The sequence below is a fragment of the Luteolibacter sp. genome (genome assembly GCF_058122085.1).
The window spans coordinates 1-56,102 of the sequence record NZ_JBIKBQ010000002.1 but is presented as its reverse complement, the minus strand read 5'-3'; the positions used below and the strand labels follow the sequence as shown (position 1 = coordinate 56,102).

At 62.5% G+C, this 56,102-nt stretch carries 54 protein-coding genes (1 of these 54 running past the window's edge); 29 read left to right on the top strand and 25 right to left on the bottom strand.

Features of this window, described 5'->3' with window-relative positions:
- From AC4DF4_RS00690 to AC4DF4_RS00675, 4 genes are all read right to left on the bottom strand, one after another.
- Nucleotides 1-1,519, bottom strand: partial view of a glutamine amidotransferase gene (locus AC4DF4_RS00690; protein WP_490046179.1) — the 5' portion only. Its footprint begins 431 nt before the window's first position; the window shows 1,519 of its 1,950 coding nt (coding positions 1-1,519); the start codon lies at nt 1,517-1,519; its stop codon lies off the left edge, out of view.
- Nucleotides 1,520-1,551: 32 nt separating this feature from the next.
- Nucleotides 1,552-1,965, bottom strand: coding sequence for a hypothetical protein (locus AC4DF4_RS00685; protein ID WP_490046178.1), 414 nt, complete (start codon nt 1,963-1,965; stop codon nt 1,552-1,554).
- Nucleotides 1,966-2,269: 304 nt separating this feature from the next.
- Nucleotides 2,270-2,749 carry a 50S ribosomal protein L17 gene (gene rplQ, locus AC4DF4_RS00680; RefSeq protein ID WP_490046177.1) on the bottom strand — a complete coding sequence of 160 codons (480 nt, stop codon included), beginning with the start codon at nt 2,747-2,749 and terminating at the stop codon, nt 2,270-2,272.
- A 28-nt stretch (nt 2,750-2,777) separates the two neighbouring features.
- Complete coding sequence (locus AC4DF4_RS00675; protein WP_490046176.1) at nt 2,778-3,860, bottom strand: DNA-directed RNA polymerase subunit alpha; 1,083 nt, start codon at nt 3,858-3,860, stop codon at nt 2,778-2,780.
- 258 nt (nt 3,861-4,118) lie between these two features.
- Here AC4DF4_RS00675 and AC4DF4_RS00670 point away from each other — a divergent pair, with 258 nt between their 5' ends.
- Both AC4DF4_RS00670 and AC4DF4_RS00665 read left to right on the top strand, forming a co-directional pair.
- Nucleotides 4,119-4,382 (top strand): hypothetical protein, encoded by a 264-nt coding sequence (locus AC4DF4_RS00670; protein ID WP_490046175.1) that lies wholly within the window; start codon nt 4,119-4,121, stop codon nt 4,380-4,382.
- Between the two features lie 68 nt (nt 4,383-4,450).
- The gene (locus tag AC4DF4_RS00665; protein ID WP_490046174.1) at nt 4,451-5,869 is read left to right on the top strand and encodes a cryptochrome/photolyase family protein; all 1,419 of its coding nucleotides are present in this window, start codon (nt 4,451-4,453) and stop codon (nt 5,867-5,869) included.
- On the opposite strand, the gene AC4DF4_RS00660 is transcribed toward AC4DF4_RS00665, so the two are convergent.
- The 4 genes from AC4DF4_RS00660 to AC4DF4_RS00645 all read right to left on the bottom strand — a co-directional run bounded on the left by AC4DF4_RS00660 (nt 5,870) and on the right by AC4DF4_RS00645 (nt 9,861).
- Nucleotides 5,870-6,871 (bottom strand): S1C family serine protease, encoded by a 1,002-nt coding sequence (locus tag AC4DF4_RS00660; protein WP_490046173.1) that lies wholly within the window; start codon nt 6,869-6,871, stop codon nt 5,870-5,872. It abuts the gene before it with no gap.
- On the bottom strand, nt 6,861-7,841 hold the full coding sequence (locus AC4DF4_RS00655; protein WP_490046197.1) for a S1C family serine protease: 981 nt from the start codon (nt 7,839-7,841) through the stop codon (nt 6,861-6,863). Before AC4DF4_RS00655 ends, AC4DF4_RS00660 begins: the two co-directional genes overlap by 11 nt.
- Before the next feature lie 47 nt (nt 7,842-7,888).
- Nucleotides 7,889-8,488 (bottom strand): methyltransferase domain-containing protein, encoded by a 600-nt coding sequence (locus tag AC4DF4_RS00650; RefSeq protein ID WP_490046172.1) that lies wholly within the window; start codon nt 8,486-8,488, stop codon nt 7,889-7,891.
- Between the two features lie 329 nt (nt 8,489-8,817).
- Nucleotides 8,818-9,861 carry an acyltransferase family protein gene (locus AC4DF4_RS00645; RefSeq protein WP_490046171.1) on the bottom strand — a complete coding sequence of 348 codons (1,044 nt, stop codon included), beginning with the start codon at nt 9,859-9,861 and terminating at the stop codon, nt 8,818-8,820.
- A 923-nt stretch (nt 9,862-10,784) separates the two neighbouring features.
- On the opposite strand from AC4DF4_RS00645, the gene infC reads away from it, so the two are divergent.
- The 4 genes from infC (at nt 10,785) to AC4DF4_RS00625 (ending at nt 13,996) form a co-directional block, all read left to right on the top strand.
- Nucleotides 10,785-11,468, top strand: coding sequence for a translation initiation factor IF-3 (gene infC, locus AC4DF4_RS00640; protein WP_490046170.1), 684 nt, complete (start codon nt 10,785-10,787; stop codon nt 11,466-11,468).
- 55 nt (nt 11,469-11,523) lie between these two features.
- Nucleotides 11,524-12,183 (top strand): HAD family hydrolase, encoded by a 660-nt coding sequence (locus AC4DF4_RS00635; RefSeq protein ID WP_490046169.1) that lies wholly within the window; start codon nt 11,524-11,526, stop codon nt 12,181-12,183.
- 143 nt (nt 12,184-12,326) lie between these two features.
- Nucleotides 12,327-12,617: a high-potential iron-sulfur protein gene (locus AC4DF4_RS00630; RefSeq protein ID WP_490046168.1), complete on the top strand. Its 291-nt coding sequence runs from the start codon at nt 12,327-12,329 to the stop codon at nt 12,615-12,617.
- A gap of 104 nt (nt 12,618-12,721) precedes the next feature.
- Entirely contained in the window at nt 12,722-13,996 is a 1,275-nt protein-coding gene (locus AC4DF4_RS00625) for a hypothetical protein (RefSeq protein ID WP_490046167.1), read from the top strand.
- Between the two features lie 33 nt (nt 13,997-14,029).
- On the opposite strand, the gene AC4DF4_RS00620 is transcribed toward AC4DF4_RS00625, so the two are convergent.
- Nucleotides 14,030-14,428 carry a thiol-disulfide oxidoreductase DCC family protein gene (locus tag AC4DF4_RS00620; protein WP_490046166.1) on the bottom strand — a complete coding sequence of 133 codons (399 nt, stop codon included), beginning with the start codon at nt 14,426-14,428 and terminating at the stop codon, nt 14,030-14,032.
- A 417-nt stretch (nt 14,429-14,845) separates the two neighbouring features.
- Here AC4DF4_RS00620 and bglX point away from each other — a divergent pair, with 417 nt between their 5' ends.
- Nucleotides 14,846-17,005 (top strand): beta-glucosidase BglX, encoded by a 2,160-nt coding sequence (gene bglX, locus AC4DF4_RS00615; protein WP_490046165.1) that lies wholly within the window; start codon nt 14,846-14,848, stop codon nt 17,003-17,005.
- 17 nt (nt 17,006-17,022) lie between these two features.
- On the opposite strand, the gene AC4DF4_RS00610 is transcribed toward bglX, so the two are convergent.
- Complete coding sequence (locus tag AC4DF4_RS00610) at nt 17,023-17,460, bottom strand: TA system VapC family ribonuclease toxin (protein ID WP_490046164.1); 438 nt, start codon at nt 17,458-17,460, stop codon at nt 17,023-17,025.
- 420 nt (nt 17,461-17,880) lie between these two features.
- On the opposite strand from AC4DF4_RS00610, the gene AC4DF4_RS00605 reads away from it, so the two are divergent.
- Genes AC4DF4_RS00605 through AC4DF4_RS00595 form a run of 3 tightly spaced genes read left to right on the top strand, consistent with a single transcriptional unit; the run spans nt 17,881 to nt 22,087 of the window.
- Nucleotides 17,881-18,633, top strand: coding sequence for an ABC transporter permease (locus AC4DF4_RS00605; protein ID WP_490046163.1), 753 nt, complete (start codon nt 17,881-17,883; stop codon nt 18,631-18,633).
- Between the two features lie 19 nt (nt 18,634-18,652).
- Entirely contained in the window at nt 18,653-20,194 is a 1,542-nt protein-coding gene (locus AC4DF4_RS00600) for a DUF7088 domain-containing protein (RefSeq protein WP_490046162.1), read from the top strand.
- Nucleotides 20,195-20,200: 6 nt separating this feature from the next.
- A complete protein-coding gene (locus AC4DF4_RS00595) occupies nt 20,201-22,087 on the top strand; it encodes a DUF4340 domain-containing protein (protein WP_490046161.1) in 1,887 nt (628 codons plus the stop codon).
- A 9-nt stretch (nt 22,088-22,096) separates the two neighbouring features.
- On the opposite strand, the gene AC4DF4_RS00590 is transcribed toward AC4DF4_RS00595, so the two are convergent.
- A complete protein-coding gene (locus AC4DF4_RS00590; protein WP_490046160.1) occupies nt 22,097-23,776 on the bottom strand; it encodes a DUF4407 domain-containing protein in 1,680 nt (559 codons plus the stop codon).
- A 68-nt stretch (nt 23,777-23,844) separates the two neighbouring features.
- Here AC4DF4_RS00590 and AC4DF4_RS00585 point away from each other — a divergent pair, with 68 nt between their 5' ends.
- The 5 genes from AC4DF4_RS00585 to gloA2 all read left to right on the top strand — a co-directional run bounded on the left by AC4DF4_RS00585 (nt 23,845) and on the right by gloA2 (nt 29,004).
- Nucleotides 23,845-24,147 carry a PIN domain-containing protein gene (locus AC4DF4_RS00585; protein WP_490046159.1) on the top strand — a complete coding sequence of 101 codons (303 nt, stop codon included), beginning with the start codon at nt 23,845-23,847 and terminating at the stop codon, nt 24,145-24,147.
- Nucleotides 24,148-24,184: 37 nt separating this feature from the next.
- Nucleotides 24,185-25,465: a dGTP triphosphohydrolase gene (gene dgt, locus AC4DF4_RS00580; RefSeq protein ID WP_490046158.1), complete on the top strand. Its 1,281-nt coding sequence runs from the start codon at nt 24,185-24,187 to the stop codon at nt 25,463-25,465.
- Between the two features lie 467 nt (nt 25,466-25,932).
- Entirely contained in the window at nt 25,933-26,139 is a 207-nt protein-coding gene (locus tag AC4DF4_RS00575; protein ID WP_490046157.1) for a hypothetical protein, read from the top strand.
- A 183-nt stretch (nt 26,140-26,322) separates the two neighbouring features.
- Nucleotides 26,323-28,614 (top strand): tetratricopeptide repeat protein, encoded by a 2,292-nt coding sequence (locus AC4DF4_RS00570; protein ID WP_490046156.1) that lies wholly within the window; start codon nt 26,323-26,325, stop codon nt 28,612-28,614.
- Between the two features lie 3 nt (nt 28,615-28,617).
- Nucleotides 28,618-29,004: an SMU1112c/YaeR family gloxylase I-like metalloprotein gene (gloA2, locus tag AC4DF4_RS00565; RefSeq protein ID WP_490046155.1), complete on the top strand. Its 387-nt coding sequence runs from the start codon at nt 28,618-28,620 to the stop codon at nt 29,002-29,004.
- A gap of 9 nt (nt 29,005-29,013) precedes the next feature.
- Here the strand turns inward: gloA2 and AC4DF4_RS00560 are convergent, their stop codons facing one another.
- The 4 genes from AC4DF4_RS00560 to AC4DF4_RS00545 all read right to left on the bottom strand — a co-directional run bounded on the left by AC4DF4_RS00560 (nt 29,014) and on the right by AC4DF4_RS00545 (nt 30,966).
- Entirely contained in the window at nt 29,014-29,280 is a 267-nt protein-coding gene (locus tag AC4DF4_RS00560) for an HPr family phosphocarrier protein (RefSeq protein WP_490046154.1), read from the bottom strand.
- Between the two features lie 157 nt (nt 29,281-29,437).
- A complete protein-coding gene (rpsR, locus tag AC4DF4_RS00555) occupies nt 29,438-29,623 on the bottom strand; it encodes a 30S ribosomal protein S18 (RefSeq protein WP_488257020.1) in 186 nt (61 codons plus the stop codon).
- 80 nt (nt 29,624-29,703) lie between these two features.
- Nucleotides 29,704-29,877: a 50S ribosomal protein L33 gene (gene rpmG / locus AC4DF4_RS00550; protein ID WP_200350839.1), complete on the bottom strand. Its 174-nt coding sequence runs from the start codon at nt 29,875-29,877 to the stop codon at nt 29,704-29,706.
- 24 nt (nt 29,878-29,901) lie between these two features.
- Nucleotides 29,902-30,966, bottom strand: a complete 1,065-nt coding sequence (locus AC4DF4_RS00545) for a TraR/DksA family transcriptional regulator (protein ID WP_490046153.1) — start codon at nt 30,964-30,966, stop codon at nt 29,902-29,904.
- A 206-nt stretch (nt 30,967-31,172) separates the two neighbouring features.
- On the opposite strand from AC4DF4_RS00545, the gene scpB reads away from it, so the two are divergent.
- The 11 genes from scpB (at nt 31,173) to AC4DF4_RS00490 (ending at nt 41,436) form a co-directional block, all read left to right on the top strand.
- Entirely contained in the window at nt 31,173-31,898 is a 726-nt protein-coding gene (gene scpB / locus AC4DF4_RS00540; protein WP_490046152.1) for an SMC-Scp complex subunit ScpB, read from the top strand.
- A gap of 16 nt (nt 31,899-31,914) precedes the next feature.
- Complete coding sequence (gene pheA, locus AC4DF4_RS00535; protein WP_490046151.1) at nt 31,915-32,985, top strand: prephenate dehydratase; 1,071 nt, start codon at nt 31,915-31,917, stop codon at nt 32,983-32,985.
- 67 nt (nt 32,986-33,052) lie between these two features.
- On the top strand, nt 33,053-34,339 hold the full coding sequence (locus AC4DF4_RS00530) for a citrate synthase (RefSeq protein WP_490046150.1): 1,287 nt from the start codon (nt 33,053-33,055) through the stop codon (nt 34,337-34,339).
- Between the two features lie 38 nt (nt 34,340-34,377).
- A complete protein-coding gene (locus tag AC4DF4_RS00525) occupies nt 34,378-34,884 on the top strand; it encodes a hypothetical protein (RefSeq protein WP_490046149.1) in 507 nt (168 codons plus the stop codon).
- A gap of 131 nt (nt 34,885-35,015) precedes the next feature.
- On the top strand, nt 35,016-35,816 hold the full coding sequence (locus AC4DF4_RS00520; RefSeq protein ID WP_490046148.1) for a hypothetical protein: 801 nt from the start codon (nt 35,016-35,018) through the stop codon (nt 35,814-35,816).
- A gap of 264 nt (nt 35,817-36,080) precedes the next feature.
- Nucleotides 36,081-36,650, top strand: a complete 570-nt coding sequence (locus AC4DF4_RS00515) for a Uma2 family endonuclease (RefSeq protein WP_490046147.1) — start codon at nt 36,081-36,083, stop codon at nt 36,648-36,650.
- Nucleotides 36,651-36,858: 208 nt separating this feature from the next.
- The gene (locus AC4DF4_RS00510; RefSeq protein ID WP_490046146.1) at nt 36,859-37,914 is read left to right on the top strand and encodes a Fic family protein; all 1,056 of its coding nucleotides are present in this window, start codon (nt 36,859-36,861) and stop codon (nt 37,912-37,914) included.
- A 73-nt stretch (nt 37,915-37,987) separates the two neighbouring features.
- Nucleotides 37,988-39,130 (top strand): DUF2779 domain-containing protein, encoded by a 1,143-nt coding sequence (locus AC4DF4_RS00505; protein ID WP_490046145.1) that lies wholly within the window; start codon nt 37,988-37,990, stop codon nt 39,128-39,130.
- On the top strand, nt 39,123-40,052 hold the full coding sequence (locus AC4DF4_RS00500; RefSeq protein ID WP_490046144.1) for a WCX domain-containing protein: 930 nt from the start codon (nt 39,123-39,125) through the stop codon (nt 40,050-40,052). The genes AC4DF4_RS00505 and AC4DF4_RS00500 overlap by 8 nt, the downstream gene beginning before the upstream one ends.
- Nucleotides 40,053-40,297: 245 nt before the next feature.
- Nucleotides 40,298-40,477 carry a hypothetical protein gene (locus AC4DF4_RS00495; protein ID WP_490046198.1) on the top strand — a complete coding sequence of 60 codons (180 nt, stop codon included), beginning with the start codon at nt 40,298-40,300 and terminating at the stop codon, nt 40,475-40,477.
- A gap of 194 nt (nt 40,478-40,671) precedes the next feature.
- The gene (locus tag AC4DF4_RS00490) at nt 40,672-41,436 is read left to right on the top strand and encodes an Hsp33 family molecular chaperone HslO (RefSeq protein ID WP_490046143.1); all 765 of its coding nucleotides are present in this window, start codon (nt 40,672-40,674) and stop codon (nt 41,434-41,436) included.
- A 16-nt stretch (nt 41,437-41,452) separates the two neighbouring features.
- Here AC4DF4_RS00490 and AC4DF4_RS00485 read toward each other — a convergent pair whose 3' ends face one another.
- A complete protein-coding gene (locus tag AC4DF4_RS00485; protein ID WP_490046142.1) occupies nt 41,453-42,475 on the bottom strand; it encodes a GNAT family N-acetyltransferase in 1,023 nt (340 codons plus the stop codon).
- 152 nt (nt 42,476-42,627) lie between these two features.
- Nucleotides 42,628-43,731, bottom strand: coding sequence for a tRNA 2-thiouridine(34) synthase MnmA (gene mnmA / locus AC4DF4_RS00480; protein ID WP_490046141.1), 1,104 nt, complete (start codon nt 43,729-43,731; stop codon nt 42,628-42,630).
- 86 nt (nt 43,732-43,817) lie between these two features.
- On the opposite strand from mnmA, the gene AC4DF4_RS00475 reads away from it, so the two are divergent.
- A complete protein-coding gene (locus tag AC4DF4_RS00475; RefSeq protein WP_490046140.1) occupies nt 43,818-44,693 on the top strand; it encodes a YicC/YloC family endoribonuclease in 876 nt (291 codons plus the stop codon).
- A 390-nt stretch (nt 44,694-45,083) separates the two neighbouring features.
- Here AC4DF4_RS00475 and AC4DF4_RS00470 read toward each other — a convergent pair whose 3' ends face one another.
- The 8 genes from AC4DF4_RS00470 to AC4DF4_RS00435 all read right to left on the bottom strand — a co-directional run bounded on the left by AC4DF4_RS00470 (nt 45,084) and on the right by AC4DF4_RS00435 (nt 54,688).
- A complete protein-coding gene (locus AC4DF4_RS00470; protein ID WP_490046139.1) occupies nt 45,084-45,374 on the bottom strand; it encodes a hypothetical protein in 291 nt (96 codons plus the stop codon).
- Nucleotides 45,375-45,653: 279 nt separating this feature from the next.
- A complete protein-coding gene (locus AC4DF4_RS00465) occupies nt 45,654-46,790 on the bottom strand; it encodes a hypothetical protein (protein ID WP_490046138.1) in 1,137 nt (378 codons plus the stop codon).
- Nucleotides 46,791-46,879: 89 nt separating this feature from the next.
- Nucleotides 46,880-48,343, bottom strand: a complete 1,464-nt coding sequence (locus AC4DF4_RS00460) for a DUF1501 domain-containing protein (RefSeq protein WP_490046137.1) — start codon at nt 48,341-48,343, stop codon at nt 46,880-46,882.
- A 6-nt stretch (nt 48,344-48,349) separates the two neighbouring features.
- Complete coding sequence (locus tag AC4DF4_RS00455) at nt 48,350-51,607, bottom strand: DUF1553 domain-containing protein (RefSeq protein WP_490046136.1); 3,258 nt, start codon at nt 51,605-51,607, stop codon at nt 48,350-48,352.
- A 102-nt stretch (nt 51,608-51,709) separates the two neighbouring features.
- Nucleotides 51,710-52,219, bottom strand: a complete 510-nt coding sequence (locus AC4DF4_RS00450) for a peroxiredoxin (protein WP_490046135.1) — start codon at nt 52,217-52,219, stop codon at nt 51,710-51,712.
- Nucleotides 52,220-52,275: 56 nt separating this feature from the next.
- Nucleotides 52,276-53,652: a hypothetical protein gene (locus AC4DF4_RS00445; protein WP_490046134.1), complete on the bottom strand. Its 1,377-nt coding sequence runs from the start codon at nt 53,650-53,652 to the stop codon at nt 52,276-52,278.
- A 6-nt stretch (nt 53,653-53,658) separates the two neighbouring features.
- Nucleotides 53,659-54,357: a hypothetical protein gene (locus tag AC4DF4_RS00440; RefSeq protein WP_490046133.1), complete on the bottom strand. Its 699-nt coding sequence runs from the start codon at nt 54,355-54,357 to the stop codon at nt 53,659-53,661.
- 55 nt (nt 54,358-54,412) lie between these two features.
- Entirely contained in the window at nt 54,413-54,688 is a 276-nt protein-coding gene (locus AC4DF4_RS00435) for an FmdB family zinc ribbon protein (RefSeq protein WP_490046132.1), read from the bottom strand.
- 107 nt (nt 54,689-54,795) lie between these two features.
- Between AC4DF4_RS00435 and hprK the strand changes: the two genes are divergently transcribed.
- Nucleotides 54,796-55,749, top strand: coding sequence for an HPr(Ser) kinase/phosphatase (gene hprK, locus AC4DF4_RS00430; protein ID WP_490046131.1), 954 nt, complete (start codon nt 54,796-54,798; stop codon nt 55,747-55,749).
- Nucleotides 55,750-55,773: 24 nt separating this feature from the next.
- Nucleotides 55,774-55,995: a hypothetical protein gene (locus AC4DF4_RS00425; protein WP_490046130.1), complete on the top strand. Its 222-nt coding sequence runs from the start codon at nt 55,774-55,776 to the stop codon at nt 55,993-55,995.
- Nucleotides 55,996-56,102 lie beyond the last annotated feature (107 nt).

Here is a 56,102-nt window from a genome sequence, read left to right as displayed (position 1 = left end):
CGGCGCCCCAGTCGCGCGTGGAGTCGGAGGTGAAGGCCATGGTGCGCCCCCGGCCGATTTGTTGGACTGCGAGCAAGAGGGCGGGTTCACCCATTACTTTCATGGAGCTGCGAGCCAGCGTGAAAGCTCCGGGTTTGGCGCGCCGGACATAGTTGAATCCGCTGAATCCGGGAAATCCCGTGGACCATGCCTGCTTGGTTTCTTCCGCGTTCTCACCCACCTGCATCACCGGGTGTTGCCAACCGCTATCGGTCACCGCAACGCCAGTCCACTGATTGATCGGGTCGCTCCGTCCCGCGACTTCGATGGGCATCAGCTTGTCGATCACGGTCTTCTGGTAATCGCCCGCGCCGAACCAGGTCATGCCGCCGATCATGATGAAACCGCCGCCAAAACCCTCGACGAATCCGACCGTGGCATCGAGTTGCTCTTGGGAATAACCTTCCTTGATGATGTCGCTGAAGATCACCACGTCGAATTTCAATAAGGCATCGAGCGTTTTCGGGTATCCGCGCGTGGGGTGGCAGACGCTGGGCACCTCGCGCCCCACTCGGGCGCGGAAGACGCGCATGTCTTTGCCGCGCACGCTCCGAGCTTGGCTTGCAAGTTCTGGCAACGAGGAGGCACCGGGGAAGTGCATCGCATGCACCTCGATCTCGGGGTCCGCCTCGAGGCCGTCCTTGAGGAAAGCCGTTTCTGCGGGTTCGCTTCCTTCCATGTAAAGCACGCGGATCGGTTCGCGGCGAAGTTCGCACGCGGCGAGTTGCGTGTTGTTAGCTCGGGCCACCTCACCATCGAGGGGCTCCAACTCGACTGTGTAAAAATGCAGCCCGCGATAGGGTGAAACGAAGTCCACTTCGAGAAGCTGCGGCCCGCCCTCCAAAACCACGCGCTGACGGTGGAGCACCTGATCGCCTTGGCGGATCAACAGCGTCGTTTCCTTGCCTTCATAGCCGGGGCTTTCAATGCGGGCTTCCAGTCGGAGATCCGGTCGCGACGGGCCGGGCTGGCGGATCGCAACTCCTAACAAACTCGCATCCGCCGGTGATTTGTCCGTGCCGAGCAGCCAGGGAAACACCGGCACGCCCGCTTCGCGGTAGATCCCGATCGCTTCCTCCAGTTTCGCCGCATCGCTCGCTGCGCCATCCGTGAACAACACCACGCCGCCGAGCGGTTCGTCCGTGTATTGGGAGGTCGTCTCGCGCAAGCCGGCGGCCAGATTGCTGCGCCGACCTTGCGCTGCGTCTTCCGCAGGCGGTCCGTCGCGGTATCCTTCGGCCACGCGGCCGACGCGCGGTAGCCGTGCGCCTTTCCAGCTCGGCTGCAAATCGTTTTTCAAGTGCGCAAGAGCCGCCGCATGGCGGGTTTGGCCGGCGGATGCGTCGGCCTGTGCCATACTCAACGAGTCATCAATCAACACGTGCAGCGCCGGCACGTCCTCCTCGGTGTGTGTGGTTTCCTGCCGCCAATCGAGAATGAGCAGGAAAACGCCACCCATCCAAGGCCACCATGCGGGCATCAAATACTGGATTTCACTGAGCATATGTTCGCTTATTCGTCATACGAGAGTCGGCGTGAGTAGCCTTGGATTAGATCGTCGTAACCGGGTGCACGCGTGCCGGCATCGATGCCGGGTGCGACTGCGCGATCGAGCAAGGCCTCGGTGAGAATCGCCGCGCGCCGCAACGCTCCCTGCGCGTCTTCGCCGCGGTCCCGCGCCTGCCCGGGCGCGTTCCGCAGCAAGGCTTGCGCGGCTTCGCGTTGCAACTCGGCAGCCCGGCGCATTTGATCCGCAGCTTGTTTCGGGTTGGCGCGGTTGTCAGCTGCGGTGAGCTTCTCGATTTGCTCGGCCGTCAGCTGGGAAAGTTCGCTCAACTCGTGCTGGCGGTTTGTTAGGCTCGGGTTGTTCTCCGGGTGGGCCTCCAGGAGGGGGCGGTCCGCCCTTTCCTTCGCCCTCGCCGGCATCCTCGGGGCAAGGAATTTGTCAATGAGGCCTTTGCGAACGCACGGGAACGATTTGGCCCGAAGCGGAGGGATGGTGCGCGAAAATTACGCGGAGTGGGGAGTGCTGCCGCAGCGCTGATTTGGAGTGCGCGGAATTTGCGGAAGGAGATCGGCTAAAGGTGAGAGACAAATTCCCGAACCGGTGAAGGTGTTCGAGGTTACCTGCTGGCAAGCATCGTGAAAGGCGGCGATTGGTGCAAAAAGCGCGTAAAAAAGCCGCCTGCGGGTGAGCGCAGGCGGCTTTGGTGATTGTTTTCAGAAGAGATTACTCTCCGGCCACTTCGACGACCGCTTCGGATGCCTTCTTCTTCGCTGCCTTCTTGGGAGCAGGAGCTTCGACCGCTTCAGTGGCGGCGACTTCTTCGACAGGAGCCTCTTCACCGGCGGCGGCGCGGTCGACCCACTCGATGATCGCCATCGGTGCGGAGTCGCTCATGCGGGCGCCGAGCTTGGTGATGCGGCAGTAACCGCCTTGGCGATCCTTCGAAGCGGGAGCCGTTTCGGAGAAAAGTTTCTGCACGGTTTCCTTCTGGCGAAGGAAGGCGATGGCCAGGCGGCGGGAGTGCAGATCGTCGCGCTTGGCGAGGGTGATCAGCTTTTCCGCGACCGGACGAAGCGCTTTGGCTTTGCCGAGGGTGGTTTTGATGCGGCCATGTTCGATCAGGCTGATTGCCATGTTGGCAAGCAGTGCCTTACGGTGCGAGGCGTTGCGTTTGAGTTTAACTGTTTTGCTGCGATGTCTCATCGGTTGCTTCCGTTTCTAGATTTAAAGGTTAGTCGTCGAGGTTTTGAGCGATCAGATCGGCGAGGCCGACCGGAGCTTCGTCTTCCGCACCGAGGCGCGGGCCGCGTGAGGCAGCGGCGGGGCCGGAGATCAACGCGGATTCGAAGGACATCCCGAGACCGAGGCCGAGCTCGACGAGCTTGTCCTTGATTTCGTTGAGGGACTTCTTGCCGAAGTTGCGATACTTGAGCATTTCCGCTTCGGACTTCATCGCGAGTTGGCCCACCGAGGTGATGTTCGCGTTGTTGAGGCAGTTGGCGGCACGCACCGAGAGTTCTATTTCGTTGACCGACATGTTGAGAAGCTTCTTGAGAGCGGCGTTCTCTTCGCTGGACTCGGCCGGCGCTTCTTCGAAGTCCACGGCGTTTTCGTCGTAGTTGACGAAGACGTCGAGGTGGTGACGGAGAATCGCGGAGGCTTGGAGAAGCGCGTCCTGCGGGGTGATGCGGCCGTCGGTCCAGATGTCGAGGATCAGCTTGTCGAATTCGGTCATCTGACCGACGCGGGTGCTTTCCACCGAGTATTTCACGCGGGTGACCGGCGAGAAGATCGAGTCGATGGCGATGACGCCGATCGGCTGGTCCTTGCGCTTGTTTTCGTCACCGGTGGAGAAACCGCGGCCGACGCGGACTTCGAACTCGCAGTCGAACTTCACCTTCTTGTCGAGGGTGCAGATGACCTGGTCCTTGTTGACGATGTCGTAGATGTGATCCGGCATGATGTCGCCGGCGGTGACCACGCCTTCTTTCTCCACCTTGATGGTGAGGATGCGCGGGTCCTTTTCGTTGTGGCTGAATTTCACCTTTTTCAGGTTGAGCACGATGTCGGTGACATCTTCCACCACGCCGGGAAGGCTGGAGAACTCGTGCTGCACGCCCGCGATGCGGACGGAAGTGATGGACGCCCCCTCCAAAGATGAAAGGAGAACGCGGCGGAGGGAGTTGCCGATGGTGTGGCCGTATCCACGCTCGAAAGGCTCGGCGATGAATTGGGCGTAGGTATCGGTGGCGGTGTCCTCGTTGCGAACGAGGCGGTTAGGGAGCTCGAAACGAGCGAGTTTGACTGCTGACATGTTATTTCTTGGTTGCCGGGTTACCCTCTTGCGAGCGGAAAGCCCCCAAAAAGGGACTCTCAGAGGACCGACGGCGTTGTGCAATTGCCCGCGGGGGCGTGACTAAATGATGGAGCGGGGCTGCTTGCAAAGCATTTTTTGTCCCTTTTTCGGCCGCGAGTTACCATTTCGGCACTATTTTCTCACTTTTATGAAAAAAAAACTAGATTTTCTATCAGGGGTAAATAGGGTGCCGCGGCAATCCACCACAAAAAACATATGAAATCCAAAAAGAACCTGACTCGATTCACCTACGAAAGCGCTGCATTTGAAGGCTGGCGCTTGTGCATCAGCCGTGCCGGCACCACCTTCACCCGTTACTTCCCTGACAAGAAGTTCGGTGGTGGCAAGAAGTCCTTGGCTGCCGCCGAGAAGACCCTGGCCGAGCTGAAGGTGATCATCGAAGGCGCCAAGCGCGTCGACAACAAACTGACCCCCACCACCATCAAGAAGGCTGAAAAGCTCCTTGCCGAGGCGGTCTAAAGCGAAAACTCCGGGATTTTGGAAATTTCAGGATTTGCGCCGTGCCTGATGCGCGACAAGTTCCGCCCATGCCGGACCTGAAAGCTTCCGTAATCCATTGGTTTCGCCGCGATCTGCGAATTGCGGATAACACGGCCTTGTGCCGCGCGGCGAAACCCGGACTTCCCGTTGTTCCTGTTTATATCCTGAGCGGCTGGCGCGGCGTCCATTCCTGGACGGGACCGAATCGCCAGCATTTCCTTTGCGGCTCGTTGGAGTCGCTGGCCAGGAACCTCGAAACCCTCGAAGGCCGCCTGATCATCCGCAAGGGCAAGGCGGTTGACGAACTCCGGAAGCTCATCAAGGAGAGCCGGGCGGTGGCGGTCCATTTCAACGCCGACCCCGATCCTTTCGGGAAATCCGTGGAAAAGGCGGTGCGGGCGCTTTGCACGGAGCTCGGAGTGGAATGTCATGCTCATGCCGACTCCACGCTTCACGGGCCCGACGAGGTTTTGACCCAAAGCGCCCTGCCTTATCGGGTTTACACGCCTTACAGCCGTAACTGGCTCGGACTGCCGAAGCCGTCACCGCTCGCGAAACCGCCGGCGCTGCGGACTCCTGCGGGCATCAAATCGCTGCCGCTTCCCACCGTCGCGGTCTGGGGTCTGGAAATCCCGGCCACCCGGATCGTCAGTCCCGGCGAACGGTCCGCACGCGAGCGGCTGAAACTCGCGGTCACCGGAAAAATCCAGAACTACGCCGCGAAACGGGATTTCCCGGCGGCAAACGGCACCTCGCGGATCTCCCAGGACTTGCGGTTCGGCTTGGTTTCCATCCGCACCGTTTATGCGGAAGTGATGAAAGCCCGCGCCGCCGCCAATGTCGCGGGAAAGGCCGGAATCGACGTTTTCATCAAGGAACTGGCGTGGCGGGAGTTCTATTTCGCGATCCTCCACCATTTCCCCAACGTGCTCGACGAGGAATTCAACGCCGACTGGCGCGGGCTGCCCTGGGACGAGCCGGACGAGCGGTTTGAGGCATGGAAGGAGGGGGAAACCGGCTTCCCGATCGTCGATGCCGGGATGCGCGAGCTCAAAGCCACCGGATTCATGCACAACCGCCTGCGCATGATCACCGCGATGTTCCTCACCAAGGACCTGCACATCGACTGGAAACAGGGCGAATCGTGGTTCATGCAACAACTCGTCGATGGTGAAATCGCCTCGAACAACGGCGGTTGGCAGTGGTCGGCGGGCACCGGAGCGGATGCCGCGCCGTATTTCCGGATTCAAAACCCGTGGTCCCAAAGCGCCCGCTACGACCCGGATGGCACTTATATAAGAAAATGGGTGCCCGAGCTCGCGAAAACCCACCCGTCCCGCCTGCACGAAGCGCCGAAGGACGGACACCCCATCGCGCCGGATTACCCCCTGCCCTGCGTCGATCACAAAACCGAGCGCGAGCGGACGCTGGCGATTTTCAAATCCCACCGCGCGGCCGGCCGCTGATCAGTTTCCCGCCTGCTTCATCAAGCGCCCGGCAAGTTCCTTGAGATCCTCTACCGGGATCGCGAAACTCTCCGCGCGGTTCGCCCGCGCGATGTTCATTCCGATGCAGCGCCCGTCGAGATCGAGCAACGGCCCGCCCACCACCGACTTGCTGCCGAGGATGTCGTGCTGCATCACCCGCGGAAATCCGCTGCGCCGCGGGGAATACTCGCCACTCATCTGATCGTTGCGGTTCATCTGGTCGGTGAACATCTCGCCGCGGGCGGCCAGCCGGACATCCACCGTGGTTTCCTCGCCCTTGCGGCGGTAGGTCATTTTCACCGTGCTGCCGGCCTTGCGGTCCTTGAGGATTTCCGCGATGTCCTCGATCTTTTTCAGTTTCTTGCCCTCGATGGCTACAATCACGTCGCCCTTCTGCAAGCCGGCCTCCTTCGCGCCGCTTTTTTCATTCACCGCGTCCACTTCGAGCAGTTTCGACTTCCCGTTCAACACCACCCCGAGCGCGGCACCGCCGCTTGCCGGAATCTCGCGGATCTTCGCGCTCACGATCCCCGCGAGCAAGCGCCTCGCCGTGCGGGTCGTCGCGCCGTTCGCCACCACCCAGGTCCCCTGCGGCACCTCACTCGTCGGCGCGTAAACCACTGGCACCAACCCGCCCGCTTCGATTTTCAAAAGTGCGACGTCCCAGGACGGGTCCACCGCCAGCAACTTCACCTCGCGGTATTGCGTCTGGTCCACCGTCACCGCGAGCGCCTTCGCGTCGATCACCTCGCTCGCCTTGCTCAGAATGTGCCCGTCCGCGGAAATCACCACGCCGTAGCCGATCTCCTTCCGCCCATCCAGCATCACCGCGCTTGATGTTTGCAGGACCTGGCGCTGCGCTTCGAACGCCGCCACCACCGCCGTGCCGGTGGTTCGGTAGGCGGAATCCAGGCTCTGCTGCGCCTGCGCGGAAAGCACCAGGCCGACGCTTGCGATCGATAAAATCCAGTTAGCGTTCACCGAGATTGAGGGTAAATGTTTTGGCTTTGCCGCCGCGTTCCGTTTCGAGATTGAGTTCGTCCCCGGCCGACATCTCCTTGAGAAGCTCCTGCATCTGCCCGCGTTTCTCCAAGGCCACGCCGTTCATTTTCAACAAGACATCACCTTCCTTGATCCCCGCTTCCTGGGCCGGACTCTTGTCGCCCACCTTCGTCACCCGCAGGCCGCCTTCCGTCCGGGACTCCGTCGCCAGGCCGAGGAAACCATTCCCCTTCACCGGCTTCTCCGCATACGGCCCCTCGCCGATGAACTCCGCCTTCAGCATTCCCTCCCAGTTCGTGATGAATTCCGTCATCGGCACATGCATGTTCACCTGCATCTGCTGGCCCACCCGCGAGTGGATTCCCACCAGCTTCCCTGTCAGATCGAACAACGGCCCGCCCGAATCACCGCCGATGAGCATGCAGTCGGATTGAAACGTCGCGTTGGCGATCCGCACCAAGCGGCCTAGCCTCACCACCGATCCGCGCTCCTTGTCGAAGCCGCCCGAGTGCCCCAGCGAGAACACCCAGTCTCCGAGCTTGGTCGTTTCCGCCCGGTCGATCTCCACAAACGGATAGATCCCCGGCTCGGTGATCCGGATCATCGCCGCGTCCTTGTCCGCCACCAGGCCCAGCGTTTCCGCCTTCAGCCGGGTGCCGTCCTCCAGGATCACCGTCACCTTTTTGTTCACGCCCGTCGCCACGTGTGCGGCGGTTAGAACCAGGCCGTCCGCGGAGACGATCACTCCGGTCCCCGAGCCTTCCGAAATCTCGATACACACCGTCGCCGCCCGCGCCTTGGGCAGCGCGTCGCCCACCGCCTTTTGGATGGTTTCCAAGTCCTTGCGGCTTTCCGGCGCCTTCAGGTCGTTCACGTAAACCCGACCCTCTTGGGAAAACGCGCACCACGGCAGCAGCGCCAGCATCGGGAAAATCCTTGAGAACTTCATCACGTTGGTTGAGCGGCAAGCTACCGGCATCCTGTCTTTCCCGCAACTCATGGCTGCGCGATCCTGCGAAATAATCCGATCCATTCCCGCCCCGCCCGGCCCGGAAACGCGGCTTGCGGCACCCAGCCATCCACCCGCTCGAACCACGGGGAAAACCATTCGTCCAGTTCCGCCACCGTCACCCCGAACGGCGGCCCGGCCGATTCCTCGCCCGGATCAAACGGCGTCAGGAAAAACACCCCCGCCAGCAAACCACCTTCCCGCAGGCAGCCCGCCGCCGCCTCCGCATAGCGCTGGCGATCACCCGGATCGATCGCGCAAAAACACGTGTGCTCCCAGATCGCCGAGAACTCCCGCCCCGCCCGCCATTCCGGGTCCAGGAAATTCCCAAGCTCGTAACTCTCCATCCCGGTTCCCGGAAATTCCCGCGCCCGCGCCACCGCCGACGGTGCCAAATCCAGCCCCAGCACCGGTATCCCGAGAACTCCCAGAGCCCGCACATCGTGGCCCAAGCCGCAGCCCGGCACCAGCACCGGCCCGCTTCCCCAATCCTGAAATTTCCCCAGCAACTCCAGCAAAGGCGGCGAAGCCAGCCCCTTTTCCCACGGCATGTCGCCCACCTGATAACGGCTTTCCCAATCGGTCATGCCCGACCATTCTCCGGCACACGCCGCCATGCAAGCGCCTTGCACCCGGAATGTGTGCCCACGGCCTCAGTCGGAAACCAAACTTCCGCGGCCGGCTGAGACAACCGGCACACATTCCAGCCGAAAGAAACCGCGTCATGAGTGATCTGCGGATGTCGCCATTAGCAACCATCCATCGCGTCGGCATTGCCGCAATCGCCGGGTGATAGTCGATCCTCATTTTCTCAAGCGACTCATTAATTCGCAGTGGGAAATCGGAGCGACCGATCCGGATTTCAATTCAGCGTCCCGCGCCAGTGCCAAATGCCAGCCTCATCAGTTTGGCGTGGTTATCGGCTACCTTCGACTTTCCTTTTCAGGATAAAGCGGACCCGGCTTTCGACGCAGTGGTAGAAAAGCGCGCCCGCGGCGATGCTGGCGCCCCAGGCGACAAACATGCCCACCGCATTGACCAAAGGGTCGTGACCGGCAAAGCGGGTAAACAGGCCGTTGATCACCAGGCAAACTGAAAAATGCACGAGGAAGACCGAGTAGGAGATTTCTCCAAGCCAGCCGATCAGGCGCGATCGTGGCCAGCGGCTCAGAAAATCATATTTTTGCCCCAGTCCGAGTGCCAGCGAAGTGAGCAGCGCAACAGCGATGCGGGAACGCCATTCAAGCCACAAGCTCGCCCCGACCACCACGGCGATGACCAAGAACCATAAGCACGCGCTCTTCCGCCCCGCCACCCAATAAGCGAGCACGCCGAGGGCATAAGCCCCGAAGAAATAGAGCGCCCAGACATCCCAAGCGGAATCCCGGTTGAAGTGGAATAATGATGAGAGAGCCAGCAAGACTACGAGAAAAAGACCGGTCACCCTCCCCCGCTCGATTCCATCACCCATGCTTCTTGCCAGCCAGAGACAGCCCAGCAACAAGGAGAACAATTGAAAATCAATCGGCACATACCAGCAGCCCGCGGACAAGCCGTCGAAGCCGAGAATACTTTGCAGGAACAACACGTGGGCAAGGAGTTGCGCCAGGGATGGCGCACCTGGAATTGAATCGTGCGTCATCAAGGCCCGCGCCACGGCCGCGCTCGGAATACTCAGCAACACTGCCGCCAGATAAGGAATCCCGAGAATCAAATAACGCCGGCCCAGCAGTTTCATCGGTGACCCCGCAGCCAGGCGACCGGCGGGAGCAAGGTTTTTCGCGGCAAGAAAGCCTCCGATCACGAAGAACACCTGCACCGCGATCCGGGCATCCCGGCTCAGCCAGGAAATCAACCGGGGCGCGAGCGGTTCTGCAAAGTCGGACATCGGGCCGTAAAACGCGAGGTGATGCAGCACGATCAATTGCGACGCCACCGCGCGCAGGGCATCGATCAACATCAAGCGCGGTGGCTTTCCTGATAGGGATCCGCTTTTTTTGATAGACATTCGCTTTTTCAGGGTGGTGTTGGACGGGGGATCGGAATTGGGGAGTGAGGGGGCCTGGCGAGAGGAAGGGGGGCGGCGGCATGCATGGGGGCATGCCGGGGCAAATCTCGATTCACCGCCATTCCGCTTTCGCTGTGCGGTGCGAAAAAACTAAAGGCTAAAGTCAAAAGCCTAAAGACTGAAGTTGTAACCAGCATGGCGCAAAATCCAATCCCCACTCCCGGCATCGGCCAGAACCACCGCCGGACGGCGCTTGGATCATCGGAAAAATTGTGACTAAGGTGAGGCGGCCATGAAGAGCACTTCCCCAAATGATGGGGCTTGTTGCCGCCAGTGCGCGGGTCTTCGATGAAAGTGAAAGACGTGAAGCAGGCGGGCAGTCCGCCGGACCAGCCCGGATTGTGAGGTCCGCGGAACAAACGGATCGATGCGCGACCACCATATATGAACCTAAATATCAGGGATCCAAACTATTTCCCCGGTGCCCCCTGGCTTGATGTCCGTGATTTAGGTCCTCGAAAAAGAGACTTGCCGATTTTCATCCGCCGCCCTATACACTGCCCCTAGACGCACCCAAGAAGGTTGGAAGAAACAATTTCCGCCGCCCTTTTGACGTGATGATCTCCGGCACCCGCCGATTCATGATTTCCCAGGAACGACCCGCTATGAACCTTAAGACCGATTTTTCCAATCGGTTGTTACCCGCTGTTTGCGATCCATGATCCGGCGTTTGGTCCATCGTTCCGCACCCCTCTTCGCACCGATATCGTGCGGCGGCTTTGTCCGTCCGTGCAGCGGCGCGTCGCATCTACCCACTGGAGGACAAAACCATCGCTAAGCCACAAAGAGATCCAAACAGGGGTCGTTTCCGCGACATGACGCGGATCAACGACCGAATCCGCGCCCCGAAAGTCCGTGTCGTCATGGCCAACGGCGACCAGCTCGGCGTGATGAGTTCACGCGAAGCGCTCGCCAAAGCCCAGTCGCTCGGACTCGACCTGGTCGAAATCGCCGGCCAAGTGGACCCTCCGGTCTGCAAGATCGTCGACTACGGGAAATACAAATACGAGCAGGCCAAGCTGAAGAAGCAGAAGTCAAAAAGCGCCACCCGCATGAAGGAAGTAAAATTCCGCGTCGGCACCGGGCAGCACGACTACAACATCAAGCTCGGCCGGGCCGAGGGCTTCCTCGACACCAACCACAAGTGCCGCTTCGTGCTGCAGTTCCGCGGTCGTGAAAACGCCCACAAGGACCTCGGTTTCGTGGTGCTCAACCGGATCATCGAGGACCTCAAGTCGATGGCGCAAGTGGACCAACCCCCGCGTCTCAACGGCCGCGCCGTGGCGATGATCCTCTCCCCGCTTCCCGCCCACCAGCGCAAGCGCAAGTTCCACCTGTTCCACGGCGAACTGATGGAAGAAGACGATTTCGAGAACGAGGAAGGCCACGACGAGGACATCCCGGAGGATGATTTCGTCCCGGATGAAGTGCCGGACGAAGTTTCCGACGAGGTTCCTGAAGCCGCGGCGGAGATTGAGGAAGAAGCCTCCAAGTCCTGATTTATCAATCGGATCGTGGCGGCGGGTTTCAATCCGCCGCCACGTTTTTGTTTCCATGCTCTATCTTTTCGACATCGACGGCACGCTGGTGGACACCGGCGGCGCGGGCATGGCCGCCTTGAAGGAGGCCACCCTCGAAGTCTTCGGGCACGAAGGTCCCCCGCTCGATCTGGCGGGCAGCACCGATCTGGGCATCGTCGCTAACATTCACGCCCATTTTGAAATCGAGCCGACACGTGAACGGATCGAGGCCTACTTCAAAGTCTATCACGGCCGGCTGGATTGGAACCTGAGCCACGGGGGATTTCCAGGCCGCGTTCTTGATGGCGTGCACGAATTGCTCGCCGGGCTATCAGACCATCCGGATGCCACCGTCGGCCTGCTCACCGGAAACACGGCGGGCGGAGCGGCGGCCAAAATGCGCCACTTCGGGCTGGCCGGCCATTTCCCCTTCGGCGCTTACGGCTGCGACCACGCGGACCGCAACCGGCTCGGCCCGATCGCCCTCGAACGCGCGGCGCTCCACGCGGGCAGGAATTTCACCGCCGCGGAAACCTGGGTCATCGGCGACACACCGAAAGACATCGCCTGCGCCCACGCCATCGGCGCGCGCTGCCTGGCAGTGGCGACCGGCCAGTTTTCCGCAGCGCAACTCGCGGACCACGGCGCGGACCAGGTCGTCGGGACCCTCGGCCAGGCGATCTCTTGGACATGAGCGGAATTGCGGCAAATTCCTCAAAACAAGACGTGCATCCTCCCCCGCCGTCCGGATATTTTCCCGCTGCCCGCTAAACAACCAATTCAATCCACATGAACACCCGTCGCCGATTCCTGACCCATCTCGTAGCCTCCGCTGGAATGCCCGCTCTTTTGTGCGGCCGCGCCTTCGCCCAAACGCCGCCGCCTCCGGTCAAGCTGGAGGAGAGCGATCCCGTCGCCACAGCGCTCGGCTACAAGGAAGACACCACCAAGGTGGACGGCGTGAAATACCCGCTGCACAAGCCCGACCAGAAGTGCGTGAACTGCGCGCTCTATCAGACAAAACCCGGTGAGGCCAGCGGCCCTTGCGCCGCGTTCGGAGGCAAGCTGGTCACTGAAGCCGGCTGGTGCTCGGTTTATGCCAAAAAGCCGGAACCGGTGAAACCGTAAGTCAGCCCGAAATTCCAAACCTCCTTCCGCCGACCCGGCGGGAGGAGGTTTTTTCATGCGAATTTCCCGTCGCTTTCCCGACAAGACCCACTAACTTCACGGAAATGAATTCCGGGTCGGCAGCATCCAACCGCGATCACTGGCTCGCCACCGCGAAGGGGGTGTCCCGCAAGGTGAATCTCGCCTGGTGGCTCGAAACCCTCTCCGCGCCCCTTCTCGTCGCAGCCATTGGCGGTGCCGTGGCGCTGCTGGTCGTGAGGCGCAGCTTTCCTGACATCGAGCTTTGGATGTTGGCGGCGTCCGCCGGCGGGATGATCGCGGCGCTGGCACTCGTCTGCCGGGCAAGAGCCTCGCGCAAATTCGAGCGGCCCGGCCAGTCCCTGGTTAGAATCGAGGCCGCCATGCGCTTGAGGAACTCGCTCTCCGCCGCCAGCGCTGGCGTCGCGCCGTGGCCGCCACCGGTGGAGCGGATCGATGCCGGACTGGCGTGGCAGTGGCCGCGCCTGCTCGTCCCGCCACTTGGCGCGCTCATGCTGTTAGCCGCCGGGATGCTCATTCCCATCACGGCCCGCAGCCTGAATCCTCCGGCCGCGCCGGAACAGCCCCAAGCCTGGAAGCAACTCGCCACCGAGCTCGACCAACTCACCAAGGAAGAAGTCGTCGATGAGAAATATCTCGAAGACACGCGCAAGAAACTCGACGAGCTGAAATCGCAGGAAGAGGAACAGTGGTTCAGCCACTCGTCGCTCGAAGCCACCGATTCCCTGAAGAAATCCCACCGCGCCGAGGCCGAGCGCGTCGAACGCGAACTCGGTCGCGCGGAAAAGGCGCTCGCCAATCTCGAAAAAAACGCCGGCGCCTCCAACCAGGCCGAGAAGAACCGGCTGATGGAGGAATTCGACCAGGCGCTCCAAGGACTTCAAAACGGCGCGATGAAGCCGAACCCCGCGTTGCTCGAACAGATGAAACAGCTCGACTTGAAAGACATGGCGAATCTCACGCCCGAGCAGGTCGAACAGCTCCGCGAAAATTTGAAGAAACACTCCGAAGCCATGAAAAACGGCAAGGGCGAGGGAAAAGGCGAAGGCCCCGGAAAAGGCCGAGTCGATCGCGGTCCCGGCCACTCGCCCGGCGTGCTCGGCGCTGAAAAGGACCCGCTCGAAACCGGCGAGCTAACCGGCCTCGAAGCCAAGGATCTTTCGCGGGCCTCCCCCGGCGATTTGCTGGAACTGCAGGACAGCGAGCACGAGGTGGATCATTCCCCGTCGGGAATTTCCCAAGGCGGAAACACCGATGCCACCGGCAAGGGCGGCGACCGCGTCTGGCGCGACGCGCTTGATCCCGCTGAGCAGCGGACCTTGAAACGGTTTTTCGAGTAGAGCTCCTCCGCAAGGGCATCAGGTGCCGACCACCTATTCCCGCAGCCGTTTCGCCAGTTCCGGATCGGGGAACGGGCAGTGATCCGCCCGTCCCATGATCCGGTGGCGATGGTCCGCCACCCATTGATAGACAGCGTCGCGCAGCGGCTTTGGAATGAACCGGGCGACCGTGAAAACCCACCAAGCGCCGCCGAGGGCGCGGGCGAGTTCGATCAATGCGTCGCCGCGCAGGAAGACCTGGCCATCGGACTCGCGGAGCAGGATCATCGTGCCGCCGGACTCGTCCGCGTATTTCGTGAACCCCATTTCAGCGGCGAGCTTGCCCTGCAAAGGCGCGAAGGACACCCGCCGGTGCTTGTCGAAACGCGCGACCCGCCGCACCGCCGCCGAGCAGAACGCGCAGTCGCCATCGAAGAAAAGCACCCAGCCCATGCGCCGACCTTAAGCGCCCGCCGTCGGAAAAACCAACGCGGGATTTCCAATCCTGTATCACACGCGAGCTTGCCAAAAGCAGATGCGATCTCGGCAGCCCATTCAACATGGTAGAGCCACTGCCACAACTCACAGGAGGAAAGGCGATCCGAGTCATCTCGGGCTTTACCGTGAGCGCGCTTGAACATTAGCCAGGCCAGGATCCCGGCCGTTGATCGAGACCAAAAAGAAACCAGCGGAAACCGAAGCGGGGGGACTTCGATTTACGCCGGCGTTTCTCTCTCGGGGGGGAGTGTTTTTTTGCCGCCAGCTTCCCGGGGGGAGGTTGCTCGCGGCGACCCATGAGAGATACCCCATTTCCGGCCATAAGGATATGGCGTGATCGCGTATGCGTGATCGCGGAGGGTGTGATAAGCCTTGAAATCGCGCGCTGGCGGGGACGTGATGGCCGCGATGAGCAAGGATGCGTTTCTCCACGAACTGCTGGGCCGGATGTCGGTCGAGGAAAAGGCCGGGCAACTCAACCTCCTGACCGGCGCGATGGACGCCACCGGCATGAAGCACTCGGGCGATCTGGAAGCCAAGATCCGCGCGGGTCACTGCGGCGCGGTGCTGAATGTTTACACGCCCGCCGCCACGCGGGCCTTGCAGGAGCTCGCACTGGCGAGCCCGCTGGGAATCCCGCTGATTTTCGGCTACGACGTGATCCACGGCCAGCGCACGATCTATCCGATCCCGCTCGGACTCTCGTGCTCGTGGAATCTTGATCTGATCGAACGCTGCGCCCGGATGGCGGCGGCGGAGTCGGCGGCGGACGGTCTGCACTGGGTTTACTCGCCGATGGTGGATATCTCGCAGGACCCGCGCTGGGGACGGGTGGCCGAGGGAGCGGGCGAAGACCCGTGGCTGGGCGCGAAAATGGCGACAGTAATGGTGCGCGGCTATCAGGGAAATGATCTGACAGATCCGGCGTCGGTGCTCGCCTGCGTGAAGCATTTCGCCCTCTATGGCGCGCCGATGGGCGGGCGGGATTACCACACGGTGGACATGAGCCGCCGGGCGATGGAGGAAACGTATTTCCCGCCGTATCGCGCGGCGATCGATGCCGGGGCGCGGACGGTGATGACCGCCTTCAACGACATCGACGGCATTCCCGCGAGTGCCAACCGCTGGCTGCTGACCGATCTGCTGCGCGAGCAGTGGGGCTTCCGAGGCTGGATCGTGACCGACTACACGGCGGTGACCGAAATGAAAAACCACGGCACCGCCGCCACGGACGCGGACGCGGCGCGGCAGTCGCTGGACGCCGGGGTGGACATGGACATGGTGTCGGAAGCGTTCCTAGCAGAGCTGCCGGGCTTGGTGGAATCCGGTGCCGTCCGCGAAGAGCTGCTCGATGCGGCGGTGCTGCGCGTGCTCGGAACGAAGTGGGATCTCGGGCTTTTCCTCGATCCCCTCGCCCGCTCCAATCACGGGCCGGCGATTCAGCCGAGCCAGGAAAACAGGAGCCTCGCGCGTGAGGCGGCCCGCGAGTCGATGGTCCTCTTGAAAAACGAAGGCGGAATCCTGCCGCTCTCGAAACACCAAAGAATCGCCCTCATCGGCCCGCTCGCCGACAGCCGCCGCGACATGCTCGGCTGCTGGATCGCCGCCGGGGATGAAGCGCTCGCCGCCTCACCGCTCGATGGATTCCGCGAAATGGCGGTGGTCATTCACGCCCGTGGCTGCGGGATCAGCGAGGCCAACGACGTTTTGCTAGCAGAGGCGGTCCGCGCGGCCAGACAGGCCGACGTCGTCGTGCTGGTGCTCGGCGAGAGCTGGCAGATGAGCGGCGAGGCCGCCAGCCGGACGGACATCCGCCTACCTGAATGCCAGCGGGAATTAGCGAGGCACATTCTGCAAACTAGCACCCCCTGCGTGCTCGTCACGATGAGCGGACGCCCGCTAGAGCTGACATGGGAGGACTCGCGGTTTCCCGCCATCCTCCAGGCGTGGGCGCTCGGAACAGAAGGCGGTCACGCGCTGGCGGAGGTGGTTTTCGGCGACGCCGCGCCGGTCGGAAAACTCACGATGGGCTTCCCCCGCAGCGTCGGCCAGCTGCCGATGACTTACCGTGAGAAACCCACCGGCCGCCCCTTCGACGCGGCGGTGCAATATTCCTCCAAGTATCTCGACGCGCCAAACGACGCGCTCTATCCGTTCGGCCACGGCCTGACTTACGGGAAATTCCGCCACGGCGCGGTGGGCATCGACTCGCCGGAAATGCAGCCGGGCGGGACGGTCACCGTCTCGGCGGAGATCACCAACCTCAGCGCGCATCCAGCGACGGAAACGCTGCAACTCTACCTCCGCGACCTCGTCGCCTCGGTCAGCCGCCCGCTGAAGGAACTGCGCGGCTACCAGCGCGTCACGCTCGCCGCCGGCGAGTCACGGGCGGTTTCCTTCCTCATCACCGACGCGGACCTGAGCTTCCCGGGGCGCGATTTCACGCCAGTGGTCGAGCCGGGGGATTTCGAGGCGATGATCGGCCCGAGCTCCGCGGAGCTGCGGTCGGTGAGGTTTGTGCTGGGTAATTGACCCGCCGCGCCTTGCTTTCACGCCAGGAGAGGATTCCATACCTTTTCGAACCCGAAGCCTTTGAAGTCTTTCACATTCGCTGTGGCAAGCTTGGTGACGCCGTGATGCCGCAGGGTGACAGCTAGCCGGGCGTCGATGATTTGTCGAAATCCGGACTTCGTCTCAGAGGCCCATTTCCACAAATGGGAGGACACCCTCGCATCGTAGTCAACACAGCGCCAAAGCGGATTGGTTTTCATGGCTTGGCAGTAATCCGCCGCTTCCCGGGCAGTGTAGGGTTTTAGAAAAATAGCCCCGTTGCGCAACTGCATGTAGAGTTCCACCAACACCAACTCGCAAACCACGAACTCATCCTCCAACGAGTCCAATTCAGAGAAAAATTCACGGGCCTTCGCATGATTCAGCGAGTCTGGATCGGCAGCATGGATGAAGAGGTTCGTGTCAGCGGTGATCATGGTTGATTCATCTGAAAGCGGTTCTCGATGGCGGAAGCCTCCGCTTTCACGGAAGAAGGATCAACGAGATGTCCGCCGCTGCCTCGCAATACCGGCATTTTCCAAGGTGTGGCCTCGGGAGCCGCCTCCGGGCAGCTCATGACATAAATTTCCATGCCGCGCCGGATCACCTCCGCCACGGAGATATCGCGCACTTGGGCGATGCTGCGGAGCCGGCCAAAAAGGGGTTCAGGCAGTTGAATTTGAGTTCTGGTCACGAATACAATCTAATGTCAGCATGAGATTGTCGTCAAAGGCATTTTTTGCGCTCTCTTGCGGCTTTTTGCGACTAAAAATCTTCAGACTGCTTTGATGCTTCAGCCACCCGGACCTTTTCCCTTTGCCTTGCCGCGGGAATGGCTTACCAAGAGCCCCCGCCGCATGAGATTGTTCCGCATCCTTACTTTTAAAGAACTGAAGGGGTATTTCCTGACCCCGTTCGGCTGGGTCGTTCTGGCCTTCGTCACGATCATGCAGGGCGTCTCGCTGTCCACGGCGATGAAGGGGTTCCGCGACACGCCGGTGCGCGACAGCTTGGTTTACGTGACCTTCCACACGCCGCTGTTCTGGTTCTATTTCCTGTTCATTTTCCCGCTGATCACCATGCGGCTGTTCTCCGAGGAGGAGCGCTCGGGGACTTTGGAAACGCTGCTCACCGCGCCGGTGCGGACCTGGCAGGTGGTGTTTTCAAAATACGCGGCGGCCATGATTTTCTACACGGTGCTGTGGATTCCGGGGCTCGTTCAGTTCAAAATGTTCGAATGGTTGACGGATCTTCCGCCCGCCTGGACGCCCGGCGCGCTCGGCGGGGCGTTCACCGTGGTGATGCTGATGGGCGCGGCGTTCACCGCCATCGGCTGCCTGGCCTCGGCGCTGACATCGAGCCAGATCATCGCGGGGATTTTCACCATCGGGCTGCTGGTCATCCAGTATTTCATGGGATTCGTCACCATCATCTGGGGCGAGTCGTTCGCGGGCGCGGCGTTCTTCCATTACATTTCCTCGCAGCAACATCTGCACTATTTCGCCAGCGGTTTGTTCGACACGCGGCCGATGGTTTATTTCCTGAGCCTCGCCGTCTTCGTGCTGTTCCTGACCTATCAAGTCGTCGATTACCGCCGCTGGCGCCGTTGAGTTTCCTGATTTTTTCCTCATGTCCGATCCTTCCTCCGAGCCCCAGGCAAAACCCGCACGCCCGCTGAACCGCTGGGGACTGGGCACGCTTTCCGTGCTCCAGATCGTCTTGCTCGCGATCATCCTCATCGCGCTAAACTACCTGGCAGCCCATCATTTCACCCGCGTGGATCTCAGCCGCGAGGCGGCTTACACGCTCTACCCTGCCACCCGAAACTACCTCAAAAACAAGGCCGTCAGCGAGCGCGGGACGCCGATCAAGTGGATCATGGCCTTCCGCCGGAGCTCGCCGTTTTACGAACGGGTGCGGGCCCTCGCCGAGGAATACGCGCGCCTTTCCGAGGGCAAGATCCAGTTGGAAATCGTCGATCCGCTCCGCAGTTCCGACCGCACGCAGGAGGTGACCGCCGCTTACGGGCTGCCGCTCACCAAGGACCTCATCATCATGGACGCGCGGGCCGACGACGGGCCGGTCTCCACCGAGGACAAGAACGGCAACCGCATCCTGCACCCTAACGTCAAGCTCATCGTCGCCGACGACATGGCTGTTTACAGCACCGCCGATTCCCAGCGGAAGATCACCGGCTTCCAAGGCGAGGACGTGCTAACCGCCCGCCTGGTCGAGTCGATCGAAGGCCGGGCGCGCAAGATGGTTTTCCTCGCGGACAAGAGCCGGATCGATGCCGAGGGCGAGAATTCCGCGGCGAAAGCGCTGCTCGACACCCTGCGCTTTCAAAACGTCGATCTCCAGGGCATCCATCTATCCGGCCTCGCGGAAATCCCCGCCGATGTCGAAGGCGTCGCGCTGGTGGCCCCCAAATACGATCTCACCGACGCCGAGCTAGCGGTTCTGGAAAAATACTGGAGCACCCCGCGGGCCGCCATGCTGGTGCTACTCGAACCCGGCGACACCCTGCCGAAGTTGCGGACCTTCCTCCGCGGCAACGGCATCACGCCGCGGCGCGACCGGGTGATTTCCCTCGTGGACAAAAACATCGACACCACCGCGCGCGGCATCTTCACGGCCGGCGTGGATTTCACCAAGGACTTCGCCGGCCAAGCGACCGTGTTCGAGGGCTCGACCTCATCGCTCGAAGTGCGCGAAGGCGCGGAGGATTTGATGAACCGGCAGATTAACCCCATCGGCCTGATCCAGGCGGCGGCGGGATTCTGGGGCGAGACGAAATTCGGCGAGAAAAATACCAGCTTCAATGAAAAGGAAGACACCAAGCCGCCTTTCTATCTGGCCGCCTGCGTCACCCGCGGAGCCGCCAGCGACGACCGCTTCGCCGCCGCCACCTCGCGGATGGTGGTCATCGCCAACACCGATTTCCTCGATCCCAAACAACAGCGCGCGGAGAACATCGACTTCCTCGCCTCCTCCGTGAACTGGCTGATGGACCGCCAGTCGCTCGCCGGCATCGGCCCGCGCTCGCTCCGCACCTACAAGATGCCCCTGCTCGACGCGCAGGTCTCCTTCATCAACCGGGTGAACCTGTTCTTCCTGCCCGCCTTCCTGATGCTGGCGGGAGCCTTCGTCTGGTCCTCGCGCCGCGCCTAACTTGCCATGCGCTCACTCGGCTTCACCCTCATCCTCGCGCTGTTAGCCATCCTCGTTTGCGGGCTGGCGGGCTGGCAGTGGAAGGAAGGGAACTTCAACTCCGTGCTCGGCGCGCCCCCCGTCCCGCCCGGCGGGCGGATCTATTCCGCATTCACTCCGGGCGAGGTGAAGCACATCGAGATCTCGCGCAACGGGGTCATCGCCAGCTTCGACCTCCGCGAAAACGGCTGGCAAGCCACGCTGCCATGGCAGGACCGCATGGACCCGCGCGCCGCCGTCAGCATCATCAATTTCACCCTCGGCCTGCGCGTCGAGGACTTCGCCGGCCGCGATGACATCGACGAACAGAAAGCCGGCCTCCGCGAGGGCGGCGTGAACATCCGGCTGGAAGGGAAAGGCCACACTCCGCTGGCGAGATACAAAATGGGCCGCGTCACCCCGTGGCTCGCCACCGTCAAGGACATCGAAAAACCCGTACCCACCGTTTTCATACAGCCCCGCGACGAGGGCCGCAAACGCTTCATCTACTCCTGCACCGGCGACATTTCCCCGCTCTTCAAGGACGGATTGAAATTTCTCCGTGACCATCGTCCGTTTTATTTCAATCCCATCGCCCTCCAGAAAATCCGCATCCGCGCCGAGCAAGGCGAGCTCACCCTCGGCCGGGAAACCCCGAAAAGCCCGTGGCGCGTCGTCAAGCCGCTCGACCTCGCCACCGATCCCGCGGCCATCAAATCGCTGATCGAAGGGCTCTACGAACTGCAGGCGGTGAAAGTCTCCGACCGCGCCTCGGTCACGCTCCCGACCCATGGCACGCTCGCCAAATCCGGACAAATCGCCCTCACCTCGTTCGGTTCGGATGCCGAGTCGGTGCTGGAAATCTTCCCTCGCGAGACCCCCGAGGCACGCGACGTGCGGGCTTCTATCAGCGACCGCCCGGACACCATCTTCAGCCTGCCGCTCAAGCCCGAGCCGAACCTCGTCTCTCTGGCAGACCTGCCGCTTGCCATCAACGACCTGCGCGACGCCACCCTCACCAATCTCAACATCCAATCCCTGCGCGGCATCCTGATCCAGCCCGCCACCGGTGCGGAAATCCTCATCTCACGCACGCCCCCGCAACCGTGGACTGCCAGCATCGACGGCCAATCGCAGGAAGCTAACGAAGAGCGCCTTTTCACCCTGCTCAAGGCGGTCACCGAAGGCCGCGCCATCGGCTTTGAGACCGACGCCGCCACCGACTTCACCCCCTGGGGACTGCACCGGCCGTTTTTGAAACTCAGCTTCCTCGGCAAGGACAACCAGGCGATCAACCTCGCCTTCGGTATCGACGCCAAAGGCGGCTATTTCGCTAACCGCCTCGGCACGCCGACGGTGATGCGCGTGGATCAATCGCTCGTTAGCTCCATCGCCGTGCGCCCTTACGAGTGGCGGCCGGCGCGGCTCTGGTCGCTCGACCGGGTCAACCTCATGGCCATCGAGCGCAAGTCCGGCACCGAGCCGCCGCTGATGCTGCGCTATGATTTCAACAAGGAGGAATGGACCGCCAGCCGAGACAGCAAGGACATCACCCCGTCGCTCGATCCGGCGCGGGCGAACTACATGTTAGGAATCCTCGAAGCACTCAAAGTCAACCGCTGGCTCTCTCCCGACGACGAGTCCGCCGCCAAGGCGCTGCTCAGCCCGACCCTCACCTTCAAGGTCATCGAAAAAAGCACCAACGACACCGGCGACTTCACCGGGCTCGTCAGCCGCGAGATCACGCTCGCGCCCGGCAGCGCCGGCGCGAACCCCGCGTTTTATTACGGCCGCCTCAACTCCGATGCCCATCCGTTCCTGCTCGACCGCGACACCTACGGCAAGCTCGCCACGGACCTGTTCGAAAAGGAGTAGGCTCACGCTTCACGCGTGCCGCGTGGTGAAGAAGATTTCCATCCGGTGGTGGAGATCGTCGTAGAAGCGCTTCTTGATCGCTTCGAAGGCGGCGAGCTTGTCGCTCTCCGCAAGACCGATGGATTGCTCCTCAAGCCTCATTTTCTCGGCGAAGGATTTTTCCATCTCGACGAGGGAGTCGAGAAACTCGCGGGCGGCGCGGGTGTGCTCGACGCCGTCGACGAGCGCGTTTTCCAGGCGGGAATTCCGGGTGACGGCGATGAGATTGCCGCTGGATAGTTGGTCCATGTAGCGCGTGCGGCTCTGGCGGAAGGCGCGGTGCTCGGTGTCGAAGGTGATTTCATCGCGGTCCACCAGCGAATCGTAGGGACCGGCCTTGGTGAAAAATTTCACGATCAGCGGGATGGTGTCCACCAGCATGAAGAGCAATGTCAGGACGATGTAAGTATAGAACGCGAACTGCCCGCCTTCGTTGCCGGCCTTGAAAAGCGCGTGGAGTGCGAGCGTCTGGGTGAGGATGTCGCGGCGGGGTTCGGCGCGCAGCGCGGCGAGGCGGTTAGCCTCCTCTGTGGCCACGGCGGCGAGCTCGCCATGCACGCGGTTGAGCTCGGCGAGACGGGTGTCGATCTGCTGCTTGATGGTGCCGCGGAGTGAATTCTGTTGAGTGACGAATTGGTCGGCCTGGTCGTTTTCGACTTTCTGTTTGAGTCCGGCGACGCGCTCGGCTTCGGTTTTGTTCGCGGCGGCGATTTCCGCGAGCTTGGTTTCGAAGAGCTGGATGGCGGCCCCTTCCGCTTGGCGCGACTGGGTCTGGAGGGTGGATTTCTCGGCGGTGAGGTGTTCGAGCAGGCCGCCGAGGCGCTTGGATTCCTCGCGGCGCGGTTCGAGTTGGGCGGAGCGGATCGAGCGGGCGCGCGGGCCTTCGCCGCGCATGCCGGAGCGCTGGCCGTTGAGCTCGCTCTCGAACTCGGCCTGCCAGAAACCGAGCTCGGTCTGGAGCTTGGCATATTGCGGCGAGAACTCGGCGGATTGTTTTTCGATCACCGCCAGGCGCTCGCGGAACGGCGCAGTGCCCTCGTCGATGGCGGCCTTCAGCTCGGTCTGCTGCTCTGCGGTGAGGCCGGGAATGGCGGACTTGGCGTCCTCGTTTTCCTGAAGGATGAAGCGCGCCTGGTAGGATTCGTTCCACTTGGCGCGCTGCTCGGCGAGCGCGGTTTCCAAGATGGTGACCTGGCTGCGGACTTTTTCCTTCTCCGCCTGGAAACCCGCGCGGACGACTTCGATTTCCGCCGCGCGGTCTTTTTCGATCACTGAGGATACCGTGTCGCGAAATAACAGCAGCACCAGCGGGTGGGCGATGGTAATCCCCATCAAAATGGCGACGACGAGGCGCAGGGAAAATTGCGAGAGCTTGCGGAAACCCGACGCATAAGCCCGGTAGCCGGCGAGCAGCGCGCGGTCGATGGTGAGGATGATGAAAGCCCACACCGCCGCGACCGGATAAATGACGCGGGCGTTGTCGGTGAGCGTCGAGAGCGTGTAGGCGCACGCGATGAAGGCGAACGCGCAAGGCACCAGCACGGTGGCTCCGAAGGCGACGTATTTTCGCTGCTCCCATGCCGGGCATTGTTCGAGAGTTTCGGTGCCGGCGCCGGAGAGCCAGAAGAACGCGCGTTTGATGGAGTGCATGGATTTTGGAGAGCTAAGCGGATACTACTTGCGGGTTTTGCGGGACATTTCAATTTTCTTTTGGAATCATGATTCACCTGAATACCAATTTCCTGGTGGATCGGGTGATCGTCGGGTCGCCCGGCGGCTTGAAAATTTCCGCATGGCTGAAAGCGGGGAAATCCGTGGCAACCAGCGCGGTCGCGTGGTCGGAATTTTGCAACGGACCGCTGTCAAAGGCGCAAAAAGACGCTGCGTTCGCGGTGTTGGATCGGCAAATCACCGACTTCACCTGGCGGGCCGCCGCGATCGTTTCCGGCGCGCCGCTGGCCACATTCAATACGGAGGATTTCCAGCGGCTGGCGCCGTTCGGCCTGCGGCTCGAAGGTTGAGGTTGCCGGATGGGCCGGGGCATCTAGTCTCCGGCAAATGTTGAACCGCTTTTATGGAGCTTTTGACACGGAGCGGCGCTCGGGTGCTTGCGACGGGTCTGACTATCGGACCCCTTTCCAGATCGACCGCGACCGCGTGCTGCACACGCCCACCTTCCGCCGCTTGCAGAACAAAACGCAGGTTTTCTGGAGCGGTGAGTATGATTTCTACCGGACCCGGCTGACGCACTCGCTCGAAGTCGCGCAGATCGGCAAGTCGATTTCCTACTGGTTGAAAAGCCAGCCGGACGGCCCGCTCGGGGACGACTTCTTCATCGATCCGGATCTGGTGGAGGCGATCTGCCTTTCACACGATCTCGGGCATCCGCCCTTCGGCCATGCGGGTGAGCGGACCTTGAACCACCTGATGCGCGGCCACGGCGGCTTCGAGGGCAACGCGCAGACCCTGCGCTTGCTCACCGAGCGGATTTTCTCCGCCAAGCGCGCCGGCATGGACCCCACGCGGGCGTTTCTCGACGGCGTGCTGAAATACAAATCGCTGTGGGCCGAACTCGGGAACCAACCGGAGCACCACTTCATTTACGACAACCAGCACGCCCACCTCGACTGGGCGATGGGTGGAAACGACTTCCCTCAGGAACTCACGCCCGGCAAGACGCGCGACAAGTTCAAGTCCATCGAGTGCCAGGTAATGGATTGGGCGGACGACACCGCCTACTCGCTCAACGACCTATCCGACAGCGTGCGCGCTGGATTTCTCAACATCGAGAAAATCGAAGGCTGGGCGGAAAAGCACAACGAGCCCGCCGGCGAAGACACGCCGCTCGGCGACCTGATGCGGGCGATCCGCCGCAAGCGCGTCGATCCATTCGTCGGCAAGCGCATCGGGAAATACATTCAGTCCACCCGCTTGGAAACGGACGTCAATTTCCTCAGCGCCTCGACCAACCGCTACCGCTTCCGGCTGGCCATCGACGAGTCGGTGGAGGCCGAGTCCAGGATGTTCAAGCGCCTCGCGTTCGAGGTTGTTTTCCTTTCGCCGCAACTCAAGCAGCTGGAGCACAAGGGCAGCCGGATGCTGCGCCAGCTGTGGGAAGTTCTCGGCGAGCGCTACATTTCCCAACAGAGAATCGACGGCCAGGATTTCCAACTCCTCCCCGCAGACACCGCTGCGGAAATCGCCGCAGCCCCGGACGAGGCGACGCGCGCGCGACTCGTCTGCGATTTCCTCTCAGGCATGACCGACGGCTACGCCGCGAGAACCTACAAGCGCCTGTTCTCGCCGGACTTCGGATCGATCGGGGATCTGGTCGGGTGAGGTCTTCACCTCCAAAGGCCGCCACCTCTGCTCCGCCTGCCACCAGCGCCGCTTCCGCCAGACCGCCGATTGGATCGCAACCGCCGTCTGCCACGAAGTCCCGCACCGCCAATTCGTCTTCACCATGCCAAAGATCCTGCGCGACTCAGTCTCTCGAAGAATCATTGCTGATTTTTGAAGTGACCTAATCCTGCCCCTGAAGGCTTCGACCAACGCCCGGCGTGGCAGGCACCCGAAGTCCATTTGGACGACGGCCGGACTCCGGTTCTCGAATACTCCTGACGGGCAGAAGCCCACCCGCCAAAAACCGCCGCCAAGTGAATGGCTGGGCATTCTTGATACCCGCCCGCCCGCCGAAATCGCCGCCTTGCTGATAGCTGGCGACGAGCGGGCGATCCGGCTGCGCCAGAGCAGCCCCTTCGCCGGCATCCTCTCACCGCAAGAAATCTGGGCCATCAAACGAAGCCATGCAACGGCATGAACTCGCCGTTTCAAAACTGGTAGCCGGACGGGAAAAGGATCTCGATTTCCTCATTGAAATGGTCCGCAACCACTTGCTCGACGAAGACACCATCCTCCAACGGATCCCCATGCTTCCCGCTACCGGGACAACCACGGCGGACCTGCGGGAGCGGTGGAACAGAATCGTCAACAAGGCTCGGAAAACGCCATGAACCCGGGCACCGCGTCCCTCGGGATCCCTCCGGAAACAACTTGATCCAAAACATCAGCTCCCCGGGATGGAGGGTGCGGTCCGCTTGCCGATGAAATGTGAAAGATCAGCCTTTTCAGACTCTCGTTTCCCTTCACATTGGCCTCGCGAACAGGAGTGTCCGCGCTCCTTATCTCAGCCACTCATGCGCATCCGGAAAAAGCCACTCGCACTCGTTGCTCTAGCAGTCGTCGCCGCCGCTGCCGCATTCCTCGTCGTCCGCCATTTCAACCCCGCCACCCCGCAGGAACAGCCGGTGGCGATGATCGCCCCCGACGCACCCGTCCTCGCACCCGAGGACGAAGTCCACGCCAAATACGCCGGTTCCGAATCCTGCAAAAAGTGCCACGCCGCCGCGTTTGAAAAATGGCACGGCTCCAACCACGGCCGCGCCGAGCGCCTCGTCACCAAGGACGAGGACTACAAGGCCTTCGAGCCGAAACAAACCCTCGTCCATGGCAAGGACACTTCGGAAGCCTTCGTCGATGCCGACGGCCTGGCGAAAATCCTGACGCAGGGCCTCGACAAACAACGCCACGCCTACCCGGTCGTCCGCGTCATCGGCAACAATCCGCTGCGCCAGTTCCTCATCCCCGCGCCCGGCGGCCGGATGCAGACTTGCGACGTCACCCTCGACCCGGCCAAGAACGAATGGTTCGACGTTTTCGGCGATGAGGACGAGCGCGCCCCCGGCGACTGGGGCCACTGGACCGGCCAGGGCATGAACTGGAACGCAATGTGCGCCGCCTGCCACAACACCCGCCTGCGGAAAAACTACGAACCCCAGACCAACAGCTATCACACCACCATGGCCGAGATGAGCGTGGGCTGCGAATCCTGCCACGGCCCTATGAAAGACCACGTCGAGTGGCAGGAAAAGCCGCCGCTCGACGCCAAAAAGGACCCCACCATTTCCAAGTTCAGCCGCGACCAGGTCATGGAAACCTGCGCCGCCTGCCATGCCCGCCGCGCGGAACTCACCGGCGACCTCATCCCCGGCGAGTCGTTTTACGACCACTTCAGCCTCACCGTCACCGACGAGACCGACATCTATCACCCCGACGGCCAGGTGCGGGACGAGAACTACGAGTTCGCCTCGTTTCTATCCAGCCGCATGCACCACGCCGGGGTGCGTTGCGTCGATTGCCACGACCCCCACTCCAACAAGAACATCGTCAAGGGCAACCAGCTCTGCATGAACTGCCACACCGCGCCGCGGGCGGACTACCCCACCGCCCCCGTCATCGATCCCACCGCCCACAGCCACCACGGCGCGGACAGCACCGGCAACCAGTGCGTCTCCTGCCACATGCCGGTCACCACCTACATGCAGCGCCACCCGCGCCATGACCACAGCTTCAGCATCCCGGATCCCAAGCTCACCAAGGAGTTCGGCGTCCCTAACGCCTGCAACAAATGCCACACCGACAAGGACGCCGACTGGGCGATCGCGGCTAGCAGGAAATTCTACGGCGACAAGCCCGACCGCCCCTCGCGCACCCGCGCGCTCACCGTGGCCAACGCCCGCCGCGGGGATCCCGCCGCCCGCGGGCAGCTCATCAAGATGCTCGCCACCGAGGAAATCCCCGCGTGGCAAGCCACCGCCTGCCATCTGTTGGAACGCTGGGTGATGGACCCCGCCGTCACCCAGGCGCTGCTCGGCCAGCTCGCCCACACGAGCCCGCTCGTCCGCGAGGCCGCCGTCCGCACGCTCGGTCAGCAGGCGCGTGCTAACAACACCAGCGTCCGCGGCGCCGTCCAGCCGCTGTTAGAAGACCCGGTCCGCTCCGTCCGCGTCGCCGCCGCGTGGGCGCTGTGCGACACGCTCGACCTCGCCTCGCGCGCCGGCCGCGAGCTCGTCCACATGCTCGACATCAACGCCGACCAACCCACCGGCCGGATGCAGCTCAGCCAGTTCGCCATGCTGCGCGGCGACAACGCCAGCGCCATCCGCCAGATGCGCAAGGCCATCGAATGGGATCCGAATTCACCGCCCTTCCATCACGATCTCGCCATCCTGCTAAGCACCACCGGCGACTCCGCCGGCGCGGTCAAGGCGCTGAGGGAAGCCATCCGCCTCGATCCGGAAAATCCGGAATACCATTACAAGCTCGCCCTTGCGCTGAGCGAAAACGGCACGACGGCGGAGACCATCGCCGAGTTGGAAAAAACCGTGAAGCTCGATCCCGGCTACGCCCGCGCCTGGTACAACCTCGGCCTCGCCCGCAACGGCATGGGCCAGCCGCAGGAAGCCATCGCCGCGCTGCTCCAGGGCGAGGCCGCCGATCCTAACGATTCGGCGGTTCCCTACGCCCGCGCCACCATCCACGCCCGCCTCGGCCAGCGGGACGAGGCCCTCGCCGCCGCCACCCGCGCCCTCCAGCTCCGCCCGGATTTTCCCGAGGCCATGCAGCTCATCCGGACCCTTTCCCGCTAAATCATGCCCCTTTCCGGTTTACACCACGTCGCCGTGATTTGCTCCGACTATCCGGAGTCGAAGCGGTTTTACACAGAGTTACTGGGCTTGCGAATCATCTCGGAAATCTACCGGGAAGAGCGGGAGTCCTACAAACTCGATTTGGAAATCCCCGGCGGGGCACAAATCGAGTTGTTCTCATTTCCGGCGGCACCCGTCCGGCTTTCCTATCCCGAAGCCTGCGGGCTGCGGCATCTCGCGTTCAAGGTTAGCGATCTGGACCACCAGGCGGCAGGACTGATAGAAAAAGGCGTGGGCGTGGAGGAAATCCGGACCGATCCCCTGACCGGCAAACGCTTCACGTTTTTCGCCGACCCGGACGGTTTGCCGATCGAGCTTTACGAAGAATGAAGCGGACGCTTACTCCTCCTCGAACTTGCGGCTGATGAGGTCGCCGAGTGCTTCGAGCGCGGCGTCGGCATCGGTGCCGTCCGCGCTGATGGAGATGACCGAACCGTTGCCGGCGGCCAGCATCATGAGGCCCATGATGCTCTTGCCATCGACCTCCTCGCCATCCTTTTCAACGAAGATGTCGGACTGGAAGCGGTTGGCCGTTTTGACGAATTGCGCGGCGGGGCGGGCGTGGATGCCGAGCTTGTTGAGAATGGTGTAGTCTTTTTGGGCCATGGGAAAAGGCTTGCGCCGGGCGGAATGTAGAAAGGGAAACGGACAGCTCCAAGGCAAAAGTTGCGGAACAATTCCCACCCTCCAAACGCCGGAAAAACAAAGAGCCAGCCCGGTTTTCACGGGCTGGCTCTTTTGAAAAACGAATCTTCGCGACCGATCAGGGAAGCAGGTTGATCGCGCGGGATTGCTTGATCGCGTTGTTTATCTTGCGGTGCAGTTTCGCGGAAACTCCGGTGACGCGGCGCGGAAGGATCTTTCCGGTTTCGGTCGTGAACTTGGTGAGAAGCTCCGGGTTGGTGGCGACGACCTGGTCGGCCGGAATGTCGTGACGGCGACGCGTCATCCGACGGTTCGCCTTACGGAAGTTGATACGGCGCTGAATTGTTTTTGGCTCGGACATGGGAAATGGGGCGGAGTGCGCGGTTAGCGGAGTTCGCGGTGAAGGGTGCGGCGCTTGAGGAAGTGATTGAATTTCACTTTCTCGAGGCGACCTGGCGTACGGAGGCTCTTTTTGTTACGCGTGGTGACGTAACGTGAGGTCGGCTTGCCCTCGGCTTTCGCTTCGGTGCATTCTAGGATGATAATCTCGCGTGGCATGACTTGTGGGGCGCGGACTTTGCTTTAATCGTCGTCTTCGTCAAGAGAAACTGTTTCAGAATCTTCATCTTCGGCGTATTTGCCTCCGCTGAAGCCCACTTCATTGGACGGACGGAAGCGGCGGTTGCCGTATTCCTTCTCCCATTGGCCCTGGCATTCGACCGTGAGTCGGGCAAACGGGATGGCTTCGAGACGGGCTTGGGGAATCTTGCGGGCGGACATTTCACAAATGCCGTAGGAGCCCTGCTTGATCCGATAGAGCGCCTGCTCGATTTCATAAAGCGCGTCCTGCTCCTTCGCGAGGACGGAGAGGGCGAAGTCGCGGTCGTAGGCATCGCTGCCGGCGTCGCCCTGGTGCTGGCCGCTGCCGGATGCCTCGGAGCCTTCCGGCGCGTTGCGGATGGTGTCGCGGGCCATGCCGGAAACGGCGTCCACGAGGTCGTCGCGGAGGTCGAGGAGGCGCTGGCGTTGTTTCTGGACGAAGGTGCCGCTGTGGGTGCCGTTGCTGCCGGGAGTGACCGGACCGTCCGAATGCGTCGGCGCGGCCTTGGGCGGAACGAAGGGCGGCCTGACCGGCGCGGGAGGCGCGGGGAAATCAACGACGGAGGAGCGGGGCTTGGTGGCAGGCACCTTTTTCGCGGGTGCGGCCGGCTTGACCGCTTCCACCGCCACGGCTTTCGGAGCTTTCACTTCCTTCGCAGCCGGCTTGGCGACCTCCTTGGCTGGCGGGGAAACTTTTTTGACGGGCTTCTCGGCGGCGGCCTTTTTCAGAGGCGCAGCTTTTTTCAGAGGCGCGGCTTTCGGAGCCGGAGCCGGCTTTTTGGCAGGAGCCGGCCTTTTCACGGCTTTAGGATCGGGCTTTTTGGCCACCGGAGCGGGCTTCTTCGCGATCGGCACGGGCTTTTTCACCGCTTTGGCAACGGGCTTCTTCGCCACTGCCGCGGGCTTTTTCACCACTTTGGCAACGGGCTTCTTCGCCGCTGGCGCAGGTTTCTTGGCCGCTTTGACAACAGGCTTCGAGGACTTGACGACGGGCTTCGCTTTCCCCTTTTGGGGCGCAGGTTTTGAGGTGGTTTTCTTCGCGGCCATGGCGCAGAGATGAGGATGCGGGTGATGGAGAAATTTCGCCGCTCTACCCGAAATGCAATTTCGGCGACGTGACGAGCGCGGTGGGTTAGCCCGTGATCCACACTCCAGCAAGCGGAAACTTCACGCCCTGCCAAAATAAGTGATTCGTCAGGATTTAGGCAGGAGGCTTGAAATGCCTGAGCGGGTCATTAAGGTGCGGCCCCGCCATGCAGCTCAGCGCCATCGTCGAAGCCCTTTTAATCGCCTCCCAAAATCCCCTGCCATCCGAGGAGATCGCCCGGTTGGTGCGCGCCCGCGTCGCCGAGGCGGAGGACGTGAAAATCCGCGAGACCGAGGAGGGACAGGAAGCCCCCGCCCTGCCGGACTGGTTGATCGCCCTCGCCGCGACATCCGCGGAAAAAGTCACGGCTGCCATCGCGGAGTTGAACCACGCCTATCAGGAGAGCCAGCGCGCCTTCACCGTCATCGAGCGCCCGAAAGGCTGGAAAGTCTTCACCCGCATTGAATACGGCGAGTTCGTCCGCCAGCTTTTCCCGGGCCGCAAACCCGAGCGGATGAGCGGCCCGGCGATGGAAACCCTCGCCATCATCGCCTACCGCCAGCCCATCACCAAGGCCGCCATCGAGGCGGTCCGCGGCGTCGCTTGCGACGGGATGATCCAGAAACTCCTCGACCGCGACCTGATCCGCATCGGCGGCCGCGCGGAACTGCCGGGCCGCCCGCTGCTTTACGAAACCACGGACCTCTTCTTCGAACATTTCGGCATCCGCTCCATCGACGACCTTCCCAACGCCACGGAACTCCGCAAGGTGAAGCTGCCCGAGCCCGCACAAGCGCCCGCACCCGCCGCCGATCCCGAGCAGCAACTCGCCCTCGGCGCGGTCGGCATCCCCGCCGCCGCCGCGGGCGACGAATCCTCCACCGACTCCTAACTTCCCCATTTCTCCCGTGAATCTCGACGACATCCGCAGCCAGATCGACACCATCGATCACGACCTGCTCGACCTGCTCTCCCGCCGCGCCGATCTCGTCCACGAAGTGGGCTTGGTGAAAAAGCGCGACAACCTGCAAATTTACGCCCCCGAGCGCGAGGAAGCGCTGCTCCGCAGGCTCATCGAGATGAACCAAGGCCGCCTGCCGGAGAAATCGATCCGGGCCATTTACCGGGAAATCATGTCCGCCGCGCTCGCGCTGGAGGACGACCTGACCATCGCCTACCTCGGCCCGGAGGGAACTTGGACACACCAGGCCGCGATCAAAAAGTTCGGCCACTCGGTGAATTACTCCGCGCAGCCGAACTTCTCCGACGTCTTCGACCAGGTCGCCCGCCGCGCCGCGAACTACGGCGTGGTGCCGATCGAGAACTCCACCGAAGGCGCGGTCTCGCACACGCTCGACCTGTTCGTGGACTCGCCGCTGCACATTTGCGCGCAGATCCTGCTGCGGATCGAAAACGGCCTGATGGCGGCGATCCCGCGCTCGGAAATCAAGACGCTCTATTCGCACCCGCAGGTGTTCGGCCAGTGCCGCGCGTGGATTCTGAGAAATTTCCCGGAGGCGGATCTCGTCGAGGTTTCCTCCACCACCAAGGCCGCGCAGATCGCCCGCGACCAGGCCGCCCACGGAGCCGCCGCGCTCGGCGGCCCGCTCGCCGCGGAAATGTACGGGCTCACGCTGCTGGAGGAATCCATCCAGGACCGCGCCACCAACACCACCCGCTTCCTCGTCATCGGCGAGAAGCCCTGCCCGCCCACCGGCAACGACCGCACCTCCATCCTGTTCGCCATCCACGACCGCCCCGGCTCCCTGGTCAAAGCGCTCCAGGCCTTCGACCAGTTCCACATCAACCTGTCGAAAATCGAGTCCCGCCCGTCCAAGCGCAAGGACTGGGAATACATCTTCTACGTCGATCTCGCCGGCCACTGCGACGACGCGAAAGTCGCCGAAGCCCTCGAAGAACTCGGCAAGCACTGCTCGCTCGTCAAACTCCTCGGCTCCTACCCGGACGCGGGGGAATGAATTTGCTGAAAATTCGATGCATTGCAGGCTAGCCTTCTCGAAACAAAGCTGAGTAGCATCCCGCCGCATGAACGGAACAGTGGAATTGATCATCGATGGCAAGCCTCTCACGCTGCCGACAGTTGTAGGAACTGAAGGGGAAGTCGGAATCGACATCGGCACCCTTCGCAGCAAGACCGGCGCGATCACGCTCGATCCCGGCTACGGCAACACCGGCGCCTGCAAGAGCGCGATCACCTTCATCGACGGCGAAAAGGGCATCCTCCAATACCGCGGCTACGACATCGCCGAACTCGCGCAGAAAAGCACCTTCATCGAGACCGCCTACCTCCTGATCTACGGCGAGCTCCCCACCCCTTCCCAACTCGGCGAGTTTTCCGGCCTGCTCACGGACAACGAGATGCTCCACGAGGGCATGCGCCACCATTTCGAAGGATTCCCGCCCACCGCCCACCCGATGGCGATCCTTTCCTCGATGATCAACGCGGCGTCCTCCTATCATCCGAACCTGATCCACGCGCGGGAAGAGCGCTTCCCCTACCACGCCGCGCGCCTGATCTCCCAAGTCCGCACCATCGCCGCCTTCTCCTACCGCAAAGCCCACGGACTGCCATCCATCTATCCGAAAACCACCCTCACATACACCGAGAACTTCCTTCACATGATGTTCTCGTATCCGGGTGAGGACTGCGAATTGAAGCCGGAAATCGTCAAGGCGCTCGACCTGATTTTCCTGCTTCATGCCGACCACGAGCAGAACTGCTCCACCTCCACCGTGCGGATGGTCGCCTCCAGCCGCGCCAACCTTTTCGCCTCCGCCTCCGCCGGCGTCTGCGCCCTCTGGGGTCCGCTCCACGGCGGCGCCAACCAAGCCGTCCTCGAAATGCTCGAGGAAATCCATAAGGAAGGCGACGACGGCACCAAGTTCCTCAACGAGGTCAAAAACAAGACCGGCAACCGCCGCCTGATGGGCTTCGGCCACCGCGTTTACAAGAATTTCGACCCTCGCGCCGTCATCATCAAGGAGCAGTGCGACAAGGTGCTCGCCCAGCTTCACGTCTCCGATCCGCTGCTCGACATCGCCAAAAAACTCGAGGAAATCGCCCTGCACGACGAATACTTCGTCTCCCGCAAGCTCTACCCGAACGTCGATTTCTACAGCGGCATCATCATGCGCGCCATCGGCGTCCCGATGGACATGTTCACCGTGCTCTTCGCCATCGGCCGGATGCCCGGCTGGGTCGCCAATTTCAAGGAAGTCATGGACGATCCGGACAGCCGCATCTCGCGCCCGCGCCAGATTTACACCGGAGCGACCCTCCGCACCTACAAGCCGCTCGCCGAGCGCGCCTGACCGTGCCCCGGGCATTCCTGCCTGTCTTCAATCCACCGGTGCGAACCATCGCGCCCTCAGCCCTCGTCACCGCTTTCGGCGACGGCATGAAACGCCGACAAGTCCGGACGGGCCAACCACGCCCGCGACTTCGGCCCAACCGCCGACTCGCCCCACCATGTGCGAACCGCAAGCAAAGCGCCTCCATCGCCCTCTGCGCGACGCCGTCCCACGCCGGGACCACGCCCGTCCCCGTCAAGGATCCCACCCCCGGAAATTCACAGAAGTGCACCCGCGTTGATTTCGATCACGACAACAACGGCTGGGGCAACGGCGATCAGGACGCGCCGGGCAACAGCGGCTGGGGCAACGGCGACCAGACACCTCCCGGCAACAGCGGCGACAACAACAACAACGCGGAAAACGCCAAGGAGGCCGCGACGCAAAAAGAACTGCAACGCATCGAAGCCGAAGCCCTCGCCAAAATCGCGCAGCGGAACGAGGCCGCCAAAGCCAGCGCAGCACCTCAAGCGAGCGTCGTCGTCGTCGCACGACGCGCGAAGTGAAAATTTCCAACCCGTCCCCCAGCCCGGATGCCTGGCCACATTCCTTTCTTTCCTCCACACTCCAAACGCCAGCGCATGGTTTCGCTCCCCCGACCGGTGAGTGATGACATGCGGCAGGAACGTCTGAAGGCATGAAGGCAAAGGCTGACGAGTGGCCGGTGGCGGATCTGCGTGTCATGACTGCGATCAGCGCCATTCTCTCCAAGCAATCGGCGATGAGAAAATGGACCCTGATCTCCGGCCCCATCCCTGCCGAGGTCAGACCCGAGCCGCTCTTCATCCACGCTGATGGCAGCGCGCTGCCAGTTCTTCACGAACCCGACCCGGATTTCCTCCCCTACGGCCTGCTGCGCGATCCGATCGAGCTGCGAGGCATGAGCCAACCGCCGGACCCGTCCCGGGCGGCCAACCTGTTGTGCTGCCTTCGCGCACTCTTCGGGGTGAATGCGCGCGCCGAGATCATGGCCTGGCTGCTGACTCACGAATCCGGCCACCCTGCCGCCATCGCCCGCGACATCGGCTACTTCTCCAAATCCGTCCAATACACGCTCAACGAAATGGAGGACTCCGGCCACATCCGCTCACGCCGGGACGGCCGCGAAAAGATCTTCTGGATCAAGCCCGGTGACTGGGACTTTCTCATCACCTGGTCGCAGCCCTCCGGCTTCCCGCGCTGGGTTGATTGGATGCCAGTCTTTTCCGCCATCACCACCTTCATCGATGTGCTCGGCCAATCCGGTCTCGACGATGCGCCGGAGCAGGTCCAGTCCATCCAGCTCCGTCAGGCGCTCGATACCGCCATGCCTGCCCTGTCCCGTGCCGGCCTCGCCGAAAGCCTGACTGCCTCCCGGAAACTGACCGGCTCCCAGCTCATCTCCGCCATTCGTGACGACTTGGGAAAACTGGAACTCACCCTTCTAGCCACTCTCTAATGCTCCTCTTCTCCGCCCCGTGGTCAAACCCAACTGGCACAAATAGCCATTTGATGAGCGATAGCAAGCAAGAGCTTCGATCACGGGCAAGCTTGGGAGCAAATTCCGATCACCCGCTCATTCCATCGTCAAATTTCCACCCGGCCTCCGCAGCCGTGTTTGCCACCGGCAATCAAATCGGCACCCGCTGCAACCGCGGTCGCGGGAACGCTTCGGTATCGCTGGTGGGTTGCCAGAGCCGTTGGCAGCTGCTAAGCATGTCCCATGACTGCGGATGCCCTCACCATCGCCGAGTATCTCGCGGGTGAGGAGCTCAGTGACGTGAAGCACGAATATCTCGGCGGCACCATCCACGCCATGGCGGGTGCCAGCAACCAGCACAATGCGATTGCGGTAAACGCCCTGCTTTCGCTCGGCACCCAGTTCCGCGGAAAATCCTGCCGCCCTTTCAACAGCGACACCAAGGTCCGCATCGAGTATCCCGACCACACTCGCTTCTACTACCCGGACGCCCTGGTGGTCTGCCACTCGAATCCTTCCACCGATCATTTCCAAGACCGGCCCGTGGTGATCATCGAGGTCCTCAGCGATTCCACCCGTCGTGCCGATCTCGGCGAAAAACGTGACGCTTATCTAACAATCCCCTCGCTCAAGGTGCTGATCTTTGTCGAGTCCGAAACTCCCGCCGTCATCGTCCACCGCCGCAAGTCCGAGAAATCCGAAGGCGGTTTCGCGGTGGAGGCTCACTCGGGACTCGACGCCGTCATCCCGCTGCCGGAAATCGATGCCAGCCTGCCACTTGCCGAGCTTTACGAGCAGGTGGAGTTTGCGTGACTCCATAAACCTTGGCGGCATCCGAATTTCCCCATCCCTCTTGGTGCCAATCAACGGAATTGCACAGGGGATTTTTCCGCCCTCGTGGGTGAGGGAGGGGTTTGTGGAGTGTGGAGAATCAGATGAGAACGGATGAAATCGGACTAAATCAGATGGAATCGGATGAAATCAGATGCAATCGGACCTAAAAACGGATACCATCCCCGTCATGGACAACGCACTTCCCACCAGTTTACCAATTACCGGCGAAATGCTGCGGCTCATCAGCGAGGTGGATCGCTACCGCGGCCAGTGGAGCGCCATTCAAGGCTTGAGTCCCGAACGCCTTTCCGGACTGCGGCGGGTGGCCACCATCGAGAGCGTGGGTTCCTCGACCCGGATTGAGGGATCGAAACTCAGCGACGCCGAAGTCGCAGATCTGCTCGGACGGCTGGAAACCCAGTCGTTTCGCAACCGGGATGAGGAAGAGGTGGCGGGCTACGCCTACGTCATGGAGCTGGTCTTCGCCCACCATCCGGAGATGCCGCTCACGGAGGGTGTCCTGCTCCAACTTCACCGCAATTTGCTGCGTCACAGCTCGAAGGACGAACGACACCGGGGAGCCTACAAGACCCTGCCCAACCACGTCGCCGCCTTCGATGCCGATGGCCGGGAGTTGGGGACCGTTTTCGCCACCACCAGCCCCTTCGACACTCCTCGCGAAATGGAATCCCTGCTGGCATGGCACCGTCGCGTGGAAGCGGAGGAATTGCTGCATCCGCTGCTGCGCATCGGTGTGTTCATCGTTTGGTTCCTCGCCATCCATCCGTTTCAGGACGGCAATGGACGACTCTCGCGCATCCTCACCACTCTGCTGCTGCTAAGGGCGGGTTACACTTACGTGCCTTACTGTTCGCTGGAAAGCCTCATCGAGCCAAGCAAGGAAACCTACTATCTCGCCCTGCGCCGCACCCAGGGCACCTTGCGTCAGGAAACTCCCGACTGGGAATCCTGGCTGCACTTCTTCCTGCGCTGCCTGCACCGCCAGACGGGCGTCCTCCAGGAACGCCTCGTCGAGGATGAAGCCCGCCGGGCGCTGCTGTCGCCTCTGGCTGCCAGACTGGCCGCGCTTTTTCAATCGCATGAAACGCTCTCGCTCGCCCAAGCCGCTGCCCAACTGACCGCCAACCCTCACACCCTCAAAGGCAAGTTCCGCGAACTCCTCGCCCACGGCCTCATCGAGGCACGCGGCAAGGGACGCGGGGCGCACTATGTCTGGAAATGATGGATGCCGATTCCTTCAAAAAAATTCCCACCCCGGACAGTTTTTGTCCGCGTTCAGCGGCTAAGTTCCCCCCATGCGCAACCTCTCCAAATCCAAGATCCTCGCCTACCGCCAATGCTCGAAACGCCTGTGGCTGGAAATCCACCAACCCGACCTCCGCGACGACTCCGCCTCCGCAGCCGTGTTTGCCATCGGCAACCAGGTCGGCGAGATCGCCCGCCAACTTTTTGATCCCGACCGGACCGGCGTGACCATCGACATCGGGGAACTCGGCCACCCCGAAGCTCTCGCCCGCAGCGGCATCCTACTTGCCGAGGGCGAGGGGCCGGTTTTCGAAGCCGGACTCACCGCAGCCGGAGCACTCGCCTATGCCGATGTCATGTTACCGGACCGCTCGGACGGCACTCTCCGCTGGAAGATGGTGGAGGTGAAATCATCAGGCAGCGTCAAATCCTACCAACGCGATGACCTGGCGGTGCAATCCTATCTTGCCGCCCAAGCCGGCATTCCTCTCAGCTCCGCCTCCATCGGCCACATCGACAACCGGTTTCTCTATCAAAGCGACGGCGACTACCGCGGCCTCCTTCATGAAGAAGACCTCACCGAAGAGGCAAGCTCCCGCCATGATGAGGTCGCCGCCTGGATCGCCGGGGCCCATGGCATCGCCGCGCTCACCGAGGAACCCGACGTCGCCACCGGTCCCCACTGTGCCACTCCATATCCCTGTAGTTTCTGCGACCACTGCCACCGTGACCAAGTGGGGCCGGAATACCCCATCAGTTCCTTTCCCAACCTATCCGGTTGGCGCCGTGCGGCAGTGGAAGCCGAAAACACCGATGATCTGCGGGAGATTCCCGACAATCTCCTCACCGCCATGCAACTCAGGGTGAAGCAGGCATGCGTATCAGGCGAAGCCTACTTCGACGCGGCAGCCGACCTCGCCCCCCATGCCTTTCCCGCCTACTTCCTGGATTTTGAAACCGCCATGTTCACCGTGCCGATCTGGAAAGGCACGCGGCCGTTCCAACAAATCCCCTTCCAGTTCAGTCTCCACATCCTCGATCAAGCCGGCTCTCTCCAACACCACGGCTTCCTCGACCTCTCCGGCGGCGATCCCTCCCTGGCCTGCGCCCGATCCCTCATCGATCACTGCGGCGTGCAAGGTCCGGTCTTCGCCTACAGCACGGGATTTGAAAAAACTCGGCACCATGGATGAATCGGCCCAACTCGCATTCGCCGAGGAGTTCTCCCGCAAGAAGAAGTCCCCGGCGCTTGCATTCTGGCTGCTGCTTCCCTGCGGGTTGCACTACGCCTACGCCGGACGTGTCTGGCTGACGCTCATTTTCTTGATCACGTTCGGCGGTTTCGGGGTCTGGTGGTTTCTCGATTTGTTCCGGGTGTGGGGCATCGTCCGGGAGCGGATGGAATGCAGTGAGCGGACGGTCCGGCGGTGCATGGATCATCTGCGAGATCATGAAAAATGGCCGATCGACCCTAGCAAAACCGGGTATTCCCTGCGGGAACCTTCACTGGCGGAGACGCGGATCACGGCACCGCAGGAGGTCGCGGCGCTGGCGATGGTGCATGAGGCTCTGCGCCTGCTGGGAGTGTCGAAGCTGGCGCTGGAGATTCGCGGCGAGTTGGCGAAAGTTTGCCGCAGGTCGGAGGCTCTCGGTGAGATCCGCTGGGATGAACTGGGCGAGGTGATCCAGCAGCGCGCGCCTTCCGGCGACATTTCCCTGAACCATGCGATTCATGGCAAGCTGACGCTGGCGATTCTCCAACAACAGGTGGTGGAGATCCGCTACCGGAGACTGGAGGAGGATCATCATTTCTCGCGGAGCGTTTTTCCCCAGCGTTTGATCTGTCGGGACCAATGTTGGTATTTGATCGCGTGGGACATGAAGGCGGAGGATCAGCGGCTGGAGGATCTGGCACCGGACCGGCTACGGGTGCATTTCCGGCTGTCCGAGTTGGTGGAGGTGAAGAGCTGGGTGCTCGGCTTCGGTGGAGCCGCCACGGTGATCGCTCCCGAAGAATTGCGGGAGCTGGTGGGTGAGGAAGTGGAGGCAATGAAACTGAATTTGCAAACCATGAATCCCCCGGACGCCATTCACCCCGATGACGCCAAACGCTGACAAGGACACACCCGCGTTCATCAGTCGCGTAGTCGCTCTGCGGTATCTGACAGACCCGGAATCCATCCACCTCGACGCAGCCAAACGCATTTCCGCGGAGGAGGCGGACTGACCGTTCTCCAGCAATGCATCCAACGCCTCACCCAACGCACCGTGAAGTTCATCCGCTGGTTGAAAAACCATCTGGACTCCACGCTTTCCCGGGCGCACGCCTTGGCCCATCTCACCAAAATCGACGCCCGCTCATGACCTCAATCTTGAACACCGTTGAATGCTCGATGCTCAAGGACAAGATCAAGAACGTAACCGACACCCTAACCGAACGCGAGCGGGTCCGTGAGATCGAAGCCAAAGCCCTGCGAAAAATGCGCCACCCCACCCGGATTCGCAAACTCGAAGGCTTCATCGAGCTGCCGGGGGCGTGAACCGCTTGCCCGGAGTTCAAGCCTCAGCTTGTCTTCCGGAAGAGCACGCTAAAGTGGCGAGCTCCGGACCGCTGGGTGGCGGCATAAGCCCAAGGACGTCTCGGCATTACTTTTGGGGCAAAGAGTCCAATGCGAGCCGCTGCGTGTTTCCGTGTGGCGTGCCTTTCGGCGCTGTGCTCTTCTCTTTTCGTCCCATGCAACCCGCTGAAGATTTCACCACCATCGAATCCATCTTCGTCCGGCATCGCAACGCGCTGCTGCTGCGCGGGCAGTTCACGCCGATTTACACGGACTACTACCTGCATCTGATGCAGCACGGCATCCGCCCGCCGGGCGAGCTCGACCAGATGCTCAAGGACACGCTCGCCATGCTCGCGCTGCATCTCGTGGCGCGGCCGTGGGCGGAAACCATCGCCTGGACCGCGAACCTGCGCGCGCCGCGGATGAATCTGTTCGTCACCGGCGGCTCGTTTGACGAGGCGATCACCGGCCGGATCTTCACCGAGGACGTCCGCGAGCCGGACCGGAATTTTTTCTACGCCCAGACGACCACCGTGGATAACAGCACGCCGCGGCTCTCGACCCTGGAAATCAAGGGCAAGGACCCGATCGCCTGGCTGTCCCAGTATTACGAGCAGTCCGAGCAACGCCCGGCGCGCGCCTTCCGGTTAGAGGATGAGAATTTCGCCATCGTCGCCGCCCAGCCGGATTGCGATCTCGAATGGCTCGAATCCCTCGACGCCGCCGCGGTCGCGAAAATCACCGAGACCGAGGAAACCACCCTTCTCGAAACCCGCCGCTTCCGTTTCCATTGCGGCTGCACCATCGACAAGATCCTGCCCATCCTCGGCGGCTGGAAGAACCGCCTCGACGACCTCTTCGGCGACGAGGAATCCATCAACATCCAGTGCCCGCGCTGCGCCGCCAAGTATCGCGTCACGCGCGAGATGATCGTTTGATCCGAACGTGTTCCGGCTAACCGATCCGGTGCGAGAAAACCAGGGAATCCCGCCCGCTCGCTTCGAATTGCGCGCGCCTGGCCCTCGGCAAATCCTCCACCGTGGCGGGGTCGTATCCGAGTTTACCGGTGAAGAAATTCGCCGCCCGGTTGCTCAGCGCGAACACCCTCGGGATTCCCCGCTCGCGGGCGACAGCCTCCGCGTGCCGGACCAGATCGATGCCGTATCCCCTGCCCTCGTGCGCCTGCTTCACATACAAACAAGCCACCTCCGCGCAGTGCTCTTCAGGATATTCGTGCAAGGCCACGCAGCCGACGACGTTGTCGTCGATGGCCATCACGTGGAAATCCCCGATCCGCGACTGGATGTCCTCGTAAGTGCGCTCGACCAGTTTCGTCCGGCGCACCGAGCGGCCGATCATGCCCAACAGCTCGGGAATATCCTCCTCGCGCAGCTTGCGGATCAAGCGGTAGCTGTCGGCGTGGACCATGGTGCCCACGCCTTCGTTAGAGAAAAGCTCGTCCACCAGCACGCCCTGCTGGCGTCCGTTCAGGACATGCACCCGCGGCACGCCGCGATTGCAAGCGGCAGCCGCCGCCCGCAGCAGCGCGGCTCCGGCGGCATCGGTGCGGCAGGCCAGCGCCTCCGCGTCCGCCGCGCGGATGGCGTGGGCTGGCGCGCCGTCGATGAGAATGGCCTCTTCTAGCAGAGTGATGATCTTGGCCACGCCGATTCCCTTGGCGAAGTCCACCACGGGAATGTCCAACGGCCCGGTCGCCGAAGCGTCGATCACCGCCGACTGGCCGCGGCCGAGGATTTCCAAAACCTCGCGCACCGCCAGCGGATCGGTGATCGGCCGGGAAACACGCGCCGCCATGATCTCGCACTCCAGCGTCCAATCGTAGAGATCCTTCATGTCGCCGCCGAGCACGCCGAGCACCAGCTTCACGCCGAGGTCTTCGAGCACCGCCAGATCCAGCAAGGTTTCCGCCACCGCCGGCTCGGGCAAGAGCCCGGCCTCGATGAGCACGAAAAACACCTTCCCCCGGAATTGAGGAATGTATTGGAGGACCTCCCGAACGTCACTTTGCTGCGCCACGGCCTTTTCCTACCAAACTCCGACATCCCCGCAAGCGCGGCGACCGCCGGAGCGCGGAATTTATTCCGCGCGGGGCGTGATACAGGCATTCCTCACCCCACACTCTCGAAAACCCCGCCGCCTAGCAGCCTGCCGCCTTCGTAGAGCGCGCAGATCTGGCCGGGGGCGATGGCGCGTTGCGGGCGTTGGAATTCAAGGTGGATCTTGCCGCCTTCCCGCGGCTCTAACGTGGCGGGCTCGGCCTTGGCGCGGTAGCGCGGCTGGGCGTCAATCAGGCGGCGCGTGTCGAAGGGTTCGTTGAGCGCGGTGAGCGTGCCGACGGTGCATTCGGTGGCGTAGAGGCCCGCGGATTCCGGGGTGTCCCAGCCGACAATGAGGCGGTTCTTCGCCGGGTCCTTGCCGACGACGACGTAGGCCATGCCATCGCGCGGCGAGGCGACGCCGTGGCCTTTCCGCTGGCCGAGCGTGTAGAGGTGCAACCCGCGATGCTCGCCGAGCACCTTGCCGGATAGATCGACAATTTCGCCCGGCGTGTCGGCGACGTAATGGCGGAGGAAATCGCTCATTTTCACCTGGCCGAGGAAGCAGATCCCCTGGCTGTCCTTCTTCTCCGCCACCGGCAGGTTGAAGCGGCGGGCGACTTCGCGGACTTCCGGCTTGAGCATTTCCCCGGTCGGGAAAAGCGCGTGCGCCGCCTGGCGCTGGGTCATCAGCGAGAGGAAATAACTTTGGTCCTTGTTCGGGTCGGCGCCGCGCAGGATGGCGGCCGTGCCGTCGCTCAAGGTCCGCCGGCGGGCGTAGTGGCCGGTCGCCACGTGCTCGAATCCTTGCGCCAATGCGTAGTCGAGAAACACCCCGAATTTCATCTCGCGGTTGCACCAGACGTCCGGGTTCGGCGTGATGCCCGAGCGGTAGCCTTCGATGAGATACTCGACGATCCGGTCACGATACGAGTCGATGAGGTCGATGACGCGGAACTCGATGCCCAGCGATTTCGCCACGGCGCGCGCGTCCTCGATGTCCTGTTCCCACGGGCAATCGCCGGGAATACCCTCGTCGTTGATCCAGTTCTTCATGTAGCCCGCGGCCACCTCGTGGCCCTGCTCCACCAGCAGCGCCGCCGCCACCGCGCTGTCCACTCCGCCGGAGAGTCCCACCAACACCTTCGCCATGCGGAAGCGTCGAACATCGAACATCGAACGTCCAACATCGATCGTTGAATGGACGAAAAATTTCCAGCTTCAATGTTGGACGTTCGATGTTCGATGTTCATCCTCCGGCCATGCATTCAATGACAGGATTCGGCCGCGGCTCGGCGGCGACGGCCGTGTGGCAAGCCACCGTGGAAATCAGCGCCGTCAACCGCAAGCAGGCCGAAGTCGTCTTGCAAGCGCCCCGCGAGCTCAACGAACTCGACGCCCGCATCCGCCAGGCTGTGCTCGCCACGGTTTCCCGCGGCCGCATCCAGGTCGCTATCAATCTGGAGCGCGCCCACACCGCTCTCGCCGATTTCCGCATCGATCCGGCGCTGGCCCAGGCCTTCACCGCCGCCTTCACCGCCTTGAGCGAGGCCATCGGCCACCCGGTGGTTCCAGCCGCGGCCGACTACCTCCGCCAGCCCGGCCTGATCACGATGGGCAGCGGTGAAATCGATGCCGAGGTCGCGTGGCACGCCATCGAGCCAGCCCTCACCGACGCCCTCGCCCAGCTCGCCGCGATGCGTTCCAGCGAGGGCGAGCACCTCAAGACCGACTTCATCGCCCGCCTCGCCACGCTCGTTTCCTTCTCCCAAAAAATCGCCGCCGAGGCTCCCGGCCGCCCGGTCCGCCAGCGCGACCTGCTCGCCAAGCGCCTGCGCGACGCCGGCCTCGAACTCGATCCCGCCGACGAGCGCGTCGCCAAGGAAATCGCGCTCTTCGCCGACCGCTGCGACGTGAGCGAGGAAATCACCCGGCTCGACTCGCACTTCGCGAAATTCCGCGAATACCTCGACGCCGCCGAGCCGCCCGGCCGCGCGCTGGATTTCCTCTGTCAGGAACTCTTCCGCGAGTTCAACACCATCGGCTCCAAAGCGAACGACGCGTCGATCGCCCAGACCATCGTCGAGGCGAAGACCGAGCTGGAGAAGATCCGCGAGCAGGTGCAGAACATCGAGTGATAGAGGCAGGAGCTCACACATTTGAACTCCGGGCGAGACTCCCGGACCACGGTCTGGAGCTCTCGCCAGTTCCGTTCCGTTCAAAATCATCCGCCAGCCAGCGGACCGAAAAAGCGCCCCATGAAATCATTCCTGCTGCTCCCCGCGGCCGGCGGCTTCATGGCGCCGGGTCCCTGCTCGGAAGCGCGCCCAAGCCGCCGGGGACGACGTGCACCACATCCCCGATGCGGCATCCACCCATTCGCGTCAGGTTAAGGCCAGGATGCCTGATTCTACGGGGGATTTCCGGGTTCGCTTGTCCCGTGCGACGTGCCTCGGGTCGGGATCGAATGCGTCTAACTCTGCCAGATCGCGGGCTTTGATCAGTCGCACGGCCAGGAGGTCGTAGAGTTATGCGCGGAACTGGATTTCCACCGCCCAGCGGGCGCGGTAGATCGCGGCGAGCTGGATCACGTCGGCCTGCTCTCGGCTCAGATTGGTTAGCATGAGGTGCCAGCCGTCGCGGAGGAGCCCTTTAGGGCAGGGATTTTTGCCGCAGTCCCCGGCTTTCTTACGACATTCGGCCCGCCGGGCCGCCGAGACTTTCGGGTCCGCGCGCATGGCCACGAGGCGGCACTTCTTGCATTGGTCTCCGGCGATGGCATCGAGGTCGATGTTGTCACCCTTGAAGCTTTTGAGCAATTTTGTTGCGATCATCCGCTTGGTCGGACGCCGACCGGTCTGCCGCTGTAGCAACAGGGAGAGGATCCCGACCGCTTCCCCTCCTCGCTCACGGCGATTTCCCCGAGGATCTCCAGGTGGGTGGCCTGCTTGATGCGGACGACGAAACCCACGCCTTATTCAGTTAGATCGTGGAGGGTTTTGTGGTTGCTCCGAAGTTGTCGGCGCGGCTTCGCGTGGCGGAGTGATGGCCTTCTGATAGCCAAGCCACGAGGCAACATCAAGCGGGATTCCGTTGATTCACTTGGCATGGGCCAGGTTCACCCGGTAGGTTTTCCCGGCCGGCCCGGTTTTCGATAGAATATTCCGACCTTGGCTGCTCACGGTGACTTTCTGCAAGTCCCCTGCCCTAGCAAGCACCAGATCCCAGGATCTACCGAAGGCCCGGACGTCGCGCAAGGCCATGCGTGGCCAGTCCTTGGGCAGCCACGGGGTGCACTCGAACGATTCCAGACCGGTGGCGACGATGCCATCGGCCCTCGTGTTTCGTTGCACCGATCCCGCGCTGAACTCGATGAGCGGCCACATCTCTTCGGCGGCGGCGCGGTCGCCTTGGAATAACAGAAATTTCGCCAAACCATAAAGCACCATCGCATCATCGCCGCGCCATTTTTGCGTGAGTTTCAACGCGGCATGTTCGAAGGAGCCCGGGAAGGGATCGATGCCATGCTCGAGGCAGTGATCGAGCCAGATTCGATACATTTGCATGCTCGCTTTGTTTAGCTCCGGGTCACCGAAAAATGGAAACAGCGGGCTGGAGTATTCGACCGGATCATTGGCCCAGATGCCGGGGGAGTAGGTGAGGCTGCCGTTGTGGGTGATGACGCCATTGTGGGTTTCGATCGGAGTTTCCAGCACATGAAACTTCTGCAAGGCATAAGCAGCATTGAGATCGCGGTCCGGGGTTTCCAATCGACCCGGGCCGTTCCATGCCGCAGCCACCAGCGCCTGGCGTGCGGCGCGCTCGGTGGCCGGATCCGTCACAAGATCCGGCTCGCCTGCTAGACGCGCGTGGATGCTGGAGTGGAAGGCAAGCACGCCTTTGGGTGCGATCGTGGTGGTCTCGACCGCCTGCGATTGCCAAATCATGACTGCCTTTTCGCCCTCGCGCTTTTCGATGCGGGGGGGCTTCACCGAGACCGTCACCGGCTTTTCGCTGGTATTGCGCAAGTGCCATTCATCGAGCACCAAGGCCTTGGTCATCGAGGGATAGAGAGTGCGCGTCGCCACCATGCCGGCCGTTTCCGGATAGGTCAGCGTCAGGATGCCATCGAAGTCGGCCTTGGCGGGAAGTGCGGGCGTCGTCGGCTTGCCGTCGATCACGATATCAGGAATCAGATCCTTGTTTTCATCGAAAATAGCCAGTCCCTTGTCCACGCGGTCATTACCCGCACCAACACAAACGAGGAATCGCAGAATCCAGCAAATCCTGGCACCCATCTTCCTTTCCAGCCGGGCCCACGGCGTCAGACGAACCAGTCCTTCACGACCTTGGCCGGATCCACGCCGGTGAGGCGCTGGTCGAGGCCTTGGAACTTGAAGCTAAGTCGTTCGTGTTCAATTCCGAGGGCGTGAAGCATGGTCGCGTGGAGATCGCGGATGTGGACGGGGTCCTTGACGATGTTGTAGGACATCTCGTCGGTTTCGCCGTAAACCTGGCCACCCTTGATGCCGCCGCCGGCCATCCAGATGCTGAAACAGCGCGGATGGTGGTCGCGACCGTAGTTGGTCTCGCTCAGATTGCCCTGCGAGTAGATTGTGCGTCCGAATTCGCCGCCCCAGACGACGAGCGTGTCTTCGAGCATGCCGCGCTGTTTCAAGTCCTGGATCAGGCCGTAGCAACCTTGGTCCACGTCCTTGCACTGCGAGGCGAGGTCGCGCGGAAGATCGCCGTGCTGGTCCCAGCCGCGGTGGAAAATCTGCACGAAGCGCACGCCGCGCTCGGCGAGACGGCGGGCCATGATCGCGGAGTTCGCGAAGGTGCCGCGCTTTTTGCTGTCGTCGCCGTAGAGTTGATAGGTGCTCTCTGGCTCGCCGGAAAGGTCGGTGAGTTCCGGCACGGAGGCCTGCATCCGGAACGCCATTTCATACTGCTGGATGCGGTTCTCGATCTCCGGATCGCGGATCGCAGAGAACGAGCGGCGGTTCAAGTCATTCAAGCCGTCGAGCATGTTGCGGCGGGTTTCGCGCGAGATTCCGGCCGTGTCCTTGAGGAAAAGCACGGGATCGCCAAGCGAGCGGAGCGCCACGCCGGCGTGTTTGCCTGCCAGATAACCGGAGCCCCAGAGCCGCGAGGAAATCGCCTGCACGTTCGCGAAGGGCGAGGTGTGTGTGGCGTGCAGCACGACGAAGGACGGCAGCTCCTCGTTCATCGAACCAAGGCCGTAGGAAAGCCATGAGCCGAGCGACGCTTTTCCCGACTGCATCGAGCCGGTGCAGATCAACTGGTTGGCGGGCTCGTGGTTGATCGCATCGGTGTGCATCGACTTGATGATGCAGAGGTCGTCCACCATTTTCGCGGTCCACGGCAGCAGTTCGCTGACCCATGCGCCGGACTGGCCGTGCTGTTGGAAATTGAAAATCGAGGGTGCCAGCGGGAAGCTCGCCTGGCCGGAGGTCATGCCGGTGAGTCGCTGGCCCTGTTCTTTCAGCCAGCCGTTGAGATCCTCCTTGAAGCGCTTTTTCAAGTCCGGCTTGTAGTCGAACAGGTCGAGCTGCGACGGCGCGCCGATGAGCGAGATGTAGATCACCCGCTTCGCCTTGGGGGCGATTTGCGGCAGCATGTTCTGAATGCCGGCGAGGCTATCCGCTGCGGAGATGCCGCGCTGGCCGAGCAGGGTGGCGAGCGCGGCCATGCCGAGGCCGGTGCCGGACTTGCGGAAAAACTGGCGGCGGCTGTAGGCGGCGTTGTGGGATTCCAAGGGTGTCATGGCGGTCTAGCGGGTGATGGTTTCGTCGAGATTGAGGATTTGGCTGGCGACAAGCGTCCAGGCGGCGAGTTCCGGAACATCCGCGTCCTTGCGCGGCGGCGTGGCCCCGGTGGAAATCAGTTTCTTGGCATCTTCGGTCTGGGCGCGGAATGCCGCCAGTGCCGAATCGAGCGATTTCCGGGCGATCTGGCGCTCTTCCGCATCCAAGGTTCTTCCGGCGAGACGCGCGGTGATGAAGTCCAGGCGGGCGTCGAAATCCGCCGCAGCCTTCATCGCGTTAGACGCCAGTTCGCGCGATGTCTCGACAAACTGCGGGTCGTTCATCAGCACGAGCGCTTGCAGCGGCGTGTTGGTGACATCGCGCTGGACGCAGGTGACCTCGCGGGTCGGCGCGTTGAAAATCTCCATCGACGGCGGCGCGGCGGTGCGTTTCCACATCGTGTAGAGCGAGCGCCGGTAGAGCGACTCGCCGCTGTCCTGGCGATAGGTCTTGGTGTTCGACTGCGGCATGGCGACCGCCTCCCAGATGCCTTCCGGCTGATAGGGCTTCACCGAGGGGCCGCCGGTTTTCGCGACGAGCAGGCCTGAGGAGGCAAGGGCGAGATCGCGGATCTGCTCGGCATCGAGGCGATGGCGCGGGCCGCGGGCGAGAAGCCGGTTAGACGGATCTTTCTCCAGCTTCTCGGGCGTGACCACGCCGGACTGGCGATAGGCGGCGGAGGTGACCATCAGCTTGATCATGTGGCGGTAGTTCCACTTGGAGTCCACGAACTCGGCGGCGAGCCAATCGAGCATTTTCGGATGGCTCGGGCGGGCACCCATGATGCCGAAGTCGGAGTTGGTGGCGACGATTCCGGCACCGAAGACATGATACCAGGCGCGGTTCATGACCACGCGGGCGGGCAGCGGGTTGGCCGGATCATTGAGCCAGCGGGCGAGGCCGAGGCGGTTCTTCGGCGCGTCGGCCGCCATCGGCAGCAGCACAGCGGGAGTGGTGGGAGTGACTTTTTCCCCCTTGTCGGCGTAGCCGCCGCGGATCAGGACGTGGGCGAAGGGCTCCTCCTTTTTTTCCTCCATGACGAGCGAGACGGACCCGCGGGCACGCAGGGCAGCTTGCTCGGTCTTCAACCCATCCAGACGGGCACGCATCTCGCGGGATGGAGCATCGATATTGGCGAGGAAGTATTGAAAGACCGACTCGAGCTGTTCCTTGCTGCGCTTTTCCGGAGGTAGGGAGACGATGTGCTGGAGCTCGATGTTCTTCGCCAGCTTTGCAATCTCGTCACCGGAAAGCATACGCCGATAGAAACGGAAATCCTGGAGGGCGACCTTGCCGTTGAGTTTCGAATCCCCGCCGTGGCGAGATCCCAGCCTCAAGGGCACGGAAGTCTCGATGTTTCCTCCGACGGTGTTCGGATAGGTTTTCGATCCGGCTTTTTTCCCATCGATGTAAATCGTGCTGGCCTGATGGCCGGAAATGGATCCGTCAAAGGTGACCATGACGTGCTGCCACTTGCCGGAGGTCAATGTCGCGTCCGCGAGGACTTTGTTAGCCGACTTGTCCCAGGAATCGATGACATGATAGGCGGGCCTGCCGCCCTCCAAATAGAGATCCCAGCCGCGGAATGCCTCCGCGGGATTCATGCGGGCGATGACGGCACCGGTCGGCTTGCCCTCCACCCGGAGGAAGCCGCCGAAAGTGACGCGGTCGGCTCGTGAGAAACTTCCGATGTTACCGAGCTCCACGGGCTCGCCACTGACGACCGGGGCTTTTCCGAGAGGAGCATCGATCCGCTCAAGCGTGGTCGGCCATTCGCGCGGTTTCCCATCGACCAGACCGCGCAACGGGCCGTCCGCTTCATTGAGTGGCAGGTGGATCGCCAGCGTGGAGTCGATCTCGCGCGCGGGCTCGATGGCGGCGGCGGCGAGCCAGGTGGCGAACTCCGGGCGCGCCGCACCGCCACGGGCGGTCAGTTGTTTCTCCAGGTCGGAAATCCCGCTGGCGAGGGCACCCCAGCGCTGCCGGTCTTCCATCAGAGGCACGAAGACGTTGGGCGGATGTTCCGCCTTGTTGCCGTCGAGTGCCGACATCGGGGTGTTCCGGAAGAAGGCGGTTAGGGAATAGAACTCCTTGGTCGAGACCGGATCGAACTTGTGGTCGTGGCAGGCCGCGCAGCCGGTGGTCAGGCCGAGCCAGATCGCGGAGACGGTCTCGACGCGGTCCTTGGCGTAGATCGCATCGTATTCATCGGCGATCGCGCCGCCCTCGCCGGTGGTGGCGAGGCAACGGGAGAAACCGGTGGCGACGAGCTGGTCGAGCGAGCGGTCAGGCAGCAGGTCGCCGGCGATTTGCTCGGTGGTGAACTGGTCCCACGGCATGTTCGCCTGGAAGGCGCGGATCACCCAGTCGCGGTAGGGCCAGATGGCGCGGTAGTTATCGATGTGGATGCCGTGGGTGTCCGCGTAGCGGGCGGCGTCGAGCCAGTGGCGGGCGAAATGCTCGGCGCTGCCGGGGGTCGCGAGCAATTGGTCGGCGGCGGCCTCGACGGCCGCCTGTGGATTTCCGGCAGCGGATTTTTTGAAAGCCTCGATCGCTTCCGGCGTGGGCGGCAGGCCGGTCAGGTCGAGGTGCAGGCGGCGGTAAAAGCGTGCGGGATCTTCCGGCGGATTGGCTTTCAGACCGGCTTCATCGAGTTTTTCGGCGATGAAGCGGTCGATGGGATTGGCCGCCCAGCTCGCACCGGCGGCGGGTGGCTCCGGCTTCTTGACCTGCGCGAACGCCCAGTGCGGCTCATACTCCGCGCCTTGTTCGATCCAGCGCTCGAGCAAGGCGATTTCCCGCGGAGCCATCGTCTTGTGACTCTTCGGCGGCGGCATGATCGAGTCGAGGTCCTTTTCGTGAAGGCGCTTCACGAGCATGGACTCCGCCGGATTTCCCTTGAGGATCACGGGTTTGCCATCCTCGCGGGGGACGAACGCGTCCTCCACCCGGTCGAGCCGCAGCGGCGCTTTCTTGGGCTCACGCGTCCCGGAATCCGGGCCGTGGCAGTGGTAGCAATACTCGGAAAGGACGGGCTGGATGTGCTCGTTGAAGGAAACTTTCTCCGGCAGGGACACTTTCACGGGCTCCTTGACCACCGGTGCCGCGAGCTCTTCAGCGGGTGCCGGCGAACTCGAAACTTTCGAAGACGAGGAATCGCAGCCCACCAAGAAACCGGTCACGAGAAGGCCAAGCGCGGCGAGAGAGCGGAAACGATTTTTCATTCAGTTAGGTAGACGCCGGAACCGCCGGGATTCTTTCAAAATTTGCGGTCCCGCCAGGATTTTTGCTTTCCGGCCCGACTGAGACAGTCGGGACACCTTGGTTTACTGAGTGGCGAGGAATTTCAGCACGTCCTCGGCCTGCTTCTCGGTGGAGGCGCTGGTGTCGCTCCAGACGAGTTTGCCGTCCTTGAAGAGGAAGGCCTGGCGCTTGGCGAAGCCGAGGGTTTTCGGCACTCCGAAGGCGTCGATGACTTTGGCGTCGGCATCGGCGAGCAGGTCGAAGGGCAGCTTGTATTTGTCCTTGAAGGCTTTTTGGGCGGGCACCTTGTCGGCGCTCACGCCGAAGATTTTCACGCCCTTGTCGGTCAGCGCGGCGTAGGAATCGCGCAGGCTGCATGCCTGCTTGGTGCAGCCGGGGGTGTCGGCTTTCGGGTAGAAATAGACGAGGGTGAAGCCCTTGGCCGCGGCTTCGGCGAGTTTCACCACTTGGCCGTCCTGGTTTTTCTGCTCCACGACGGGGATCGGCGAGCCCACGGCGAGCGGCTCGGCGAGCGCGTTGGTGGCGAAGAGGCTGGTGGAAACGGCGGTGAGGATCTGGCTGATTCGTTTCATCGGTGCGACCCTTGCACCGGATTTGGAAATGGCAACCGCGAGTTGTGATTTCGGCGTCACGGCGGATCCGCCCCACGGCTGAAAATGGCGTCCATGCGGTCGAGATATTTCGAGAGGTCGTCGGTGCGGCGGTGCGGGTTGGTCTTGAGGCGGTCCTTGAGGCGCATGTAGTCGTCGAAGGCACCGCTGGTCTCGCGGGCGCGGGTGATTTCGAACCAATCGAGGTAATCGCGGGCACGCTTGGCCTTGGCACTCATGGTGGCGCGCCGCTCGTCGAGGGCGGTTAGCTGGTTGGCGACTCCGCCGGTTTTGTTTTTCACGAGGGCGCCGAGGACGATCTGATAGTCGGCGAGGAGCGGGCGGTATGACGGGAAGCAGCGGTAGCTGAGGCGGACGAGGGCGTCCTGGGCGAGCCTGACCGCGCCGACGCGCTCAGGCTCGGGAAGCGCGGCGAGCTCGGGCCAGGCGCTGAGCTCCTTCTGTTGGAGGATGCCTTCCGCGGTGCGGAAATTGAGCCGCAGCGCCTCGTTGAGCGCGGTCTCGGTCTGGGCGATAGTGAGGATGTCGGTGGCGAGATTCCGGTCGCCGATGTTAGCCAGCTGGAGCGCCCACCATTTCGAGAGGCTGGTCTCGGACAGGTTGAGCTCGGGGAAATGTTTGCGGAGCAGGGCGGGTGCCTCCCCTTCGAAAGCGGCGACGTCGGTGAGGAACGCGCGGAAGCCTTCCTTGCCCTGCGGCTGCTGGAGCAGCGCCATCACGAGCGAGCCGGCGGAGACCCGGAAGGCCGCGCGCATCGCGGCGTCCATTTCCTCGAAGCCTCGCTCGTCGAGGGCGAAGAGCTCGTCGATTTTGAAGAGGCCGCCGGTTTTGAAAAGCGCCTCGTAAAGCCGCCGGTCGCTCTGGTTGAGCCGCCAGGCAGTGGCCTCGCGGAGGCCGTCCGCCAGCCAGGGCGGCACGAAAAACCGGCTGTCGGCTTCCTGCGCCGGCAGTCCGCGGAGAGCGCGCTCGTAAATGAGCGCGGAGGTCACGGCGTGCTTGAAGCGCTCGTGCTCGATGCCGCGACTGAGGTGGACGTCGAGCCGCAGACCGTAGCCGACATCGCTAACAAGAATCTGGATCGCCACGGTCCGTAGCGGCATGGGGTCGCCGGATTTCCCGTGCAGATCGATGGTGACCGGGACTTTCCATACGTCCTTTTCCTCGGTCAGGCGCAGCAGTTCGTCCTTCGCGTCCTCGGCGAGCTGGGCGACGGTGGTGCGGTCCTGGGGTTCTCCGCCGGAGACGCGGAACTGCTTGGTGCGGCTGATCACGCGGTCCATGCCATCGAGCTTGAGCGGCTCCGGCGGCTCGACGACTTGCACGGCGCGGGGGATTTCCTCCGCGAGCGTCAGCGCGGTGAAGAGGAATCCCAGAAACAGAAAACGGCGGGTCATTTCCAATTAGAAAACCTTCGGCATGCCTTGTTGTCCCATCGGCTCGCGAGGGTCGAGAACGAGGCGGTCGTTCTCAATGGTGATGCGGGCCATCTCGCGGAACGCGAGCCCGATTTCCTCGGGAAACGCCGCCGCTAGCTTCTCGTAAGCGGGCATGACCAACAGCAGGAAGCCTTGCGGCACCACGAGTTTCCCGAAGCGTCCGCCCCGCGGCGGGTTGGGAAAATCCTCGTGATAGGGCCCGCCGTGCATTTGGATCTCGGTGCTGGTGCCTTTCGGGCCTGCCATCCGGGCGACTTGCAGATACATCGAGACGGTGAACGGACTGCCTAGGAAATCGCGCTCCATCACCACTTCGGCGCGGCCGTCTTCGAGGCGCACCCAGACGCGGTTGAGGTTGACTTTTCCTTCCAGAAACCCGCCCTGCTTGGCCACCAGCGTGCGGGCGAGCCATTGGTTGATTTCGGTCTCCGAGAGGGTGACGGGATAGCCGCGGTCGATCGCGTTTTTCAAAACCGCCTTCATTTCCCGCTCGGTTCCGGGCTTGGCGGCCGCCGGTCCGTAGCCGCCGAGATCGGTCAAGTCCTGTGGCTGGACAACGCAAAACACCGCCGCGCCGAGGCCGATGCAGGGCACCAGCAGGATCAGGAAAAGCAGCTTGGAGAGACATCCGCCGCCGGATTTGGGCTTTTTAGGTTCGGCCATCGGCTGGGTGCTTAGCACGGCCCGGGCGACTTGCAAAGCCTCCCTTCGGAAAGCGTCATTCCGCGGACTTCGCCGCGGCGGCGGGTGCGGCCGGCGGTGGCGCGCTCGCCGCCCCGTCCGCCTTGGCTCCGGCCTGGTAGGACGAGGAGCGGTAGTCGGTCTGGTAGAATCCCGCGCCTTTGAAAATGATGCCGCCGCCGGTGCCCAGCAGGCGCTTCACCTTGCCGCCGCAGCCGGGCTGCGGGCAGTCGGTGAGTTTCGCGTCGTTCATGCTTTGAAAGATCTCGAAGCGCTTCCCGCATTTTTCACATTCGTAATCGTAGTTTGGCATGGTCCTTGGCGCGTCTTGTAACACGTTCCGCCTGCCGCGCAACCCCCGCGTGGATTGGGGGCGGATTTCGCGTGCCGTGGGCGGTCCGATCTGGTTGAGTCGCCGCCATGCCTCCCCGCGTCAAGACCGTCGCCTCGATTTCCGTCGAGAAATTCTTCGAAGCCCATGCCGCCGCGCTCGGACTGACGCTGCATGGCGAGCGCGTCGGCCTCGACCGCCTGATCAGCGAGCCGGCCATGAACCGCCCGGGCCTCGCGCTCGCCGGATTTTTCTCCTACTTCGCCAAGAAACGCGTGCAGGTGCTCGGCAACTCCGAGCTCTCGTATTTGAAAAAACTCCCCGAGCCGATGCGCGTCGACCGCTTCCGCCGGATGTGCGACCGCGACATCCCGTGCATCGTCGTGGCGCGCGGCTCCAAGCTCGACGCCAACCTGACCGTCGTGGCGCTCGAGCACGGCATCCCGGTCCTCGGCACCTCCCAGGTCACCATGAATTTCCTCAACGCCGCCACCATCCGGCTCGAACATGAATTCGCCCCCAGCGTCACCATGCACGGCTGCATGGTGGACATGCGCGGCGTCGGCGTCCTCATCGTCGGCAAGAGCGGCTCGGGGAAATCCGAAACCGCCATCGGCCTGCTAGAGCGCGGCGCCTCGCTCGTCGCCGACGACATGGTCCGCATCAAATACGTCGGCGGCGAACTGGTGGCGACCTCGCCGGACCTCTCCCGCGGCTACATGGAAATCCGCGGCATCGGCATCATCAACGTGGCCAACCTCTACGGCCTCGCCTCGATCCGCCCGGACAAGCGGCTCGACCTCGTCGTCACGCTCAAGCCGCAGGCCGACCTCAACGAGGTGGACCGCGTCGGGCTCCAACAGAAAACCTACGAGATCCTCGGCCAGCACGTCGTCCACGTGGAAGTCCCCGTCGGCCCCGGCCGCGACACCGCGCGGATGGTCACCATCGCCGCGCTCGACCAGCAGCTCCGCCGCCTCGGCTACAACATGGCCGACGAGTTCAACCAGAAGCTGCTCAGCCACATGTCCGGCGGCAAGTGATTCACCCTAAAAACCACCCACGCCATGGGCCTTCTCACACCACTTTTTCTATCGCTCCTCGCCGCCGCCCTCCATGCCGCGCCGCTCGCTCCCCTGCCCCTCTGGCCGGAAGGCGCGCCCGGCGCCCTCGGCGACAAGGATGACGACAAACCGACTCTCACCGCCTTTCTCCCCGCACCCGAAACAGCGACCGGTGCCGCCATCGTGATCTGTCCCGGCGGCGGTTACGGCGGGCGCACTCGATGAGGGTGTAGATGATGGCGCTGCGCTGGCCGGTGGCCTCGCCGCCGATGAAGAGCCAGTTCTTTTTGCCGATGGCGGTGGGGCGGATGCCGTTCTCGATCCAGTTGTTG

Coding starts and splice junctions, on each gene's coding strand:
- dgt (WP_490046158.1), top strand. CDS start 24,185: ATGTTGAACCGCTTTTATGGAGCTTTTGACACGGAGCGGCGCTCGGGT.
- AC4DF4_RS00590 (WP_490046160.1), bottom strand. CDS start 23,776: ATGCACTCCATCAAACGCGCGTTCTTCTGGCTCTCCGGCGCCGGCACC.
- AC4DF4_RS00610 (WP_490046164.1), bottom strand. CDS start 17,460: ATGATCACCGCTGACACGAACCTCTTCATCCATGCTGCCGATCCAGAC.
- AC4DF4_RS00460 (WP_490046137.1), bottom strand. CDS start 48,343: ATGACACCCTTGGAATCCCACAACGCCGCCTACAGCCGCCGCCAGTTT.
- AC4DF4_RS00625 (WP_490046167.1), top strand. CDS start 12,722: ATGAATTCCGGGTCGGCAGCATCCAACCGCGATCACTGGCTCGCCACC.
- AC4DF4_RS00655 (WP_490046197.1), bottom strand. CDS start 7,841: ATGAAGTTCTCAAGGATTTTCCCGATGCTGGCGCTGCTGCCGTGGTGC.
- AC4DF4_RS00620 (WP_490046166.1), bottom strand. CDS start 14,428: ATGGGCTGGGTGCTTTTCTTCGATGGCGACTGCGCGTTCTGCTCGGCG.
- AC4DF4_RS00510 (WP_490046146.1), top strand. CDS start 36,859: ATGGACAACGCACTTCCCACCAGTTTACCAATTACCGGCGAAATGCTG.
- AC4DF4_RS00475 (WP_490046140.1), top strand. CDS start 43,818: ATGCATTCAATGACAGGATTCGGCCGCGGCTCGGCGGCGACGGCCGTG.
- AC4DF4_RS00670 (WP_490046175.1), top strand. CDS start 4,119: ATGAAATCCAAAAAGAACCTGACTCGATTCACCTACGAAAGCGCTGCA.
- AC4DF4_RS00635 (WP_490046169.1), top strand. CDS start 11,524: ATGCTCTATCTTTTCGACATCGACGGCACGCTGGTGGACACCGGCGGC.
- AC4DF4_RS00495 (WP_490046198.1), top strand. CDS start 40,298: ATGACCTCAATCTTGAACACCGTTGAATGCTCGATGCTCAAGGACAAG.
- AC4DF4_RS00630 (WP_490046168.1), top strand. CDS start 12,327: ATGCCCGCTCTTTTGTGCGGCCGCGCCTTCGCCCAAACGCCGCCGCCT.
- AC4DF4_RS00515 (WP_490046147.1), top strand. CDS start 36,081: ATGACTGCGGATGCCCTCACCATCGCCGAGTATCTCGCGGGTGAGGAG.
- AC4DF4_RS00595 (WP_490046161.1), top strand. CDS start 20,201: ATGCGCTCACTCGGCTTCACCCTCATCCTCGCGCTGTTAGCCATCCTC.
- AC4DF4_RS00500 (WP_490046144.1), top strand. CDS start 39,123: ATGGATGAATCGGCCCAACTCGCATTCGCCGAGGAGTTCTCCCGCAAG.
- gloA2 (WP_490046155.1), top strand. CDS start 28,618: ATGCCCCTTTCCGGTTTACACCACGTCGCCGTGATTTGCTCCGACTAT.
- AC4DF4_RS00450 (WP_490046135.1), bottom strand. CDS start 52,219: ATGAAACGAATCAGCCAGATCCTCACCGCCGTTTCCACCAGCCTCTTC.
- AC4DF4_RS00425 (WP_490046130.1), top strand. CDS start 55,774: ATGGGCCTTCTCACACCACTTTTTCTATCGCTCCTCGCCGCCGCCCTC.
- AC4DF4_RS00505 (WP_490046145.1), top strand. CDS start 37,988: ATGCGCAACCTCTCCAAATCCAAGATCCTCGCCTACCGCCAATGCTCG.
- AC4DF4_RS00650 (WP_490046172.1), bottom strand. CDS start 8,488: ATGACCGATTGGGAAAGCCGTTATCAGGTGGGCGACATGCCGTGGGAA.
- AC4DF4_RS00520 (WP_490046148.1), top strand. CDS start 35,016: ATGAAGGCAAAGGCTGACGAGTGGCCGGTGGCGGATCTGCGTGTCATG.
- AC4DF4_RS00545 (WP_490046153.1), bottom strand. CDS start 30,966: ATGGCCGCGAAGAAAACCACCTCAAAACCTGCGCCCCAAAAGGGGAAA.
- AC4DF4_RS00665 (WP_490046174.1), top strand. CDS start 4,451: ATGCCGGACCTGAAAGCTTCCGTAATCCATTGGTTTCGCCGCGATCTG.
- rpsR (WP_488257020.1), bottom strand. CDS start 29,623: ATGACGCGTCGCCGTCACGACATTCCGGCCGACCAGGTCGTCGCCACC.
- AC4DF4_RS00605 (WP_490046163.1), top strand. CDS start 17,881: ATGAGATTGTTCCGCATCCTTACTTTTAAAGAACTGAAGGGGTATTTC.
- AC4DF4_RS00455 (WP_490046136.1), bottom strand. CDS start 51,607: ATGAAAAATCGTTTCCGCTCTCTCGCCGCGCTTGGCCTTCTCGTGACC.
- hprK (WP_490046131.1), top strand. CDS start 54,796: ATGCCTCCCCGCGTCAAGACCGTCGCCTCGATTTCCGTCGAGAAATTC.
- AC4DF4_RS00585 (WP_490046159.1), top strand. CDS start 23,845: ATGATTCACCTGAATACCAATTTCCTGGTGGATCGGGTGATCGTCGGG.
- mnmA (WP_490046141.1), bottom strand. CDS start 43,731: ATGTTCGATGTTCGACGCTTCCGCATGGCGAAGGTGTTGGTGGGACTC.
- infC (WP_490046170.1), top strand. CDS start 10,785: ATGACGCGGATCAACGACCGAATCCGCGCCCCGAAAGTCCGTGTCGTC.
- AC4DF4_RS00685 (WP_490046178.1), bottom strand. CDS start 1,965: ATGCCGGCGAGGGCGAAGGAAAGGGCGGACCGCCCCCTCCTGGAGGCC.
- AC4DF4_RS00445 (WP_490046134.1), bottom strand. CDS start 53,652: ATGACCCGCCGTTTTCTGTTTCTGGGATTCCTCTTCACCGCGCTGACG.
- rplQ (WP_490046177.1), bottom strand. CDS start 2,749: ATGAGACATCGCAGCAAAACAGTTAAACTCAAACGCAACGCCTCGCAC.
- AC4DF4_RS00530 (WP_490046150.1), top strand. CDS start 33,053: ATGAACGGAACAGTGGAATTGATCATCGATGGCAAGCCTCTCACGCTG.
- AC4DF4_RS00575 (WP_490046157.1), top strand. CDS start 25,933: ATGCAACGGCATGAACTCGCCGTTTCAAAACTGGTAGCCGGACGGGAA.
- scpB (WP_490046152.1), top strand. CDS start 31,173: ATGCAGCTCAGCGCCATCGTCGAAGCCCTTTTAATCGCCTCCCAAAAT.
- AC4DF4_RS00435 (WP_490046132.1), bottom strand. CDS start 54,688: ATGCCAAACTACGATTACGAATGTGAAAAATGCGGGAAGCGCTTCGAG.
- AC4DF4_RS00675 (WP_490046176.1), bottom strand. CDS start 3,860: ATGTCAGCAGTCAAACTCGCTCGTTTCGAGCTCCCTAACCGCCTCGTT.
- AC4DF4_RS00570 (WP_490046156.1), top strand. CDS start 26,323: ATGCGCATCCGGAAAAAGCCACTCGCACTCGTTGCTCTAGCAGTCGTC.
- AC4DF4_RS00645 (WP_490046171.1), bottom strand. CDS start 9,861: ATGTTGATCGATGCCCTGCGCGCGGTGGCGTCGCAATTGATCGTGCTG.
- AC4DF4_RS00600 (WP_490046162.1), top strand. CDS start 18,653: ATGTCCGATCCTTCCTCCGAGCCCCAGGCAAAACCCGCACGCCCGCTG.
- AC4DF4_RS00560 (WP_490046154.1), bottom strand. CDS start 29,280: ATGGCCCAAAAAGACTACACCATTCTCAACAAGCTCGGCATCCACGCC.
- rpmG (WP_200350839.1), bottom strand. CDS start 29,877: ATGCCACGCGAGATTATCATCCTAGAATGCACCGAAGCGAAAGCCGAG.
- AC4DF4_RS00490 (WP_490046143.1), top strand. CDS start 40,672: ATGCAACCCGCTGAAGATTTCACCACCATCGAATCCATCTTCGTCCGG.
- AC4DF4_RS00440 (WP_490046133.1), bottom strand. CDS start 54,357: ATGGCCGAACCTAAAAAGCCCAAATCCGGCGGCGGATGTCTCTCCAAG.